General features: G+C 48.0%; 60 protein-coding genes and 1 tRNA gene (2 of these 61 cut by a window edge). 38 read left to right on the top strand and 23 right to left on the bottom strand.

Annotated features, from left to right (window positions below; all coding sequences use genetic code 11):
* The 4 genes in view from CLV82_RS07000 to CLV82_RS06985 are tightly spaced (at most 58 nt apart) and all read right to left on the bottom strand, a layout consistent with a single transcriptional unit that may run on beyond the window.
* Positions 1 to 49: the 5' portion of a M1 family metallopeptidase gene (locus CLV82_RS07000; protein WP_133643616.1), read on the bottom strand. The gene continues 2,249 nt to the left of window position 1, outside the view; the window shows 49 of its 2,298 coding nt (coding positions 1-49); it begins with the start codon at positions 47 to 49; its stop codon lies beyond the left edge, outside the window.
* A gap of 58 nt (positions 50 to 107) precedes the next feature.
* The gene (locus CLV82_RS06995) at positions 108 to 611 is read right to left on the bottom strand and encodes a DUF6702 family protein (RefSeq protein WP_133643615.1); all 504 of its coding nucleotides are present in this window, start codon (positions 609 to 611) and stop codon (positions 108 to 110) included.
* 39 nt (positions 612 to 650) lie between these two features.
* Positions 651 to 1,430, bottom strand: a complete 780-nt coding sequence (locus CLV82_RS06990; RefSeq protein WP_133643614.1) for a hypothetical protein — start codon at positions 1,428 to 1,430, stop codon at positions 651 to 653.
* Positions 1,417 to 2,166, bottom strand: a complete 750-nt coding sequence (locus tag CLV82_RS06985; protein WP_133643613.1) for a hypothetical protein — start codon at positions 2,164 to 2,166, stop codon at positions 1,417 to 1,419. The genes CLV82_RS06990 and CLV82_RS06985 overlap by 14 nt, the downstream gene beginning before the upstream one ends.
* Before the next feature lie 260 nt (positions 2,167 to 2,426).
* Here CLV82_RS06985 and CLV82_RS06980 point away from each other — a divergent pair, with 260 nt between their 5' ends.
* Positions 2,427 to 4,523 (top strand): hypothetical protein, encoded by a 2,097-nt coding sequence (locus CLV82_RS06980; RefSeq protein ID WP_133643612.1) that lies wholly within the window; start codon positions 2,427 to 2,429, stop codon positions 4,521 to 4,523.
* Entirely contained in the window at positions 4,524 to 5,672 is a 1,149-nt protein-coding gene (locus tag CLV82_RS06975; protein WP_243744165.1) for a gliding motility-associated C-terminal domain-containing protein, read from the top strand. It begins immediately after the preceding gene.
* Between the two features lie 303 nt (positions 5,673 to 5,975).
* Here CLV82_RS06975 and CLV82_RS14915 read toward each other — a convergent pair whose 3' ends face one another.
* A complete protein-coding gene (locus tag CLV82_RS14915) occupies positions 5,976 to 6,608 on the bottom strand; it encodes a hypothetical protein (protein WP_243744208.1) in 633 nt (210 codons plus the stop codon).
* Positions 6,609 to 6,618: 10 nt separating this feature from the next.
* On the opposite strand from CLV82_RS14915, the gene CLV82_RS14955 reads away from it, so the two are divergent.
* The 18 genes from CLV82_RS14955 (at position 6,619) to CLV82_RS06925 (ending at position 18,416) form a co-directional block, all read left to right on the top strand.
* Positions 6,619 to 6,753, top strand: coding sequence for a hypothetical protein (locus CLV82_RS14955; RefSeq protein WP_262708040.1), 135 nt, complete (start codon positions 6,619 to 6,621; stop codon positions 6,751 to 6,753).
* 117 nt (positions 6,754 to 6,870) lie between these two features.
* Entirely contained in the window at positions 6,871 to 7,032 is a 162-nt protein-coding gene (locus CLV82_RS14910) for a hypothetical protein (protein ID WP_243744207.1), read from the top strand.
* Between the two features lie 153 nt (positions 7,033 to 7,185).
* Complete coding sequence (locus CLV82_RS14950) at positions 7,186 to 7,374, top strand: hypothetical protein (protein ID WP_208107992.1); 189 nt, start codon at positions 7,186 to 7,188, stop codon at positions 7,372 to 7,374.
* A gap of 108 nt (positions 7,375 to 7,482) precedes the next feature.
* The gene (locus tag CLV82_RS14830; protein WP_208107991.1) at positions 7,483 to 7,779 is read left to right on the top strand and encodes a hypothetical protein; all 297 of its coding nucleotides are present in this window, start codon (positions 7,483 to 7,485) and stop codon (positions 7,777 to 7,779) included.
* Positions 7,780 to 7,815: 36 nt separating this feature from the next.
* Positions 7,816 to 8,202: a hypothetical protein gene (locus CLV82_RS14825; protein ID WP_208107990.1), complete on the top strand. Its 387-nt coding sequence runs from the start codon at positions 7,816 to 7,818 to the stop codon at positions 8,200 to 8,202.
* Between the two features lie 486 nt (positions 8,203 to 8,688).
* On the top strand, positions 8,689 to 9,165 hold the full coding sequence (locus CLV82_RS14980) for a hypothetical protein (RefSeq protein ID WP_208107989.1): 477 nt from the start codon (positions 8,689 to 8,691) through the stop codon (positions 9,163 to 9,165).
* Positions 9,166 to 9,561: 396 nt separating this feature from the next.
* Positions 9,562 to 9,912 (top strand): hypothetical protein, encoded by a 351-nt coding sequence (locus tag CLV82_RS14975; RefSeq protein ID WP_208107988.1) that lies wholly within the window; start codon positions 9,562 to 9,564, stop codon positions 9,910 to 9,912.
* A 279-nt stretch (positions 9,913 to 10,191) separates the two neighbouring features.
* Positions 10,192 to 10,521 carry a hypothetical protein gene (locus CLV82_RS14810; protein ID WP_208107987.1) on the top strand — a complete coding sequence of 110 codons (330 nt, stop codon included), beginning with the start codon at positions 10,192 to 10,194 and terminating at the stop codon, positions 10,519 to 10,521.
* Between the two features lie 84 nt (positions 10,522 to 10,605).
* Positions 10,606 to 10,875, top strand: coding sequence for a hypothetical protein (locus tag CLV82_RS14970; protein WP_208107986.1), 270 nt, complete (start codon positions 10,606 to 10,608; stop codon positions 10,873 to 10,875).
* Positions 10,876 to 11,037: 162 nt separating this feature from the next.
* Positions 11,038 to 11,472: a hypothetical protein gene (locus CLV82_RS14965; RefSeq protein WP_317128274.1), complete on the top strand. Its 435-nt coding sequence runs from the start codon at positions 11,038 to 11,040 to the stop codon at positions 11,470 to 11,472.
* Positions 11,469 to 11,834, top strand: coding sequence for a hypothetical protein (locus tag CLV82_RS14890; protein WP_243744206.1), 366 nt, complete (start codon positions 11,469 to 11,471; stop codon positions 11,832 to 11,834). Before CLV82_RS14965 ends, CLV82_RS14890 begins: the two co-directional genes overlap by 4 nt.
* The gene (locus CLV82_RS06950; RefSeq protein ID WP_133643611.1) at positions 11,834 to 12,991 is read left to right on the top strand and encodes a gliding motility-associated C-terminal domain-containing protein; all 1,158 of its coding nucleotides are present in this window, start codon (positions 11,834 to 11,836) and stop codon (positions 12,989 to 12,991) included. Before CLV82_RS14890 ends, CLV82_RS06950 begins: the two co-directional genes overlap by 1 nt.
* Positions 12,992 to 13,111: 120 nt before the next feature.
* Positions 13,112 to 13,843: a M15 family metallopeptidase gene (locus CLV82_RS06945; RefSeq protein WP_133643610.1), complete on the top strand. Its 732-nt coding sequence runs from the start codon at positions 13,112 to 13,114 to the stop codon at positions 13,841 to 13,843.
* Between the two features lie 42 nt (positions 13,844 to 13,885).
* Positions 13,886 to 14,668: a M48 family metalloprotease gene (locus CLV82_RS06940; RefSeq protein WP_133643609.1), complete on the top strand. Its 783-nt coding sequence runs from the start codon at positions 13,886 to 13,888 to the stop codon at positions 14,666 to 14,668.
* Positions 14,669 to 14,817: 149 nt separating this feature from the next.
* Entirely contained in the window at positions 14,818 to 14,985 is a 168-nt protein-coding gene (locus CLV82_RS14705) for a DUF6747 family protein (RefSeq protein ID WP_166636678.1), read from the top strand.
* A 242-nt stretch (positions 14,986 to 15,227) separates the two neighbouring features.
* Positions 15,228 to 16,745 (top strand): 2,3-bisphosphoglycerate-independent phosphoglycerate mutase, encoded by a 1,518-nt coding sequence (gene gpmI / locus CLV82_RS06935; RefSeq protein ID WP_133643608.1) that lies wholly within the window; start codon positions 15,228 to 15,230, stop codon positions 16,743 to 16,745.
* A gap of 70 nt (positions 16,746 to 16,815) precedes the next feature.
* Positions 16,816 to 17,634 (top strand): type I methionyl aminopeptidase, encoded by an 819-nt coding sequence (gene map / locus CLV82_RS06930; RefSeq protein WP_133643607.1) that lies wholly within the window; start codon positions 16,816 to 16,818, stop codon positions 17,632 to 17,634.
* Positions 17,635 to 17,648: 14 nt separating this feature from the next.
* Complete coding sequence (locus CLV82_RS06925; protein ID WP_243744164.1) at positions 17,649 to 18,416, top strand: class I SAM-dependent methyltransferase; 768 nt, start codon at positions 17,649 to 17,651, stop codon at positions 18,414 to 18,416.
* Here CLV82_RS06925 and CLV82_RS06920 read toward each other — a convergent pair.
* From CLV82_RS06920 to CLV82_RS06885, 8 genes are all read right to left on the bottom strand, one after another.
* The gene (locus tag CLV82_RS06920; RefSeq protein WP_133643606.1) at positions 18,411 to 19,418 is read right to left on the bottom strand and encodes an FAD:protein FMN transferase; all 1,008 of its coding nucleotides are present in this window, start codon (positions 19,416 to 19,418) and stop codon (positions 18,411 to 18,413) included. The genes CLV82_RS06925 and CLV82_RS06920 overlap by 6 nt on opposite strands.
* Position 19,419: 1 nt before the next feature.
* Positions 19,420 to 19,776, bottom strand: a complete 357-nt coding sequence (locus tag CLV82_RS06915) for a Na(+)-translocating NADH-quinone reductase subunit F (protein ID WP_133643605.1) — start codon at positions 19,774 to 19,776, stop codon at positions 19,420 to 19,422.
* Positions 19,777 to 19,873: 97 nt separating this feature from the next.
* On the bottom strand, positions 19,874 to 21,181 hold the full coding sequence (nqrF, locus tag CLV82_RS06910; RefSeq protein ID WP_133643604.1) for an NADH:ubiquinone reductase (Na(+)-transporting) subunit F: 1,308 nt from the start codon (positions 21,179 to 21,181) through the stop codon (positions 19,874 to 19,876).
* A 2-nt stretch (positions 21,182 to 21,183) separates the two neighbouring features.
* A complete protein-coding gene (nqrE, locus tag CLV82_RS06905) occupies positions 21,184 to 21,921 on the bottom strand; it encodes an NADH:ubiquinone reductase (Na(+)-transporting) subunit E (protein ID WP_133643603.1) in 738 nt (245 codons plus the stop codon).
* A 21-nt stretch (positions 21,922 to 21,942) separates the two neighbouring features.
* The gene (locus CLV82_RS06900) at positions 21,943 to 22,590 is read right to left on the bottom strand and encodes an NADH:ubiquinone reductase (Na(+)-transporting) subunit D (protein WP_133643602.1); all 648 of its coding nucleotides are present in this window, start codon (positions 22,588 to 22,590) and stop codon (positions 21,943 to 21,945) included.
* Between the two features lies 1 nt (position 22,591).
* Positions 22,592 to 23,344, bottom strand: coding sequence for a Na(+)-translocating NADH-quinone reductase subunit C (locus CLV82_RS06895; protein ID WP_133643601.1), 753 nt, complete (start codon positions 23,342 to 23,344; stop codon positions 22,592 to 22,594).
* A gap of 2 nt (positions 23,345 to 23,346) precedes the next feature.
* Positions 23,347 to 24,630 carry an NADH:ubiquinone reductase (Na(+)-transporting) subunit B gene (locus CLV82_RS06890; RefSeq protein ID WP_133643600.1) on the bottom strand — a complete coding sequence of 428 codons (1,284 nt, stop codon included), beginning with the start codon at positions 24,628 to 24,630 and terminating at the stop codon, positions 23,347 to 23,349.
* A gap of 3 nt (positions 24,631 to 24,633) precedes the next feature.
* Positions 24,634 to 25,986, bottom strand: a complete 1,353-nt coding sequence (locus CLV82_RS06885; protein ID WP_133643599.1) for a Na(+)-translocating NADH-quinone reductase subunit A — start codon at positions 25,984 to 25,986, stop codon at positions 24,634 to 24,636.
* Positions 25,987 to 26,138: 152 nt separating this feature from the next.
* On the opposite strand from CLV82_RS06885, the gene CLV82_RS06880 reads away from it, so the two are divergent.
* The 5 genes from CLV82_RS06880 to CLV82_RS14945 all read left to right on the top strand — a co-directional run bounded on the left by CLV82_RS06880 (position 26,139) and on the right by CLV82_RS14945 (position 30,952).
* The gene (locus CLV82_RS06880) at positions 26,139 to 27,383 is read left to right on the top strand and encodes a type IX secretion system plug protein (RefSeq protein WP_133643598.1); all 1,245 of its coding nucleotides are present in this window, start codon (positions 26,139 to 26,141) and stop codon (positions 27,381 to 27,383) included.
* 65 nt (positions 27,384 to 27,448) lie between these two features.
* Positions 27,449 to 28,561, top strand: a complete 1,113-nt coding sequence (locus tag CLV82_RS06875) for a DUF3667 domain-containing protein (RefSeq protein ID WP_133643597.1) — start codon at positions 27,449 to 27,451, stop codon at positions 28,559 to 28,561.
* A gap of 9 nt (positions 28,562 to 28,570) precedes the next feature.
* Positions 28,571 to 28,957, top strand: a complete 387-nt coding sequence (apaG, locus tag CLV82_RS06870; RefSeq protein ID WP_133643596.1) for a Co2+/Mg2+ efflux protein ApaG — start codon at positions 28,571 to 28,573, stop codon at positions 28,955 to 28,957.
* Positions 28,958 to 29,043: 86 nt separating this feature from the next.
* Positions 29,044 to 30,675, top strand: a complete 1,632-nt coding sequence (gene pruA / locus CLV82_RS06865) for an L-glutamate gamma-semialdehyde dehydrogenase (RefSeq protein ID WP_133643595.1) — start codon at positions 29,044 to 29,046, stop codon at positions 30,673 to 30,675.
* Positions 30,676 to 30,823: 148 nt separating this feature from the next.
* Entirely contained in the window at positions 30,824 to 30,952 is a 129-nt protein-coding gene (locus tag CLV82_RS14945; RefSeq protein WP_262708031.1) for a hypothetical protein, read from the top strand.
* A 3-nt stretch (positions 30,953 to 30,955) separates the two neighbouring features.
* On the opposite strand, the gene rsmG is transcribed toward CLV82_RS14945, so the two are convergent.
* Entirely contained in the window at positions 30,956 to 31,591 is a 636-nt protein-coding gene (rsmG, locus tag CLV82_RS06860) for a 16S rRNA (guanine(527)-N(7))-methyltransferase RsmG (RefSeq protein ID WP_133643594.1), read from the bottom strand.
* 108 nt (positions 31,592 to 31,699) lie between these two features.
* On the opposite strand from rsmG, the gene CLV82_RS06855 reads away from it, so the two are divergent.
* Positions 31,700 to 32,803, top strand: coding sequence for a fatty acid desaturase family protein (locus CLV82_RS06855; protein ID WP_133643593.1), 1,104 nt, complete (start codon positions 31,700 to 31,702; stop codon positions 32,801 to 32,803).
* Positions 32,804 to 32,815: 12 nt separating this feature from the next.
* Positions 32,816 to 34,000, top strand: a complete 1,185-nt coding sequence (locus tag CLV82_RS06850) for a pyridoxal phosphate-dependent aminotransferase (RefSeq protein ID WP_133643592.1) — start codon at positions 32,816 to 32,818, stop codon at positions 33,998 to 34,000.
* A 26-nt stretch (positions 34,001 to 34,026) separates the two neighbouring features.
* On the opposite strand, the gene CLV82_RS06845 is transcribed toward CLV82_RS06850, so the two are convergent.
* Positions 34,027 to 35,517, bottom strand: a complete 1,491-nt coding sequence (locus CLV82_RS06845) for a TrkH family potassium uptake protein (protein ID WP_133643591.1) — start codon at positions 35,515 to 35,517, stop codon at positions 34,027 to 34,029.
* A 1-nt stretch (position 35,518) separates the two neighbouring features.
* Positions 35,519 to 36,868, bottom strand: a complete 1,350-nt coding sequence (gene trkA, locus CLV82_RS06840) for a Trk system potassium transporter TrkA (RefSeq protein WP_133643590.1) — start codon at positions 36,866 to 36,868, stop codon at positions 35,519 to 35,521.
* A 226-nt stretch (positions 36,869 to 37,094) separates the two neighbouring features.
* Between trkA and ubiE the strand changes: the two genes are divergently transcribed.
* Both ubiE and porT read left to right on the top strand, forming a co-directional pair.
* Positions 37,095 to 37,823 carry a bifunctional demethylmenaquinone methyltransferase/2-methoxy-6-polyprenyl-1,4-benzoquinol methylase UbiE gene (gene ubiE, locus CLV82_RS06835; protein WP_133643589.1) on the top strand — a complete coding sequence of 243 codons (729 nt, stop codon included), beginning with the start codon at positions 37,095 to 37,097 and terminating at the stop codon, positions 37,821 to 37,823.
* A gap of 2 nt (positions 37,824 to 37,825) precedes the next feature.
* Entirely contained in the window at positions 37,826 to 38,518 is a 693-nt protein-coding gene (gene porT / locus CLV82_RS06830) for a type IX secretion/gliding motility protein PorT/SprT (RefSeq protein WP_133643588.1), read from the top strand.
* A 10-nt stretch (positions 38,519 to 38,528) separates the two neighbouring features.
* Here porT and CLV82_RS06825 read toward each other — a convergent pair whose 3' ends face one another.
* Entirely contained in the window at positions 38,529 to 39,194 is a 666-nt protein-coding gene (locus CLV82_RS06825) for an RNA methyltransferase (RefSeq protein WP_243744163.1), read from the bottom strand.
* A 141-nt stretch (positions 39,195 to 39,335) separates the two neighbouring features.
* Here CLV82_RS06825 and tamL point away from each other — a divergent pair, with 141 nt between their 5' ends.
* The 3 genes from tamL to accD are packed head-to-tail and all read left to right on the top strand — an operon-like array spanning position 39,336 to position 43,880.
* Positions 39,336 to 41,861, top strand: coding sequence for a translocation and assembly module lipoprotein TamL (tamL, locus tag CLV82_RS06820; RefSeq protein ID WP_243744162.1), 2,526 nt, complete (start codon positions 39,336 to 39,338; stop codon positions 41,859 to 41,861).
* A 60-nt stretch (positions 41,862 to 41,921) separates the two neighbouring features.
* Positions 41,922 to 42,989 (top strand): class II fructose-bisphosphate aldolase, encoded by a 1,068-nt coding sequence (gene fbaA, locus CLV82_RS06815; RefSeq protein WP_133643586.1) that lies wholly within the window; start codon positions 41,922 to 41,924, stop codon positions 42,987 to 42,989.
* A 30-nt stretch (positions 42,990 to 43,019) separates the two neighbouring features.
* Positions 43,020 to 43,880 (top strand): acetyl-CoA carboxylase, carboxyltransferase subunit beta, encoded by an 861-nt coding sequence (accD, locus tag CLV82_RS06810; protein ID WP_133643585.1) that lies wholly within the window; start codon positions 43,020 to 43,022, stop codon positions 43,878 to 43,880.
* 46 nt (positions 43,881 to 43,926) lie between these two features.
* On the opposite strand, the gene CLV82_RS06805 is transcribed toward accD, so the two are convergent.
* A complete protein-coding gene (locus CLV82_RS06805; RefSeq protein ID WP_133643584.1) occupies positions 43,927 to 44,784 on the bottom strand; it encodes a hypothetical protein in 858 nt (285 codons plus the stop codon).
* 168 nt (positions 44,785 to 44,952) lie between these two features.
* Here CLV82_RS06805 and rpsO point away from each other — a divergent pair, with 168 nt between their 5' ends.
* The 6 genes from rpsO to CLV82_RS06775 all read left to right on the top strand — a co-directional run bounded on the left by rpsO (position 44,953) and on the right by CLV82_RS06775 (position 52,054).
* Positions 44,953 to 45,222 (top strand): 30S ribosomal protein S15, encoded by a 270-nt coding sequence (gene rpsO / locus CLV82_RS06800; RefSeq protein ID WP_133643583.1) that lies wholly within the window; start codon positions 44,953 to 44,955, stop codon positions 45,220 to 45,222.
* 193 nt (positions 45,223 to 45,415) lie between these two features.
* Positions 45,416 to 47,626 carry a polyribonucleotide nucleotidyltransferase gene (locus CLV82_RS06795; protein ID WP_133643582.1) on the top strand — a complete coding sequence of 737 codons (2,211 nt, stop codon included), beginning with the start codon at positions 45,416 to 45,418 and terminating at the stop codon, positions 47,624 to 47,626.
* Between the two features lie 168 nt (positions 47,627 to 47,794).
* Positions 47,795 to 48,658, top strand: a complete 864-nt coding sequence (locus CLV82_RS06790; protein ID WP_133643581.1) for a sigma-70 family RNA polymerase sigma factor — start codon at positions 47,795 to 47,797, stop codon at positions 48,656 to 48,658.
* A gap of 242 nt (positions 48,659 to 48,900) precedes the next feature.
* Complete coding sequence (gene rpe, locus CLV82_RS06785; RefSeq protein ID WP_133643580.1) at positions 48,901 to 49,554, top strand: ribulose-phosphate 3-epimerase; 654 nt, start codon at positions 48,901 to 48,903, stop codon at positions 49,552 to 49,554.
* 5 nt (positions 49,555 to 49,559) lie between these two features.
* On the top strand, positions 49,560 to 50,543 hold the full coding sequence (locus CLV82_RS06780) for a YpdA family putative bacillithiol disulfide reductase (RefSeq protein WP_133643579.1): 984 nt from the start codon (positions 49,560 to 49,562) through the stop codon (positions 50,541 to 50,543).
* 74 nt (positions 50,544 to 50,617) lie between these two features.
* On the top strand, positions 50,618 to 52,054 hold the full coding sequence (locus CLV82_RS06775; RefSeq protein ID WP_133643578.1) for an aldehyde dehydrogenase family protein: 1,437 nt from the start codon (positions 50,618 to 50,620) through the stop codon (positions 52,052 to 52,054).
* 800 nt (positions 52,055 to 52,854) lie between these two features.
* Here CLV82_RS06775 and CLV82_RS06770 read toward each other — a convergent pair.
* The 5 genes from CLV82_RS06770 to ftsZ form a co-directional block, all read right to left on the bottom strand.
* Positions 52,855 to 55,029 carry a TonB-dependent receptor gene (locus CLV82_RS06770; RefSeq protein ID WP_133643577.1) on the bottom strand — a complete coding sequence of 725 codons (2,175 nt, stop codon included), beginning with the start codon at positions 55,027 to 55,029 and terminating at the stop codon, positions 52,855 to 52,857.
* A gap of 438 nt (positions 55,030 to 55,467) precedes the next feature.
* Positions 55,468 to 55,821, bottom strand: coding sequence for a hypothetical protein (locus tag CLV82_RS06765; RefSeq protein WP_133643576.1), 354 nt, complete (start codon positions 55,819 to 55,821; stop codon positions 55,468 to 55,470).
* A gap of 469 nt (positions 55,822 to 56,290) precedes the next feature.
* Positions 56,291 to 56,364: transfer RNA gene (locus CLV82_RS06760), tRNA-Arg, on the bottom strand.
* Between the two features lie 120 nt (positions 56,365 to 56,484).
* The gene (locus tag CLV82_RS06755) at positions 56,485 to 56,934 is read right to left on the bottom strand and encodes a GatB/YqeY domain-containing protein (RefSeq protein ID WP_133643575.1); all 450 of its coding nucleotides are present in this window, start codon (positions 56,932 to 56,934) and stop codon (positions 56,485 to 56,487) included.
* A gap of 95 nt (positions 56,935 to 57,029) precedes the next feature.
* Positions 57,030 to 57,671: the 3' end of a cell division protein FtsZ gene (gene ftsZ / locus CLV82_RS06750; RefSeq protein ID WP_133643574.1), read on the bottom strand. The gene runs 1,290 nt beyond the window's last position; 642 of the gene's 1,932 nt are visible here — the last part of the coding sequence; its start codon lies off the right edge, out of view — the gene reads right to left on this strand; the stop codon is at positions 57,030 to 57,032.

Below are 57,671 nucleotides of genomic sequence, written 5' to 3'. Positions count from 1 at the left end.
CGGCAACCATGAAAAGGATTGCCGAAAATACATGCTTGATCTTATACATTCTGGTTTTTTTTGAGGTTCCGAAAATAGTTTATTTTATAAATTTTGTTCCGAAAACGTTATAAGTTTAACATTCCTTTATTATTCTCCCGGATGAGCACAAAACTCTTTTTTTGTCCCTTTAATTTAAAGTGGACAATATTCTGCTGTTCTTCGAAGAGGTCGGTCAGCAGGTCGTTCTGAATCTCCAGTGTTTCCACTTTTTCCAGCTGTATATCCTGAACTTCTATATAGCAGATCACGAGGTCATCCTTGTACTGTTTCCCCAGGAATTTAAAAGGTACCGGCTTGCCATTGACCCTGAAGATGATCTTGGAGCGCAGGTACTTGTCGATATAGTGATCAGCCTGGGGCGATTCCCTTTTGGTGGCCAGGGCAGCTTTTATCCCGTACCGCTCGGACAATAACTTATCGAGGTCGTCTATAAAGATCCGGCTGGTGACCTGCAGCGCCTGGTCTTTTTCAGAGTATTCGACCATGGTGACGCTGACATAGAACTTATGCGCTGTAAAAGCAAAAAGAGGTAAGAGCAGCAGTAGTAACAGCTTTTTCGGGGTTTTCATCTTCATCGGTTTATAGCTAATGGAGCAAAGTCTGTGCCATTAATCCAGGTCGTTTGCCTTGCGGTATGCTTTACTTTTCAGCACCAGGTATTCCCAGGTGCGCAGGGCATCCCCGCCGGTGACAAGAGCACTGAATTCGGGATCGACCTCGCAAAAATAGAAGAAATCGTCTATTCTGTCTGCGGGTAGTTTCAATTCTTTGATATAGACCGAATCCGGGTAGCTGTAACGCACCTTTTCTGTCTGGCTGTATTTGCGTTCCCGTGCCAGCACCTTTTTTAAATATTTTGTCCGCCCTGAGATTCCATTCAGGATGGGATTCAGGGGAATGATACCGCCACCCGTACTGGCTTCGAACAGTTTCCTCTCTGCCTGTGTCCTGGGTTTTGCATAGGCATTAGGCAAGCCCATGGTAGAAGCGACCTTGACCGGGCCGGCGCCGTTGGCCAGGTCCTGTTCCAGGTCCCCGGACAGGTTATAAGGACGGAGAATGACCTCGTCCAGGGCATTGACAAATTCCTCCAGGGGGACCAGCAGTAAGGGGGTCAGGAGCATGTCTTCTGATAAGACCAGGGATCGACGCTGTAATTGTACCGCCGAGAACAACAGGGTATCACCGGTTTTAGCTGCGAGAAAGAATCTTCCTTCCTGGTCCGTGATGGTCGCCTGGTTTTTGCTCAGGTTCATCACGTGTACGTCGGGCACACCGATCCCCCGGTTGGTCACTATTCCCACCACCTGGGTCTGCGGCCTGGTCTGGGCCGTTAACATCAGCCCGGAAAGGAAGAAAAGTAGAACGTAATACTTATTGTTTGGCATCGAGTTGGGCACGATAGGCTTTGCTCTGGTTCACCAGGAAATCGATCAGCTGGAATTCGTTGTTCTTTAAAAGCAGGGTATACTCCGGGCTGTTATCATCCACGTAGTAGAGAAAGTCGTCTATCTTATCCTGGGGTACATTCAGGTCCACGACAAAGAAACGATCATCATACACTTTGCGGAGTACTTCGCTCATTTTCAGTTTCGGTTGGGCAGCTTCCGGCTTGTCTTTCCCTAAAGAAGCCAGGGCTTTAAATATGTTCACGAAGTTTAGGCCGTCTTTCATTCCCCTGGTAGTCGGGTCCATGGCAATATTTTCGACTTCGGCGGTGGCGTCGGTCTCGTATTCGTACTGCTTGAATTGTTCGTTCTGCAATTGCAGGAATTTTTCCTGGTTCTCAGGGCTGATGACGACTTCGTCCAGTTCCGTCACCTTTTCGTTCACTTCGATAACGAGCCGGTTATTGGCGAGCATGGCTTCGGTAACGGTAAGGATCTCTATCTGGTAATTGACCGCGGTAAAGATCAGCTCATCCCCCACCTTGACGGGGATGGTGAACTCGCCCCTGCTGTTGGTGATGGTCGCTTTCTCGGCCGTGGTATTGATGACATTCTCGTTGGCTACGCTGCTGTTGCGGTAGAGAACCTGTCCCCGAAGTAACTGCCGGTCCTGGTCCTGAGCACTGAGGGAAGAGAAGCTTAAAAAGAGGGTCAGTATATAGAGGCAGTATTTCATGTGATAGGGTTAAAAATCGTTGTATGTCCGAAAGATAAAGAAAAGCCACGAGGGCCTCATAAAAAAATACAGGGGCTTAAACTTATGTTAAACGGGATCCTTACACTTTAAATTCTCCTGGAACAGAGCAAATAAGAGCACTTCGGCATCGGCACTGGCTATTTATCCCAGAAAAGTGTATTTAGCGGGGTAAAGATCGTAATCTGCAAAGTTTCAGTTACTTTTGGGATACCATACCACGAGATTTATTTGATTAAGCTATGTTACAAAGATACCTGCCATTACTGTTCGTATTTGGCTGCATACTGACGGGGAGCGCACAGATCAAGATCGGTGAGAATCCCCAGAATATCCACCCCGCTTCTGTGCTGGAGCTGGAGAGCAATGATCGGGCCCTGGTGATCACCCGGGTTAGTACCGCGGAGATGAATGCCATCGTTCCTTTACAGGGGGCAATGGTCTATAACAACGATACAAGCTGCATCCATTTCTACAACGGCAGCGAGTGGCTGAACCTGTGTGATGCCCTGGGACTGTCTTTTTCCACGGACCCGGTGGTGAACCCGGCCGAGACTATTGTGATCACGGAGACGGACGGCAACCGTAATTTCGAGGTGGGGCAGATCACAGGGATGAACATCGTGGATTTCAGTATAGCGGGAGTGGACCTGCAAAACAATTCGATCACCGCCAATAAGCTGGCTGCCAATTCGGTCGGGAGCGAGGAGTTGCAAGACAACACGGTCACCGATGCGGAGATCGATTACAATGTGGTGACGCTGAACGATTTTCTGAACGATGCCAACTTTATTACTGGGGCGGATATCGTCAGCCCGGATCCGAACAATGCTATCACTGACAGCGGGGGAGCTTTTTTTGATGCCACTCCGCTACAGAACAGCATCACCACTAACACGAACAACCTGAACAACCACATTGCGGCGGATGGGGATCTGGATAGCAGTAATGAGTTAATTACCGGAATGCAAATCCAGGGGAATAATCTGGTTATTAACGAAGGTACTAACCAATCACAGGTTGACTTAAGTCCATTTACAAATACTGGTACAGATAGTCAAACGCTTAGCTTGAATACGGGAACTAATACATTAAGTATTTCAGGGGGAAATCAAGTCAATCTTAGCTCTTTGCTGGATAATACGGATAATCAAAATTTAATTGGTGCTTCTCTCAATGGGGCTAATATCTTACAAATCGACATTGAAGATGGTAGTTCAACAACCGTTGATCTTTCTCCATTGGCAGGAAACGGAGGTAATCCCAATGACGAACTAAACACCACTTTTGCTGTAGTGGGTGCAAATCTAGAGCTGACAGATAATGGAGGAACTCTACAGGTGCCCCTGAATCAAATTGATACCGATGATCAAATTGCAAACGAAGTTCCCGTAACCGCTATTCCTACCAACTACGCAGCACTAACCCAAGATGTCGAAGCACATCTTGAAGGTATTGATGCAGCTCTTGCTGCTGGGGGAGGTAATCCCAATGACGAACTGAACACCACTTTTGCTGTAGTGGGTGCAAATCTAGAGCTGACAGATAATGGAGGAACTCTACAGGTGCCCCTGAATCAAATTGATACCGATGATCAAATTGCAAACGAAGTTCCAGTAACCGCTATTCCTACCAACTACGCAGCACTAACCCAAGATGTCGAAGCACATCTTGAAGGTATTGATGCAGCTCTTGCTGCTGGGGGTTCAGGTCATAGCGGTACAGAGGGGTCAATTTTCTTTGCGGATAATGTTACGGGCAATCCTACAGAAGATAACACTAATCTCTTTTGGGATAATAATTTAGACCGGTTGGGAATAGGCTTAAACACACCTCTAACACCTCTCCAAGTAAATGGTGAAACCAGATCTGAAAAATTTACAGCACAAGCTGGTTCAGCAAATTTACCAAGTTACAGTTTCTCAGAAAATATTGATTTCGACACGGGAATGTTCAGACCTAGTCCTGATCAGTTAGGTTTTAGTACAGGAGGAGTCGAGGCCATTAGAATAAATACGGTTCAAGATGTCGGAATTGGCATTTTCCCAACCTCCAACTTACACGTACCTGGTTCAATAGCAACAGGTGCAAGAACGGCAAGCGGTAATTTTAGTCTTGGAAAATCAGATTTCACTATTATTATAACCGCTGATAGTAACATTACATTACCATCTGCTGCAGCCGTTGACGGAAGAGTATATATTATTAAAAATCCCCAGTTCACCGTGAATATTTCAGATTACACTAACGCGATAGGGGGAACTAATAATACCATAAATGCCGGTAGTAGTGTATGGTTACAAGCAATAGGTGGAGTTTGGCATCAAATCAATAATTAGGTGAGATATTTTGTAGTATTTTATTATTTAATAATTAGCTGGCATTCGATTTCCGCCCAAACCGCCCTCTACAACAGCGGCAATATCCGGATTCACGACGGCGGGATCATCGGTTTCCACACCGACCTGGTCAACGATGGCAGTTTTGACGAGAACCGCGGGCTGGCGGGATTTTACGGTACCTCCCCCCTCACCCTCTCCGGGGCTTTTATGCCTTTTTTCTACGATACGGAATGGGCCAATGATTCGGGCGTAGACCTGCAGACCCCGGTCAGCGTAACCAACAACGCCAATTTTATAATCGGCGATGTTCGTACCCCCAGGGATATGCGGGATGTTTTCCTGAATTTCACGGAGGACGGTTTCTACAATGGCGAGACCGATCTTACTAAGGTGGATGGCTATGCCTCGGTCACCGGGCAGGCAAGTTTCAGCTTCCCGGTCGGCACGCCGCAGCAGCTGCGGCCACTGGTGCTGAATTCGGACGGCCCCAATCCCCTGGCCAAATGCGCCTATTTCGCAGAAAATCCGAACAACCCCTCTACCTTCCCTCCTTTCAACACCGAGATCCGTGCCCAGACCATCAGCGGGATCAGCCAGGTGGAATTCTGGCGCCTGGAAGGCAGCGTCCCCTCTACCATTACCCTCAGCTGGAATCCCTCCAGCGGGATTGCAGCCCTGGCCCCGGAACTGGAAATGCTCACCATTATGGGCTGGAGCAAACAGGCCCGGCGCTGGGTATCGCTGGGGCATACCGTGGTTTCAGGTGACCTGGAGAACGGTTTTATCTCCTCGGCCAGCTTTATCCCGGACGAGTACGAGATCATTACCTTTGGCAGCCTGGCCGAACCTTCGGATATTCTCGCCCTGCCGAACTATATTCTCACCCCGAACAACGACGGTATAAACGATTTTCTACGGATCAACGAGCTGGAACAGAGCCCAAATAACAGTTTAACGCTATTTGACCGGAATGGACTCCTGGTCTTTAAAGCTGCACCCTACCAGAACAATTTCGCAGGTTTTTCTAACGTAGACAACCTGGTGATCAACCGGGAACAGGGATTGCCGGAAGGCATCTATTATTACGTACTGGAATTATTTGATCTCGGCCTGCAATACCAGGGATTCCTATACCTTGAAAGGTAGAAGACTAAATCATTGTATTTCGCGATAACCGGGCAATTTTCAGGACGAACTGCTAGGTGATAAATGATTCACCACAACATGAATTCATTTCACAACAAAATCTTCTGCTCCTCTGGTCATTGGGCTAATTTCACTGGGTAAACCCGGATTTTATCCAATAGTCAACCAATGAGATTATTTTACTTATCCATCGTCCTCTTTATCCTGGGCCTGAATATGGCCCTGTCACAGGTAAAGATCGGGGATGATATCAGCACCATCCACCCGGCTTCACTCCTGGAGCTGGAAAGCAGTACAAAGACCTTAGTGCTGAGTCGGGTAACCGACTTCCAGATGCAGCGCATAAAACCCCTCCAGGGGGCTTTGGTCTTTAATACCGATTCCAAAGACATTTACTACTACAACGGGATCCAATGGACCCGCTTCAGCACTTCCGGGGGCAATGGCGGTTCCCCTAACTTTACTTTTACGGATAATGGTGACGGAACATTTACCATCAATTATACCGACGGTAAATCTTTCACTTCCCCGGATCTTACAGGGCCGCAGGGTGCTAAAGGTGATAAGGGGGACAAGGGGGACAAAGGTGACAAAGGTGACAAGGGTGACAAAGGTGACGTAGGGCCGAAGGGTCCAAAAGGGGAAACCGGGGATACCGGGATGCAGGGACCCAGTGGGCCAAAAGGTGACCAGGGTGATGTAGGTCCTCAGGGACCTAAAGGAGATACTGGTGCGCAAGGCCCTCAAGGAGAACAAGGGATACAGGGACCCACGGGACCCGAAGGTCCGCAAGGTCTGAAAGGGGACAAAGGTGACAAGGGGGACAAAGGTGACCAAGGTGACGTAGGACCTCAAGGACCTGTTGGAGCTACTGGTGCTCAGGGTCCTCAAGGTGAAAAAGGAGATCAGGGTATCCAGGGTGAGACTGGGCCTCAAGGTCTAAAAGGTGACCAAGGTGAACAAGGAATCCAAGGTGAAACCGGGCCAGCAGGACCCCAAGGTCCACAAGGTGAAAAGGGTGACACTGGTGACACAGGACCACAAGGTGAACAAGGAATACAGGGACCCACGGGATCCGTAGGTCCGCAAGGTCTGAAAGGGGACAAAGGTGACAAGGGGGACAAAGGTGACCAAGGTGACGTAGGACCACAGGGACCGATCGGACCAGCAGGACCCCAAGGAGAACAAGGTATTCAAGGTGAAACGGGACCGGCAGGACCAACTGGACCCCAGGGTGAACAAGGAATCCAAGGTGAGACTGGACCAACAGGACCCCAAGGTCCGCAGGGTCCAAAAGGAGAAACCGGGGATACGGGGTTGCAGGGACCCAGTGGGCCAAAAGGTGACCAAGGTGACATAGGACCTCAGGGACCTGTTGGAGCTACTGGTGCTCAGGGTCCTCAAGGTGAAAAAGGAGATCAGGGTATCCAAGGAGAAACCGGACCGGCAGGACCTCTAGGACCTAAAGGTGACACCGGTGCTACCGGACCTCAGGGGCCTCAAGGTCTGAAGGGTGACAAAGGAGACAAAGGTGACGTTGGACCGCAAGGACCGATCGGACCAACTGGACCCCAGGGTGAACAAGGAATCCAAGGTGAGACTGGACCAACAGGACCCCAAGGTCCGCAGGGTCCAAAAGGGGAAACCGGGGATACCGGGATGCAGGGACCCAGTGGGCCAAAAGGTGACCAGGGTGATGTAGGTCCTCAGGGACCTAAAGGAGATACTGGTGCGCAAGGCCCTCAAGGAGAACAAGGGATACAGGGACCCACGGGACCCGAAGGTCCGCAAGGTCTGAAAGGTGACAAGGGTGACAAAGGAGACAAAGGGGACACTGGTGACACAGGACCTCAGGGACCTGTTGGAGCAACCGGACCCCAGGGAGAAAAGGGAGATACTGGTGCGCAAGGTCCGGAAGGAGAACAAGGAATTCAAGGTGAAACAGGACCGGCAGGACCCCAAGGTCCACAGGGTGCCAAAGGTGATACTGGTGCTACAGGACCGCAAGGACCGCAGGGTGCCAAGGGTGACAAAGGAGACATCGGTGCTACTGGACCACAAGGACCCCAAGGAGAACAAGGTATTCAAGGTGAAACGGGATCCGTAGGTCCGCAAGGACCGCAGGGTCCAAAGGGAGACACTGGTGCACAAGGTCCACAAGGAGAACAAGGAATTCAAGGCCCACAAGGGCCTGTTGGAGCAACCGGCCCGCAAGGACCGCAGGGTCCAAAGGGTGATACCGGTGCTACAGGACCTACGGGACCCGAAGGTCCACAAGGACCGCAGGGTCCAAAAGGTGATACTGGTGCACAAGGGCCGCAAGGAATCCAAGGTGAAACCGGCCCAGCAGGACCCCAAGGGGAACAAGGAATACAGGGACCCATGGGACCCGAAGGTCCACAAGGACCGAAGGGTGCCAAGGGTGACAAAGGGGACACTGGTGACACAGGACCTCAGGGACCTGTTGGAGCTACTGGTGCTCAAGGTCCGCAAGGTGAACAAGGAATACAAGGCCCACAGGGACCTGTAGGTGCAACCGGACCCCAGGGAGAACAAGGAATACAGGGACCACAAGGTGAAAAGGGTGATACCGGGGCCCAGGGACCTCAGGGTGAAACCGGGCCACAAGGACCGCAGGGTCCAAAAGGGGAAACCGGGGATACCGGGATGCAGGGACCCAGTGGGCCAAAAGGTGACCAGGGTGATGTAGGTCCTCAGGGACCTAAAGGAGATACTGGTGCGCAAGGTCCGCAAGGAATCCAAGGTGAGACCGGGCCGCAAGGACCACAAGGACCGATCGGGGCAACTGGACCCCAGGGTCCAAAAGGTGATACCGGAGCTACAGGACCTACGGGATCCGAAGGTCCGCAAGGTCTGAAAGGTGACAAGGGGGACAAAGGTGACCAAGGTGACGTAGGACCTCAGGGACCTGTTGGAGCTACTGGTGCTCAGGGTCCTCAAGGTGAAAAAGGAGATCAGGGTATCCAGGGTGAGACTGGGCCTCAAGGTCTGAAAGGTGACAAAGGTGACAAGGGTGATAAAGGGGACATCGGTGCTACTGGACCACAAGGACCCCAAGGTGAACAAGGAATCCAAGGTGAAACCGGACCAGCAGGACCCCAAGGTCCGCAGGGTGACAAAGGTGATACCGGGGCTATTGGACCGCAAGGTATTCAGGGTGAAACCGGACCACAAGGACCGCAAGGAATCCAAGGTGAAACGGGGCCACAGGGCCCAATTGGAGCTACTGGTGCACAAGGTCCGCAAGGAGAACAAGGAATACAGGGACCACAAGGTGAAAAAGGTGATACGGGTGCTACAGGACCCCAGGGACCTGTTGGAGCTACTGGTGCTCAGGGTATCCAAGGTGAAACCGGACCACAGGGACCCACGGGACCCGAAGGTCCACAAGGACCGCAGGGTCCAAAAGGGGAAACCGGGGATACCGGGATGCAGGGACCCAGTGGGCCAAAAGGTGACCAAGGTGATGTAGGTCCTCAGGGACCTAAAGGAGATACTGGTGCGCAAGGTCCGCAAGGAATTCAAGGTGAGACCGGACCACAAGGACCACAGGGTCCAAAAGGGGAAACCGGGGATACCGGGATGCAGGGACCCAGTGGGCCAAAAGGTGACCAGGGTGATATAGGTCCTCAGGGACCTAAAGGAGATACTGGTGCACAAGGGCCGCAAGGTCTGAAAGGGGACAAAGGTGACAAGGGGGACAAAGGTGACAAAGGAGATCAAGGTCCTCAAGGAATACAAGGTATTCAAGGGGAAACCGGGCCGCAGGGTCTAAAAGGGGAAACCGGGGATACCGGGATGCAGGGACCCAGTGGGCCAAAAGGTGACCAGGGTGATGTAGGTCCTCAGGGTCCAAAAGGTGATACCGGTGCTACTGGACCACAGGGACCTGTTGGTGCAACCGGACCCCAGGGTGAAAAGGGTGACCAAGGTGACGTGGGACCGCAGGGTCCAAAGGGTGACACCGGGGCTACCGGACCACAAGGACCGCAGGGAGAACAAGGAATACAGGGACCACAAGGTGAAAAAGGTGATACGGGTGCTACAGGACCCCAGGGACCTGTTGGAGCTACTGGTGCTCAGGGTATCCAAGGTGAAACCGGACCACAGGGACCCACGGGACCCGAAGGTCCACAAGGACCGCAGGGTCCAAAAGGGGAAACCGGGGATACCGGGATGCAGGGACCCAGTGGGCCAAAAGGTGACCAAGGTGATGTAGGTCCTCAGGGACCTAAAGGAGATACTGGTGCGCAAGGTCCGCAAGGAGAACAAGGAATACAGGGACCAACGGGACCCGAAGGTCCGCAAGGACCGAAGGGTGCCAAAGGTGACACTGGTGACGTAGGACCTCAGGGACCTGTTGGAGCCACCGGACCCCAAGGAGAAAAAGGTGATACTGGTGCACAAGGGCCGCAAGGAATTCAAGGTGAGACCGGACCACAAGGACCCACGGGACCCGAAGGTCCGCAAGGTCTGAAAGGTGACAAAGGTGACAAGGGTGACAAAGGGGACAAAGGTGACACAGGACCACAGGGACCTGTTGGAGCAACGGGACCTACGGGACCCGAAGGTCCACAAGGACCGAAGGGTGCCAAGGGTGACAAAGGGGACACTGGTGACACAGGACCTATTGGACCACAAGGTATTCAAGGTGAAACCGGACCGTCAGGACCCCAAGGTCCGCAGGGTGAAAAGGGAGACACTGGTGCTCAAGGTCCTCAAGGAATACAAGGAGAAAAAGGAGATCAGGGTATACAGGGTATCCAAGGTGAAACCGGACCACAAGGACCGCAGGGAGAACAAGGAATACAGGGACCACAAGGTCTGAAAGGTGACAAGGGTGACGTGGGACCCCAGGGACCCACGGGATCCGTAGGTCCGCAAGGACCGCAGGGTCCAAAGGGAGAAAAAGGTGATACTGGTACACAAGGGCCGCAAGGAATCCAAGGTGAGACCGGACCACAAGGACCACAAGGACCGATCGGAGCAACTGGACCCCAGGGTCCAAAAGGTGATACCGGAGCTACAGGACCTACGGGACCCGAAGGTCCACAAGGACCGCAGGGTCCAAAGGGTGATACCGGTGCTACAGGACCCCAGGGACCTGTTGGTGCAACTGGACCGCAGGGTGAAAAGGGTAACCAAGGTGACGTGGGACCCCAGGGACCCACGGGATCCGTAGGTCCGCAAGGACCGCAGGGTCCAAAGGGAGAAAAAGGTGATACTGGTGCACAAGGTCTGAAAGGTGACACAGGACCGATCGGACCACAAGGTATTCAGGGTGAAACCGGACCACAGGGACCCACAGGACCCGAAGGTCCGCAAGGTCTGAAAGGTGACAAGGGTGACAAAGGAGACAAAGGTGACACTGGTGACACAGGACCTATTGGACCACAGGGAATCCAGGGAGAAAAAGGTGAAACTGGTGCACAAGGGCCGCAAGGAATCCAAGGTGAGACCGGGCCACAAGGACCACAAGGACCGATCGGAGCAACTGGACCCCAGGGTCCAAAAGGTGATACCGGAGCTACAGGACCTACGGGACCTGTTGGAGCTACTGGTGCTCAGGGTCCTCAGGGAATCCAAGGTGAGATTGGGCCGCAGGGTCCAAAAGGTGATACTGGTGCACAAGGACCACAGGGACCGATCGGAGCAACTGGACCCATGGGACCCGAAGGTCCGCAAGGACCGCAGGGTCCCGCCGGGGCAGATGGTATCCAGGATAACCTGGCGACAGCAGACCTGGTGCAGGATCCCGAAAACCGAACCTATGATATGAATGGCCGTAAACTGGGCATGACCAACGGGATGATGGGTGTGGGCACCGCAAACCCTACCTCTACCCTGCATACTGCCGGGTCACTGGCAACCGGTATCCGCAGTACAACCACGGCTACTACCCTGACCGCAAACGATCATACCCTGATCCTCTACGGTACAGCTGAATATACGGTTACACTGCCCTTTGCCAACACCTGCCCGGGAAGGATTTATATCCTCAAAAACCTTGGAGATAAAGATGTATTTACCAACCTGGAATATATTGACGATAAGGGCGACCGCAAAAGTAAAATTGATAATGATAAAATATTCTGGCTGCAAAGTGATGGCACTAACTGGCACCTGATTTATAAACCATAATGAGAATCCTCGTACTGATCATATGGTTCTGCTGCATCCCGTTCATACTATCGGGACAGACCAAGGTACGCAATAGCGGGAACCTCAAGGTATTCGAGGGCGGGAAACTGGGGCTGCATTCAGACCTGGTCAATGATGTTTCCTTTGACCAGAACAACGGACTTGTTGGCCTGTACGGTGAGGAATCCGTACAGATCACCGGCGCCACCACCCCCGTCTTCTATGACCTCGAGATCGCTAATCCTAAAGGGATCTTTCTCGATCTCCCCTTGGGGGTCAGGAATAACGTCAATTTTATCGATGGGGACTTTATCGCTTCCCGGAAACATACACAGGTCTATATCAATTTCCTGGCTTCCTCCTTTTACGTGGGCGAATCTGATTTTTCCAAGATTTCGGGTTATGCCTACGCAAACAATACGCGCGAATTTACTTTCCCGGTAGGAGACGATCACCGGCTGCGGATGCTGACTATTGACGCGGACGAAGAAGCTGCACAGTTAAAATGTGCATATTTCTTCGAGGATCCTAACTTTTCAAAAACCCTGGATGCTTCTTTCAGCACAGGGAAAAAGTCAACGAACCACCTGAAAATAAGTGATAAAGAGTTCTGGCGACTGGAAGGTGACAGATCCATGTACGTAACGCTCAGCTGGGATACCAAAAGCAATGTCGGTGCCCTGGCTGAATATATTACAGACCTGAAAGTAGTAGGCTGGAACAAACAACAAGGCCAGTGGGTAGACCTGGGAAATACCTTCTCAGAAGGCGGACTGGAATACGGCACTGTCAGGTCCCGGGCTTTTATCCCGGACAACTATGAAGTCCTGACTATAGGCGGCAATGCCGAATTACTGGATAAATACAAGAAAATAGACCTGGATAACTATTACCTGACTCCGAATGCCGATGGGAAGAACGACCGTCTGCGAATAGAAGGGGTGACCGAATCCCCCAATAACCATATACAGATCTTTAACCGATATGGGGTAATGGTGTACTCCAAGGACAACTACAAAGATGAATTTGAAGGGTACTCGAACAGGGACCAGGTGGTCCGCAGGAACCAGGGACTGGATCCGGGAATCTATTTCTATATAATTACCCTGCACGACCTGAAAGTGAAAAAACAAGGGTATATGTATATCAACCGTTAATGGCACATTTCTCCCGGAAACATATTCCTGTCTTAATCTTATAAATACTTTGTAAATTTGATCGGAGGTTATTCTTCATGATCTTTTCATTTTATAAATTTTCGTTCTAATCCCTTATCTATGCATCGCAGATCGTTCCTCAAAAAAAGCAGTATTACCGGCCTCGCCATTGGTTTTATCCCGGCCTCCCTCTTCTCACAGGAAGAAGAATTCACCGTGGAGGAATTGATGGGAAAAGCCGATATCGATCTCTACGGGGAAGGTTTCCAGGCCCAGAAAGAAACCTGCGACGCCTTTATGGCCATGAAAGCAGCTGCCTACCAGGATGGGATAGACCTGAAAGTAGTTTCGGGATACCGGAGCTTTGACCGGCAGGAAGCCATTTTTGAAAGGAAATACCAGCAATTTACCGATGAAGGAATGGAACCACTGGCAGCCATCGATAAGATCATTGAGTACTCCACTATCCCCGGTACAAGCCGGCATCACTGGGGTACGGATCTCGACATCATCGATGGTTATCCCAAAGTTGAAGGAGATGTGCTGGTTCCGGAGAAATTCGGTCCCGGGGGGCCGTTTGAACTGATGAAACAGTGGATGGATGACAATGCTGAGAAATTCGGGTTCTACCTCGTCTACACCGACCAGCCCAAAAGACGTGGCTTTAAATACGAGCCATGGCACTACACCTATGCTCCTGTTTCTATCCCGATGCTGACTGCTTTCCGCAGGAAGAATATTCTCGCCCTGCTCGAGAAAGAAGACTTTTTAGGCAGCGAACATTTTACAACAGGGTTCATAAAAAATTATATACAGGACAATATTCTCGATATCAATCCTAAATTGCTTTAAGCTTTTTACTTATCTTGTATAGGCTCTTAATACCTGTGTATCATGCGATTAGGAAAGTGGAAGATCCGCATATTTATCGGGCTGGCTATCGTGGCTTTTGCCTATGTGCAACGTTGTACCAACAAGGAAGAAAATCCATATACCGGCCGCGTCCAGAATATCAATATGACGGCAGAGCAGGAAATCGCAATCGGCTTACAGAGTGCCCCGGAAGTTGCCCAGATGCACGGCGGACTCTACCCGGATGAACGACTACAGGCTATGGTAGACCGTGTCGGACAAACCCTCGTCAAAAACAGTATCGCCCGTGAAACACCTTACCAGTACGAATTCCATCTCCTGGCTGATGAACAGACAATTAACGCCTTTGCCCTGCCCGGGGGACAGATCTTTATTACCTACGCCCTGTTCTCCAAACTGAATGAAGCCCAGCTGGCCGGCGTACTCGGACACGAGATCGGGCACGTCATCGGGAGGCATTCCGCCGAGCGGATAGCGGAGAGCAATTTCTGGAAAACCGTATCGATGGGCGCAAGTGTCGGTGCTGATGCCGGCGGAATTGTTAACGAGATCGGGCAGAATACCCTGTTGAAAAATGGGCGTGGTGATGAGCTGGAAAGTGATGAACTGGGTGTCCTCTTTATGCTGCAGACGGGGTACCCACCCGAGGAAATGATCCACGTAATGGAGATCCTGAAAAATGCAGCAGGACCTAACCGGGTACCTGAATTCCAAAGCACTCACCCCGACCCCGAAAACCGGATCCAACGCATCAGGGATGCAATTGACAGGTTTAAAAAAGAGTTGCCCGACACTTCGTCGTAAATTCCGGACAATTGGTCGTGTTGTTACAATATTCCCCTCTTAGAAAATAGGTTATGGAACTTATTTAGCTATCTTTGAGTTGTCTCCAAATCTAATAATCGCCTCAGATTTAACCCTTATAGCTTTTCATTAACTCGAAAAAAGACTATATGGGAACACTATTACACTTTAAAGACCTGTATTTTCAGGCATTTGAAAATTGTAAGCCGGAAATTATAGTGGTCTTGCTAAAAGGCTATTCCCTATTCTGTGCTTTAATGCTCACCATGGCAGTTTACGCTTTCTTATACAGGGCGTTTACCGGCTTTGAATTCTGACATTTACTCTTTTACTTGAACACTATTTCAGTAAATGTACTGATATAACAACCCTGCAGCCAGACTGCGGGGTTCTTATTTTTACGTCAACTTCTTCTGCCTCTAATATTTCATATTACGCAATAATCCCCGCCTATTTCTGCTAATCCTGCAATGGTATTCCGGCACAGGTCAAAAAGTTGACAGCAGTCATGGTATTAGCTGTCAATACCCTTATTTTTGACAGCCTTAAGCATATAGACATGAATAATAAAGTTATACTGATGATCCTTGATGGATGGGGAATCTCACCCGATCCAAACGTATCTGCCGTTGCAAATGCCAATACTCCTTTTATAGATTCGCTGTACAAGAATTATCCCAACTCTGAATTGCTAACAGATGGAATGAACGTAGGTCTGCCCGAAGGTCAGATGGGTAACAGCGAGGTGGGACATATGAACCTGGGTGCAGGCAGGATCGTATACCAGGATCTGGCTAAGATCAACCTTGCCGTCCGGGAGAATACGCTAAAGGATGAAAAGGTGCTTAAAGATGCTTTCCTGCATGCCAGGGATAACAATAAAAAAGTTCACTTCTTAGGTTTACTGAGCGATGGCGGGGTACACAGCCATATCCGACACCTTGAAGGCCTGATCACGGCGGCCGAGAGTTATGATGTCCCTAGGGCCTATGTCCATGCCTTCACCGACGGGCGGGATGTAGATCCCAAGAGCGGGAAAAAATTCCTGAGTGAACTCGAGAATTTCTGCAAGGATAAACACACCAGGATCGCTTCGGTAATTGGACGCTATTACGCCATGGACCGTGATAACCGCTGGGAACGCATCAAACTGGCATATGACCTGCTGGTAGAAGGCAAAGGCGAGAGGTCACGTAATATCGCGACCACCATGCAACATAGTTATGACGAAGGCGTGACCGATGAATTCATCAAACCCATAGTCATGACCGGGGAAGACGGCGAACCTTTGGCGACCATTGAGAATGGCGACGTGGTTATTTTCTTTAATTTCCGAACCGACAGGGGTCGGGAGCTTACCGAGGTTCTTTCCCAACAGGATATGCACGAGTACAACATGCATAAGCTGGATCTGTACTATGTCACCATGACCAATTACGATGAATCTTTCCAGGGCATCAAAGTGGTCTATGATAAAGATAACATCGAGAAAACCCTGGGTGAGGTCATTTCCGACGCTGGTAAACAACAGATCCGGATCGCGGAAACAGAAAAATATCCCCATGTGACCTTCTTCTTTAACGGTGGACGCGAAGAACCTTTCCCCGGGGAAAAGCGACTCCTCTGCCCAAGCCCTAAGGTAGCCACCTATGACCTTAAACCCGAGATGAGTGCCTACGAGATCAGGGATGCCATTATACCGGAACTTGCCAAGGAAGAAGCTTCATTTGTATGTCTTAATTTTGCAAATCCCGACATGGTAGGACATACCGGCGATATGCAGGCAGCCATCAAGGCTTGCGAAGTGGTCGATGAATGTGCCAGGGATGTGATTTTGGCCGGCCTGGAACACGGGTATTCCACCCTGGTGATCGCAGATCACGGGAACTGTGATACCATGATCAATCCCGATGGCAGCCCGAATACTGCCCATACGACCAATCCTGTTCCTCTGATCCTGGTTGACCCGGACCGGAAAGAAATCCAGAACGGGGTACTCGGGGACATTGCACCAACCATATTGAAAATGCTGGGGGTTCCAAAACCTGCACTTATGGATCGGGAACCATTGCTTTAGCAGATTCCTGATGTTCTCTTAGGACTCCTTTAAACCGGCTATTTCACAGATTATATTACCTTTGCAACTTATGGTAAAAATTAAGTCAGCTGAAGAAATAGAACTGATCCGCGAAAGCGCGTTAGTCGTATCCAAAACCCTTGGGATGATCGCCTCGGAGATCAAACCGGGAGTATCACCTTTATACCTGGACGGGCTTGCGGAAACCTTTATCAGGGACCATGGTGCTGAACCGGGTTTCCTGGGGATGTATGATTTCCCCAATACCCTGAACATGAGTCCGAATGCCCAGGTAGTACACGGAATTCCCAATGATACACCCCTCGAAGACGGGGATATCATTTCCGTAGACTGTGGCGCCCTTAAAAACGGGTACTACGGGGATCACGCCTATACTTTCGAAGTCGGGGAAGTTGCACCTGAAACCAGGAAATTACTGGAGGTCACAAAAAAATCCCTTTATATCGGGATCAGGGAATTTCGTCTTGGAAACCGGGTCGGGGATGTAGGGTTTGCCATCCAGCAATATTGTGAGAACCACGGTTATGGCGTCGTCCGGGAACTGGTAGGCCACGGTTTGGGTACCGAACTGCATGAGAGTCCTGAAATGCCGAATTATGGCAAGAGAGGCCGTGGGAAGAAATTCGCCGAGGGAATGGTGGTCGCCATAGAACCAATGATCAATATGGGCACCAGGCGCATCCGCCAGCTAAGAGACGGGTGGACCATCCTGACAGCAGACGGAAAACCCAGTGCACATTTTGAACACAACGTGGCTATTGTGAATGGAAAACCACAGCTGTTATCAACCTTCCAGTATATTTATGATGCCCTGGGCATAGAAAGTGACGAAGAGGAAGAGTTCAGGCAGGATAAGCAAACGGTATAAACCAAACGCGGCCTGTGAAGCGGATCTTCCGATTTTTCCTGAACGTCATCCCGAGGCCCTGGCTCATCAAGCTGAGCTACCTCGTTAAACCTTTTATGGCCGTATGGCTCAGGGGATCTCGTTATATGGATCCCATAGATGGTAAGCGCTTCCGCTCTTTCCTCCCTTATGGCTATGAACATCCGCGCGAGAACGTACTCTCCCCTTCTACCCTGTCTTTAGAAAGACACCGGTTGCTGTGGCTGTATTTGAAAGAAGAAACCGACTTTTTCAGCGCTCCCTTGAAAGTGCTGCACTTTGCGCCTGAACAGGCATTTTACAAAAGATTCCGGAAGCTGGATAACCTCGAATACACTACTACGGATCTCAATTCGCCCCTGGCTGATGTTAAAGCCGATATCTGCAACCTTCCATTTGATTCAGATTCCTTTGATGTAATACTCTGCAACCACGTGCTGGAGCATATTCCGGATGACAAAAAGGCCATAGGAGAATTATACCGGGTGATGAAAAAAGGCGGCTGGGGCGTATTCCAGGTGCCCCAGAAACTGGACCTGGAAAAAACCTTTGAGGACCCCACCATAACGGACAAGGCAGAGCGGGCAAAGATCTTCGGTCAGTACGATCATGTACGTGTGTACGGGAGAGACTACTTTGATATACTGCGGCAAGCGGGATTTAAAGTGAGCGAGATAGACCTGGGGAAAAGACTGAGCCGGGAAGAGATTGATTACTACAGGCTGGCCAAGGGTGAGATCATTCCTTTGGTACAGAAATTATAATTCCACCACGATCTCCCGGAACCCAGGTGTCATAAATTCCCGGGTATCGCCATTCTTATCAAGGTAAATAATATATGCCTCCAGACCATCCTGTCCTTCCAGTAGCATTTTAGAATTCTCGAGCTCCATTGCCATCAATGCGGTAGCATAAGCATCTGCTGTAGCACAATTTTCGGCTATAACGGTTGCTGCCAGGACATTGGAATCTTTAGTAAAACCGGTTTTGGGATCAATGGTATGTACGAATTTCTTCCCGCTTACTGAATCGACCCTGAACTTGCGGTAATTTCCCGATGAAGCCAGCGCCCGATCTGTAAGAGCTACTGCCTTTTTAAGTGCTCGTTCCCCGGTGACCTGGGGATCATCGATCCCGACCACCCAGGGTTTATCTTTATTGATGTTCCTTCCCCGGGCGACTATCTCCCCTCCTACTTCTACCAGGTAATCGGAGATCCCTTTTTGATCCAGTACCAGGGCCAGCCGGTCTATGGCATATCCCTTGGCAATGGCATTGAAGTCAAAGTAGATCTGTTCGTCCTGTTTATAAATGGTATTATCGTCCTTTAATGCTACTTTCCCGAACCCTACATACTGCATAAGACTGTCTACTTCGGTACTGTCCAGTTCCATGGCCTTCCCGGGCCCAAAACCCCAGGCATTAACCAGTATACCCACCGTAGGGTCAAAAGCGCCTCCCGTGGCCTCGTAAACCTCTTTAGACAGGCTGAACACCTCCCTGAACATCTGGTCCACCACCACTGTACTGTCTCCTGCATTGATTCTGGAGATATCCGAGTCGCGCTGGTAGGTGGACATGGATTGGTTGATAACTTTAAAAACAGAATCGATCTCTCGCTGTAGGTCCAGTTTTTCCTTAGTGAAATAGGCGATGTTATACGACGTTCCCAGGGCGCCCCCTGAATTCTGATTCAAGGTATAACCGGGATCGTCAGCACAAGAAAGCAGGAACAGACATCCAAAAAGCGATAATAATTTCTTCATATCAGATTTCTTTCAGTCCGTGGTAATCCACGATATAGGATTCGTTAAGGTATACAGGTAGTTCGCGGTTCTCAGCATTAGAAAGACCTACCCCTGCATAATAGGTTTTCGCCTCAAATTTATCAGCATGTTCTTTGACCTTCTTCATTAAAGCTTCGTCATAGACGTTAGGATCCAGTGGAAACGGCACGTGGCGCACCACTATAAAATGCAGTATCTTATTTTTAAGGCAGACAAATTGAGGATTGCGTTTAGGCTTACTGTTCACCCCCATGAATTCGAATCCTTCCTCCTCTAACTGGCGGCCGACAATATTCATGGCGAGGTTATGTAACTCCTGTTCTGAAAGTTCCTGCATAACTATAACTTATAAAAAAACCGATATGGGAAACATACCGGTTTTATATCATTTTATTTACGTGATCGGGTTCTGCAACCCGGTTTCTTCAAAGGTTCTATCCTCCAAAGTCGTCAAATCGGATATGTTCATCCGGTATTCCGAAATCTTCTCCCATCTTCTGGACAGCTTTGTTCATCAGAGGCGGTCCGCAGAAGTACAGTTCGATATCCTCCGGAGATTCGTGTTTGGAGAGGTAGTTATCGATCACACAGTTGTGAATGAAACCTACAAATCCATCCCCTGGTGCATCCAGGTCTTCTTTCACTTTCCAGTTATCTTCAGGAAGTGGTTCAGACAAGGCCATATAGAACTTAAAGTTAGGGAAATCCTTTTCCAGCTGGCGGAAGTGATCTATATAGAACAGCTCGCGTTTTGAACGTCCACCATACCAGTAAGTCACTTTCCTGTTCGTCTTCAGGGTCTTGAACAGGTGGTACAGGTGAGAACGCATAGGCGCCATCCCTGCTCCTCCTCCAACGTATAACATCTCTGAATCTGACTCGTTGATGAAGAATTCACCGTAAGGTCCTGAGATGATCACTTTATTCCCCGGTTTCTGGGCAAATATATAAGAAGATGCGATTCCAGGGTTAACACTCATCCAGCCGTTCTTGGCACGGTCCCATGGTGGAGTTGCGATACGAACGTTAAGCATGATCTCACGCCCTTCTGCAGGGTAAGAGGCCATGGAATAAGCACGCTCTACTATCTCGTTATTCTTCATTACCAGGGGCCACAGGTTAAATTTGTCCCACTCTGCCTGGAACTTATCCGGGGTCTCATGTTCCTCCGGGTGAGCCGTAATATCGATATCCTCGTATTTGATCTCGCAAGGTGGGATCTCTATCTGGATATACCCCCCGGCCTTGTAGTTCATATCTTCAGGGATCTCTACTACGAATTCCTTGATAAAGGAGGCTACGTTATAGTTACGCACAACAGTAGCTTCCCATTTCTTGATTCCGAAGACTTCTTCAGGAATGGTGATCTCCATGTCCTGCTTTACCTTTACCTGGCATGCCAGGCGGGCACCTTCGTTCAGCTCTTTCTTAGAGAAGTGAGGAGTCTCGGTAGGCAGCGCCTCTCCTCCACCCTCGAGAACGTGGCATTCGCACTGTATACAGGTTCCACCACCACCGCAGGCGGAAGGCAGAAAGATCTTCTTTTCACCCAGTGTAGATAACAGGGAGCTTCCCGATCCTACTTCAATTTTCTTTTCCCCGTTGATGGTAATGGTCACAGGACCGGATGGGGATAATTTTTCTTTTGTGAACAATAACAGGCTGACCAGGATCAACAGCAATACCATGAATGCGATGACGGTGATCAGGATTGTTCCGAGGGTACTCGTAGCTAAAATCATTCTTATTTGTTTATAGCCTGGTTAAACGAAACGGCATTCTCTTCTAATTCTTCTTCAGCCGGTTCTTTCTTTTCTTCTTCTTTAGCAACTGCTGCATCGGTAACGTTGTCCTCGCTACCTCCACCGGTCAGCATTCCACCAAAACTCATAAAGCCGATAGCCATAAGACCCGTGATGATAAAGGTGATCCCCAGTCCACGTAATGGTGGCGGAACATTGGAGTACCTGATCTTCTCCCGGATGGCAGCAATGGCAAGGATGGCCAGGAACCAACCGATCCCCGAAGCCAGTCCGTAGTTAAAGGCTAACCCGAGTGTAGGTATTTCCCTGGACTGCATGAACAGTGATCCTCCCAGGATAGCGCAGTTTACCGCGATAAGGGGCAGGAAGATCCCTAAGGAGTTATACAGCGCAGGAGAGAATTTCTCTACCACGATCTCTACCAATTGCACCATGGTTGCGATTGTAGCAATGAAGAGGATAAAAGAAAGGAAGCTCAGGTTATAGTCCGCGTACTCCGGTCCTAACCAGGCCAAAGCCCCGTCCTGTAACAAATACTGGTCTAACAGCCAGTTCAGGGGTACCGTTACTGCAAGTACGAAGATAACCGCAGCTCCCAGACCTACCGCCGTTGTCACTTTTTTGGATACCGCCAGGTAGGAACACATTCCTAGGAAGGTGGCAAACACCATATTATCTATGAATATGGATTTAAAAAACAGCTCTATATGCTCTAACATAATATCTTTTTTAAGCGCTAATTAGTTTTCCTCGATCAAAGCTCTGTTTCGCGAACGCTGGACCCAGATAATGATTCCCACCACGATCAGTGCCATAGGCGATAATAACATGAACCCGTTATTCTCATAACCTATAGAGTACAGCCCGGTTTTGGCAATCGGGTCTCCAAGAACAGGAATTCCCAATAAGGTTCCCGACCCCAGCAGTTCACGGAAAAAACCGACAATGATCAGGATCAGACCATAACCTGCTGCGTTACCTATACCATCAAGGAAAGACCTGTAGGGCCCGTTACCAAGGGCAAAGGCCTCAAATCGTCCCATAATGATACAGTTCGTAATAATAAGACCTACGAAAACCGACAGGGTCTTACTGAGTTCATAGGCAAATGCTTTTAATACCTGGTCCACGATAATTACCAGCGAAGCAACCACGATCAATTGAACAATGATCCGGATCTTGGAAGGGATCAAATCCCTCATAAGTGCTATCACGACGTTTCCTAGCCCCATTACGAACAATACGGAGATAGCCATCACGATAGATGCTTTTAATTCGGCTGTGATTGCCAGTGCAGAACATATCCCGAGCACCTGTATGGTAATAGGGTTGTTGTCTGCAAGTGGATCCAGTAGCAGACTGGTATCTTTTTTAGATAGTAAGGCCATGTTATTCTGTGGTTCTTATGGTTTCTAAATAGCTTTTGTACATCTTCACGGTCTGGGAGATCATGTTGGAAACCCCGTCACCGGTAATGGTAGCACCGGCAAGAGCATCTACCTCGTTATCCTCCTTATCCTCGTTAAGGGGATCGTTGTTTCCTTTGGCCACCCTGATTCCTTCGTACTTGGTTCCGTTAAGGATGGTTTCCCCATCAAAATCGTCCATGAAGTAACGTTCCTTGATATTGGCTCCAAGTCCGGGGGTTTCACCTTTATGGTCAAAATACACCCCTTGTACGATCATGTTCTCATCCAAAGATATATGTCCCCAGATCGCATCCCAGAGGCCTTTCCCGTACATAGGGATGATATAAAACGTTTTACCATCCTTCTCCCCGATCATCAGCGGCAGTTTAGGAGTATTGCCTTTACTGGCAAGGGCCAGCTGCTTCTTCAAATCGATCAGGTATGCGTTTTCATCCTCACTGATCTTGTCGCCCTCAATAACCAGTTGCTTCTTGATGTATTTGGAAAACTCTTCTTCCACACGATCTGTAGGGATAAAATTCACACCACTGTCCGGCGTATTCTCATTGACCCCCATGGCATACAGGATGTTCTGCTGTTTTTCAAATCGTTCGTTCTCCTGAATCCTTGGTTTAAGGGACGAGGCCAGGTACGCCAGGATGGCTCCTACCACGATCACCATTATAGCTGCAAAAATTACAGTGTAAACGTTATTTTCTTTATTGACTGCCATAATTAAACTGTTTCAACTTGTAGTTTAGCTCCTTCTCCTTCGGTCGTCTTAGGATAAACGGTCGCGTTCTTGAATCGCTTAAGACGCCTGTTCACATTGCCTCTAACCACGTAGTGATCAATGGTTGGGGCGAATACGTTCATCAGTAATATCGCCAGGAATACTCCTTCGGGATATGCAGGGTTAAACACCCTGATCATAACCGAGATAAACCCAATAAAGAACCCATAAAACCATTTACCGCGGTTAGTCTGCGACCCGGTAACCGGATCTGTAGCCATGTAGACAATACCAAAGGCAAGTCCGCCAACGATAAGGTGCTTCCAGAAATCAAAACTCATCAGGCCGTAGAATTTACTTGTTTCCCCGATCCAACCAGCATCGACAACCCCGTTAAAGATCAATCCCATAACCAGGGACCCGATTACGGCACTTACCATGATCCTCCAGCTGGCTATCTTGGTAAAGATCAGGAATAGACCTCCCAGAAGGATGAGAAAGGCAGAAGTCTCTCCGACAGAACCCGGGATAAAACCGAAGAACATATCGGAAACAGAATAGTTAAATTCAGATGCGTTGTTCTGGGCAAGATACCCGAGGATTGTTTCCCCGGAAATCGCATCAGGTCCACCTGCGCGCTCTACTGCACCCTGAACCCATACCTTATCACCACTCATCCACGTAGGATAAGCGAAGAAGAGAAAGGCCCGGATAGTCAGTGCGGGGTTAAGGATATTCATCCCTGTTCCACCGAATACCTCTTTCCCAATCACCACTCCGAAGGCCACTGCTACTGCCAGCATCCATAATGGAGTATCGATGGGAACAATAAGCGGAACAAGCATTCCCGTAACCAGGTAACCCTCTTCAACTTCATGTCCTTTGATCACCGCAAAAATGAACTCGATCAGCAGACCGACCCCGTAAGAGACAATAACCAGCGGCAGTACGTGAACAATCCCTATCCAGAAGTTATCCCAGGTCAGGAAATTTTCAAAAAGCGACACTTCCCTGCTGATACCATTGGCAGCATCTATTGCTGCATAGTGCTGGTATCCCGCATTGAACATGGAAAAGAGCAGTACCGGGATCAGCGCCATGATCACCGTGTTCATGGTCCGCTTCAGGTCATCCGCAGCACGAACGTGAGATCCGTTATGGGTTGTCTCGTTCGGGGCATAAAGGAAAGTATGGAATGCATTAAAAGCAGGAGCCATTTTCTTATCCCTGTACCGATGCTTCAGGATATGCAGCCTTTTCTTGAACGTTAGTCTTTTATCTCTCATCTTTTATCCTATTTCTTTATATAACAAATCCAATCCTTCACGGATGATCTTCTGGTGTGGTTGTTTGGAAATACAAATGAACTCGGTCAGGGAGAAATCCTCCGGAACCACTTCGTATAATCCCAATTGCTCCATTTCATCGAGATCCTGGACCATACAAGCCTTCAGCAACTGCAGCGGGTAGATATCCATTGGGAACACCTCCTCGTACATACCAGTTACTACGAAAGCCCTGTGCTCCCCGTTGGTATTGGTATTCAGTTCATATTTCTTATTGGGCTGCAACCATGAGAAGGTAAGTGCCCGGGTAGCCGAGATCTTATCAAATACAGGCTTATTCCAACCGAAAAACTCGTAGTCGTCCCCTTCCGGGATCACCGATACGGTGTTATTATAGAAACCGAGGTGACCATCCGGCTTTGACTTCCTGCCGGTCAGCACATCCCCGTTGATAACCCTGATATCATCTTCCTTGACGCCACTTGCATAAAGGAATGTAGAGATCTCTGCCCCGATCTTAGTAGTATAATACTTTGGATTCTTAACCGAAGAACCAACTAAAGCCACTGTTCTTTCCGGGTTGAATTTCCCGGTAAGCAGGGCTTCCCCTATAATAACGAGGTCCTGGGCAGCTAATGTCCAAACGGTCTCTCCCTTGTTAATAGGATCTATTTTATTTATCTGGGTTCCTACCAGTCCCGCAGGGTGCGGTCCGGAGACCTTATGCAGGGTGATCCCTTGCAATCCCGCCAGGGGAGAATCAGAAGATTTGCCCACAGACACATGCACTTTACCGGGGGTTAATTTCCCAAGGGCAGTGATAGCAGCCTGAATTTCCTTTTCCTTGCCTTTCAGCACGTAATCCAGTTCGGCCGCCAGGGGGGCAGTTACATAACCGGAAATAAATATAGCCTTAGGCCTTGATTCCGGGTCAGCAATAATATCGTAAGGCCGCTGCTTAATAAAAGGCCAGCAACCTGATTTAAGTAAAAATTCGCGTATAGCTTCTTCAGAAGCCTTCTCCGGGCTCAGGGGCGTATGCTCCACTGTTGCCTGGGTTTTGTCTGCAAGGATCTTGAGATTGAGAATCCTTCTTCTTGCACCGCGCTCAATTTCGATCAATTCCCCGCTAACCGGCGAAACGAATAACATCTCTTCGTTATTCTTGCTGTAAAACAATGGCTCACCTGCCTTTACCTCAACACCCTGCTTGACCATCATTTTAGGAGTAATCCCATGAAAATCTGCAAGGTTGATGTTATAAACGTTACTGGAAACGGCTTTGGTAGTGGTCTGTTCTGCAGCACCGACAAGGTTTATGTTTAATCCTTTTTTAATCCGGATGTCTTTGGACATAGAGTGTAGACCTTAGGTTATCAAAAATTCGCCACAAAAATAGCATTAAAAGAAAAGTTTTCATAATTATTGTCTATAAAATTGGGCATTCAACGGATAGGAACAACCGCGGTAAGCTTTTTGTTTACCTTTGCCCGTAAATATGCCCTGAAATGCGCCTGAATCTTAAACAACTTGCATTCCTATTACTTTGTGCCCCCATATTTGCACAGGTGCAATACGAGGTGAATCCTCCTTCGCACATATTATCCGTCCGTTTCACCGGCCCAACGGAAGACCAGTTCCCGATCATACAACTTGGAGAAGGGGTCTACCTGGAATTTGATGACCTCACTGCAAGTGAACAAGACTATTATTACAAGATCATCCACTGTGACTACGACTGGACCCCCTCTACCCTTTTGAAATCACAATACCTGGACGGGGTAGACAACCAGCGCATTATTGATTACGCTAACAGTTATAACACCCTGCAACCTTATTCCAATTACCGCCTTACCATCCCAAACCAGAACGTCCGCCTCAGGGTCAGCGGTAATTATGTACTGGAGGTATACAATACAGATGGGGATCTACAATTCTCGCGCAGGTTTATAGTCTACCAGGACCTGGTCAAAGTGAGGGGTGAGGTAAAGCGCAGCAGGGACTTCCAGTTTCTCAACGAGAAGCAAGTTGTCCAGTTCAGTATACTTGCAGGGGATTTTGAGTGGATCAATCCCAAGCAGGAGGTGAAAGTGGCCATCCTGCAGAATTACTACTGGCCAACGGCGAAATACAACATTGAACCCCAGTATATCCTGGGCAATCAGCTCGTCTATAAATATAACGAGGAGACAAGTTTTTACGGGGGAAACGAGTACCTGTATTTTGATACCAAGGACCTCAGGGCTCCCAGCGCCCAAATTTCCAAGATAACCGTAGGCGATCTTTACAATCACATCCTGTTTACAGACCGGTACCGCTATGACGAACCATATACCTACTTTCCCGATATTAATGGTGACTTCGTAGTCAGGACAATTCAAGGTACGGAGGGTTCCCGGGAAGCGGAATACACCGAAGTTCATTTCAGCCTTCCATATTCCCAGATGCTGGGAATGGATGATGTCTATGTATTCGGCAAGTTCAATAATTACGCCCTACAGGAGGAGAATCGCCTGAAATTCAACAAAGAGACCGGGAACATGGAAACCGTTATCCTGATGAAACAGGGTTTTTATAACTACAAATACGTTATAGAGGATAAAAAAGGTAAGCTCGACCTCAATGCCATCTCGGGCAATTTCCATTTCACGGAGAACAACTACCTCATCCTAGTATATTACAGGAGATTCGGCGACCTGTATGACAGCCTGATCGGAATCGGGAATGTTAATTCGAGAAACATCAGTAATTGACCAGGCCTTTTCTCCATCGTACACTTACGCTGACCTAATCCCTTATCCATTATAACCAACTGGGTATGACCAACCTGACCAAACCGAAGCGCGAAAGACATCCCATGCAATACAGGGGAACTGAATGCCTGAACTGTGGGCATCCTTTGGATATAAGCGACCGCTATTGCCCGCAATGCTCGCAGGCCAATAATGACAAAAGAAGAACACTTGCTGATTTTATAGAGGAATTCCTGGGCACCCTGGTCGCCTATGACTCCCGCCTTCTCACGACCCTCTCTGCCATGTTATTCCACCCGGGCAGGATGACCATAGAATACCTGAAAGGCAAGCGGATGACCTACACCAACCCATTCCGCTTCCTACTGAGCCTCAGCATCATTTATTTTCTTTTACTGAGTTTCACCAACGATTTCAGGAGCTTTGACAATGATGCAGCTAAAAGTGCCAAGGAAACCCTAGAAGAGGCACCAGGTCCAGACCGGTCAAATTCCCGCGGAGGTTCAGGAACCTCCGAGACAAAACCGGAAACCCTGCGGCTAGACAGCACCGGCTTCTTTTCCGAGAAGAACGATGCATTGATCGCTGCGGAGCCCGGCAGGTATTACAACGAGATAAAAGCAAAAGGATTCTGGGATCGATTCTTTAAGAAAACAGAACTCTACCTGGCACTGATCCGGTACGAGAACCCGGTAAACTACGAGTCACTCTCTGCCACACACCAGCTTCCGGAAACCTGGGACAACCGGGCCAGCTTTAGTCTTGCCCGCAGCTTTTACAGCATTGTCAAATACCCCGGCAGCTTTCTTAACGCAGTGTTGGGCAGGCTTCCTTTTGCGACATTTTTCTTCCTGCCGGTATTCGCTTTCTTCATCTGGCTGGTTTATATCAGGAAAAGATATACATACACCGATAATCTGATTTTCAGCTTCCATAATCAGACACTTATGTTTATCTTGCTCATTATTAGTTTTTTGGTGGATGAGATTTTTGGTATTTCCACAGCCGCTATTGCATTTCTTGTATTCTCCCTGTACCTGTACAAGGCTATGAGAACGTTTTACGGCGATGGAAGACTTAAAACAATATTAAAATTTCTGCTACTAAACACGATTTTTATAATTTTGTCGGGCATTGGGGCTCTCGCCCTGCTTCTGGGAAGCGCCTTCACTTATTAGAGACACGTCATGATCACACAGGTAACCAAAGGGATTAAAATTTCCGTGACCACCAGTTTTGAGGGAACTTTCTTTAAGAACTACAAGATGCATTTTGCCTTTGGGTACACTATCACTATTGAAAACCAGAGCAAGGATTCGGTGCAGCTCACCTCGAGGCACTGGAAGATCTACGACGCCCTGAACGATTTTGAAATCCTGGACGGGGAAGGCGTGATAGGAAAGAAACCTGTGATCAAACCAGGGGAAGCACACACCTATAGTTCAGGTTGTCTTTTAGCCTCGCCGATCGGGGCGATGAAAGGCCATTACAACATGGTCAACTTCAGTTCTACGGAGAAATTCAGGGTCTATGTACCCACCTTTAAATTCAGCGCTCCTTTTGCACTAAACTAGAAGCCTCCATTTCTAACGTTATAGTTTTCTATTCCCTACATGATTTAATACCTTTGCTGGAATTTTAATTAAAAATAACAGCAATTATGGGTAAAGGATTTTTTAATGTCCCGGTAGCAGTAAATGAACCTGTTAGGACATATGAGCCCGGGAGTTCCGAAAGGGAATCCGTACTTCAACAATATAAGGAATACTATAACGGGCAGGTAGAGGTACCACTCTACATAGGAAGTTCAGAAATTAAGACGGGGAATACCGCAGATATGGCACCTCCCCATGATCATAAACATAAAGTAGGGAAATACCACAAAGCCGAAAAGAAACACGTGGAATCGGCTATTTCAGAAGCATTGAAGGCAAGAGAAGCATGGGCTGCCCTTAGCTGGGAACAACGCGCTTCTATATTCCTGAAAGCTGCTGCCCTGATCTCCGGCCCTTACCGCGATAAGCTGAACGCTTCTACAATGATAGCGCAGTCTAAGAATATTTACCAGGCAGAGATCGATGCTGCCTGTGAACTGATAGATTTCCTTAACTTCAATGTGGAGTACATGGCGGAGATCTACAGCCAGCAACCCGAATCCTCTGAGGGTATCTGGAACCGCGTGGAATACCGTCCGCTGGAAGGGTTCGTATACGCCGTGACACCGTTTAACTTCACGGCTATTGCCGGTAACCTTCCTACCAGTGCTGCCCTTATGGGGAATGTTGTGGTATGGAAACCCAGTGACCACCAGATCTTCTCAGCTAAAGTTGTGATGGATGTATTTAAGGAAGCCGGGGTCCCTGACGGGGTTATCAACGTTGTTTACGGCGACCCGGAAATGATCACCGACACAGTTCTGGCCAGCCCGGATTTCGCCGGGATACACTTTACCGGTTCTACCACCGTATTTAAGGATATCTGGAGAAAGATCGGGAACAACATCGACAAGTATAAAACATACCCAAGGATCGTAGGAGAAACAGGAGGTAAGGATTACATTATTGCACATCCTACTGCAGACGCCCGGCAGGTAGCAACGGCTATCACAAGGGGAGCTTTCGAGTTCCAGGGGCAGAAATGTAGTGCCGCTTCCAGGGTATACCTTCCAAAATCGACCGCACAGGATATCCTTGACCTGGTGAAGAAGGATGTTGAGTCCTTTAAGCCGGCAGGGTCACCTGAGGATATGGGCAACTTTATCACTGCCGTTATTCACGAAGGAGCATTTGATAAGCTCGCCTCTTACATAGACCAGGCGAAAAAGGATAAGGATGCCGAGGTAGTTATCGGGGGCGGATACGATAAATCCAAGGGCTATTTCATAGATCCTACGGTGATCGTAACGACGGATCCGAAATACAAGACCATGGAGACCGAGCTGTTCGGACCTGTTGTCACTGTATATGTCTACGAGGACAAGGACTGGAGCAAAACCCTGAAATTGGTTGATGAAACATCTATCTACGGACTGACCGGAGCTGTGATGTCTGCCGACCGCTACTCGATCGCCGAAGCTACCAAAGTGCTGGAGAACAGCGCAGGGAACTTCTACATCAATGATAAGCCAACCGGAGCGGTTGTAGGTCAGCAACCATTCGGAGGAGCACGCGCTTCGGGAACAAATGACAAGGCCGGATCCGCACAGAACCTGTTGAGATGGGTATCTCCGCGACTGATCAAAGAGACCTTTGTTACACCGGTAGATTACCGCTATCCATTCCTGGGAGAATAAAGATCCCTGATACAGGTCTCAGGCCTGGATTATATTAAGCCTTATTATCCACGAGATAATAAGGCTTTCTTTTTGAACGTTATATATAAGTATCAGATTTTGTAACTTTAAGGAAAGCAACCAGAATCTGAATCTTAAATGAGATCATATGAACAGTCGGAAAACCAAAAAAATTCGCGTCTGGGGGATAACCTCCCTGTACTCCCGTTACCAGTTATGGCTGCGTAAGTACGTCGATCGCTGCAGGAGTGCATACTACCAGATGCTCGCGCTGTAAGCTTCAGGGTTTATATTTCATAGGCAGGTAGACCACTTTTTTAGTGTCAAAGAATGGCTCTTCAAAGTACTGGTCCAGGTTATATATCTGTGCTTTTTTATAAGGTGCCAGCTCCTCAGACAGGTCACCTCCTTTTAAATACAGAATACCATTCTTCAGTTCGTGGATGGATTGTTTGGCGATCCTGCCCCGCACCCAGTTCACAAAGGTTGGCATGGCTGCCACCGCACGGCTTACGATAAAGTCGAACTGCATATCCAGCTCCTCTACCCTGCAGTGCCTGGTTTGCACGTTCTGAAGACCCAGGCCCTCGACCACCTCGTCCACGACCTTGATTTTCTTACCTATCGCATCCACCAGGGTGAATTGCGTTTCCGGGAAGGCTATGGCCAGGGGAATACCGGGGAAACCTCCGCCCGTACCCACATCCAGAACTTTAGCGCCGGGTTTAAATGAAATGATCTTGGCGATCCCGAGGGAATGCAGTACATGCCTGAGGTAGAGTTCATCGATATCCTTGCGCGATACTACGTTGATCTTCAGGTTCCAATCCTGGTACAATGCTTCCAGATCCCTGAATTGTTGTTGCTGTGTTTCGTTAAATTGTTCAAAATATTTAAAGACTATATCCGCCTGCATGCTTACCTTTGTGTTTTTGGCAAAAGTACGACAATCAGTAAGAGATATTAAAAGTTTGTATTTTGCGTTTTATTATAAAGACCCCAAGATCTTTTAACAATACTGAATATGAAAACTTCACCTGTAAGGTTCTCCCGAAATGATTCTGCACAATTTTTCAGAACCCTCAACAGAAGGGTAAATGCCTACTTCAAAGAGAACCAGATAAAAAAAACCGGTAACTGGCAACTTCACCTGAAGACCGCGATTATGTTTGGCCTGTTCCTGGCCCCTTATTTCCTGATGCTGACCCTGAACCTCCCTACCTGGGCCAATATTCTGCTAACCATTACCATGGGTGTAGGAATGGCGGGCGTTGGTATGAATGTTATGCATGATGGTAACCACGGGTCCTATTCCAGTAAAAAATGGCTGAACAAGGTGATGGGGAGCAGCATCTATATCCTTGCCGGGAATGTCTATAACTGGCAGGTACAGCACAATGTACTGCACCACACCTACACCAACATACACGAACACGATGAAGACCTGGAAGCAGGACGTATTTTACGATTTTCAAAACACGCTCCCTGGCACCGTTTTCATAAGTTCCAGCACTATTATTCGATCTTTCTATACGGTTTACTGACCTTTAACTGGGCCATCACCACCGATTTCATGCAGATGTACCGCTACACCAAGCGAAAGCTGGCTTACGGGAAATTCCCGAGCCCGGTGGTAAACTGGAGTGTGCTGGTAGTCACCAAACTGATCTATATCACGATCTGGATCGTACTTCCGATGTTATTGATGGATATAGCCTGGTGGAAAGTGCTTATCGGATTCTTCCTGATGCACTATGTCGCAGGAGTCATTCTGAGCGTGGTCTTCCAGCTGGCTCACGTTGTCGATGAAGCTGAAACTCCCCTGCCCGAGCAAGATGGATCAATGAAAAACACCTGGGCCATACACCAGTTATTTACTACTGTGAATTTTGGCACCAAGAACAGGATCGTGAACTGGTTTACCGGGGGACTCAACCACCAGGTGGAGCACCACATCTTCCCGAACATCAGCCATATACATTACACAAAAATCGCCGAAATTGTGAAAGAAACGGCGAATGAGTTTAATTTACCCTACAACGAATACAAAACTACCAGAAAAGCTATAATTTCGCACTTCAAGCATTTAAAAGAACTAGGTAAAAGACCTGCATTACTGCACACCTAAAGTAAATACAGCATGAAGAACGCGCTTTCCGAAAGAATCACCAACATGGCAACCTCGGCCACCCTGGCCATGGCTGCAAAAGCCAGAGAATTAAGAAACCAAGGTAAAGATATCATCGGGCTCAGCCTGGGAGAACCGGATTTCCACATTCCCGATTTCATCAAGGAAGCAGCAAAAGAAGCGATAGATCAGAACTACAGCAGTTACTCCCCCGTGGACGGGTACGGAGACCTGAAGCAGGCGATCTCCAACAAATTTAAGCGTGATAATAACCTGGATTATGGTCTTTCACAGATCGTGGTCTCTACTGGTGCAAAGCAATCCCTTGCCAATGTGGCCATGGTAATGCTGAACCAGGGAGACGAGGTTATACTGCCAGCGCCATACTGGGTAAGTTACAGCGATATTGTAAAACTTGCAGAAGGGGTGCCTGTAGAGGTTCCCACCAGTATCGAAAACGATTTTAAGATGACACCCTACCAACTGGAAGCGGCCATCACTCCAAAGACCAAGATGATCTGGTTCAGCTCACCCTGTAACCCCAGTGGCTCGGTATACAGCCAGGAAGAGCTGGAAGGGCTTGCGGAAGTCCTGAGGAAGCATCCCGGGATTTACGTGGTCTCTGACGAGATCTACGAACATATCAATTTCAGGGGAGGCCATGTAAGTATTGCAGGGATAGAAGGAATGTATGACCGTACTATAACCGTAAATGGAGTCTCCAAAGCTTTTGCCATGACCGGGTGGAGGATCGGTTATATCGGTGCTCCGGAATGGATCGCCAAGGCCTGCACCAAATTCCAGGGACAGATCACCAGCGGGGCAAATGCCATCGCTCAGCGGGCCACCATTGCGGCCCTTGAAGCCCCTGTGAGCAAGATCCAGTACATGATAGACGAGTTTCATAAACGAAGAGACCTCATCCTTTCATTACTCGGGGAGATAGAAGGGTTTGCCCTGAATGTACCCGAAGGAGCTTTCTATGTTTTCCCTAACGTCTCCAGTTTCTTTGGGAAGACCCTTAAAGGCCAGAAGATTGAAAATGCCTCTGATTTCTCCCTCTATCTTTTAGAACACGCCAATGTTGCAACGGTTACAGGTGAAGCTTTCGGGAACCCGAATTGCATCCGTATCTCTTACGCGGCTTCTACCGACGAGATCAAAGAAGCTGTGTCCCGAATAAAAGCCGTTCTATAAAAGCATCCTGAATTTATTAATAGCAATCAGGTCTTTTTCCAGAAGTAAGGGGTAAAGAGAATAAGCACCGTGAAGAGTTCCAGCCTTCCGGCCAGCATCAGGAATCCACACCACCATTTGCCAAGTACCGGCAGGCTGTTAAAGTTACTCAGGGGATTCAGGGAACCGAAAGCAGGCCCAACATTTCCGAGCGAGGAAACAGCGCCACCTATGGCGGTTATAAAATCCAACCCGAGCAATCCAAGTACCAGGGCCCCGAGGATAAACAGCATCATGTACAAGGCAAAGAATGCCACGATGTTGTATACGATGTGCTCCGAAACTGATTTCTCATTGTAGCGAACCGGGATGATCGCACTCGGGTGCAGGGTTCTTTTAAACTCGAGCAAGCCATTCTTCAGGATCATGATATGCCGCATGATCTTGATACCCCCGGCCGTTGATCCCGCAGAACCGCCGGAGAACATCAGCACAAAGAATAAAATGGTCAGGAAGGGGGTCCATGCAGTGAAATCTGCAGTGACGAATCCGGTCGTGGTCACCACGGCGATCACCTGGAATGCAGCGTGCCTGAAAGCACTTTCCATCTCCCCGAAGATCATGGGATGGTAATCCGTGACCGCCATATTGGCCTTAAAGTGAATCACAATTGCTGCAAGCACAGTGACGAGGCCAATAAAAATCATGTACACCTTGAATTCCTCATCCTTCAGTACTTTCTGCACCTTCCCTTTAAAGGCAAAATAGCTCAACACAAAATTACTCCCGGCCAGCACCATAAAGAACATTATAATATACTGTATCAGGGGCTGATCATTCCAGTAAGCTATACTGGCGTTCTTGGTAGAGAACCCACCTGTAGACAGGGTTGCCAGGGAATGGTTGATCGCATCAAAGAAAGACATACCCGCTATTTTAAGCAATACAGTCTCGGCGACGGTATAACCAAAATAGATCAGCCAGAGCCTTTTTGCCGTGTCCGTGATCCTTGGATGCAGCTTATCCCCGCTTGGCCCGGGAGCTTCAGCTGCAAAGAGCTGCATCCCTCCTATCCCGAGCAAGGGAAGTATGGCAATAGCCAGGACGATGATCCCCATTCCTCCGATCCAGTGAGTCAGGCTGCGCCAGAAAAGGATGCCTTCGGGCAGGCTTTCTATATCATCAAGTATAGAAGCCCCTGTGGTGGTATAACCCGATATGGTTTCAAAGAATGCATTGGTGAGGGTGGGAATAGCCCCTGAAAACAAATAGGGCAAAACACCGGATGCTGACATGATCAGCCAGCCGAAGGTTACAATGATATACCCTTCCTTGCGGTTCACTTCTTTTTTATGACCCCGGGTATAGAACATCCCAACTACCCCAACCAGGATAGTGACTATCGCAGCGAGGGTAATATCCAGGGTCACCCCATCCTTATAGATCCCACTGACCAGTGCTGCCAGCAGCATAAAGGAGCCATTACAGAGTAACAGCAGTCCCATCAGGTGAATAATGATCCGTAGGTTCAGGTGCATATTACAGGAAAAGCTTTTCTATTTTAGGGATTGCCCTCGGAAGGCAGCAAACTACTACCCGGTCTCCCGGGGTGATCCTGAAATTACCCAAGGCAATGATTCCTTCGCCGTCCCTGATAACACCCCCTATAATGGCCGATCGAGGAAAATCCAGTTCCTTGATGATATTTCCGGCTACTTCGGATTTTGGTTTTACCACGAATTCCAGTATCTCGGCATTCAGGTTATTCAGCCTGGTCAGGGCTACCACTTCACCTTTTCTTATATGCCGGAAAATGTGATTTGCCGCCAACAGTTTTTTATTGATCAGGGTATCCACACCGATACTTTGTGAAAGCTGGAAGTAGTCCATGTTTTCAACCAGGGCAATGGTCTTTTTAATACTCCGGGATTTGGCCACCAGGCAAGACATAATGTTGGTTTCGGAATTCCCAGTGACAGCGATAAAAGCATCCATGGACTCCAGGCTTTCTTCATCCAGCAATTCCACGTTCCGGCAGTCCCCGTTTATGACCAGGGCATTAGGAAGAGCATCCGCTATTTCAAAAGCCTTTTCCTTACTTTTTTCTATCAGCTTAACATTGAAGCGGTTGCCGCAAAGGTCCCGGGCTGTATTAAGCCCGACCTTGCTGCCCCCCAGGATCATCACGTTCCGGATCTCCTCTTTCTTCTTTCCGAGTAGTTTGTAAAGTTCATCTACCCCTTTCTTATCTGTAATGAAGTAAACCTGGTCCTCTTCGTTAAAAACAGTGTCTCCCCTTGGAATAAGTGTATACTGCGTTCCTCTCCGCTGCATAGCGATAGGCATAAAGTGGAGTTCCGGGAAGATCTCGGCAGCTTCTTTCACCATTTTTCCGACGAAGGGCGCAGATTTTGGCAGGGAAACCCCGAGCATTATCAGCGCACCATCTTCGAACTCATAAGTGTCGTTAAAAGCAGATTGGTTCAGCAGTAACTGTATCTCCGTGGCAGCGAGTTCTTCGGGAGAGATCAGTTCGTCTATTCCCAGTTGTTCAAACTTGATCAGCTCCTTATGCTCAACAAATTCGGTATTAGATATCCTGGCGATGGTTCTTTTACACCCTAATTGTTTAGCCAGCATACAAAGGGTAAGGTTGGTAGTTTCTGAAGCTGTTACAGCGATCACCAGGTCCGAGCTGTCTATCTGGGCTTCCTGCAGTACGGAAACTGAAGTCGCATCCCCTTTAAGCACCCTGATATCAAGATGGCTGTCCGCATAAGCGAGGCTTTCTTTCCTCGTATCTATCAGGGTGATGTCCTGGGATTCATATGAGAGAAGTTTAGCCAAATGAAATCCTACTTCACCAGCACCTGCAATTATAATCTTCATTTACGAAATACATTGATTTTCATAAGCAGCGTCCTTCTTAAGGAGGGAATCTTGCGGTCGTGGAAATTCACCACGGGGCAACTGCAGAAAGTTTGGGACAAAATTACGGAAATTTCTTTTGGTTAAATCCAAATTACAGGCTCAAATTCCGATAGAGAAGTTGTACGGTAAAGTTTACAACAGAGAAGTATGCATTGTAGTATCTTTGCCAAAATCAAAGGATTAAATGGCTAAAAAAATAACGCCCTATAAAGAATCTGAACTTGGAAAAAAAGCCCAGGTACGCCAGATGTTTGACACTATTTCTGAGCGTTATGACGGACTTAACCGGGTGATTTCTTTCGGGATCGATGTGAAGTGGAGAAAGAAAGTGGTAAAGCTGGTCGCTGCCGCAAAACCGGATACCATCCTGGATATTGCCACCGGTACCGGGGACCTCGCCATCCAGATGGCAAGTACGGGAGCAAAGCGCATAGTAGGGCTTGATATTTCTCCCGGCATGCTGGAAGTAGGGAAAAAGAAAGTCAGTTCCAGATCGCTGAATGAGACCGTGGAAATGGTGGTTGGCGACAGCGAGGACCTGCCTTTTGAGGCGGATAGCTTTGATGCGGTTACAGTGGCCTTCGGGGTGCGGAATTTTGAAGACCTGGAGAAGGGATTGTCAGAAATATACAGGGTACTGAAACCGGGAGGAACCTTCGTGGTCCTGGAGACATCTGTCCCTACCAAGGCTCCGTACCTGCAGGGATACAGGGCCTACACCAGGTACCTGTTACCGGCAATGGGGAAACTACTTTCAAGGGACAGGGATGCCTATGCTTACCTGTCTGAATCGGCTGCTGCATTTCCACATGGGCAGGCCTTCAACAATATTTTAGAGAAAATAGGGTTTATAGGGGTGGAGAACAAGCCACAGACTTTTGGTGTGGCATCTATATATGTAGCTACCAAGTAGGTATGAAAAAACTTCTGTATTCCTTCATTGCATTACTGTGTTGCCATTTGTTGCATTCCCAGTTCAATGAAAAGCCTATTCTCAACCTGCAGAACGAAGACAAGAAACTTCTTAACTGGGGGTACTACCTTGGCTTCAACCACTATGATTTCAAATTTGAGTATAAGAATGATCTCCCAAATATCCTGGTCGACAGGTCTGCCGGTTTTAATGTTGGACTGATCGGGGAACTGAGGATAAACGAATTTACTGATGTCCGTTTTGAACCCGGACTGTTCTACACCCAGCGAACTCTGGGTTTCCCTGGATTTGATGAAGAAAGGGATGCTCTCAGGATCGTAAAATCAACCTATATTAATTTTCCATTACTTTTAAAACTGAGTACCCGTCGTATCGGGAACTGGAAACCGTTTATCATCGGCGGCGGTTACGCTTCCCTGAACCTGGGCAGTAACGAGGACAGCCTGGATGACAACAGCAGCGGTACTTTCCGGATGAAGAAGAATGTCTACGGGTATGAACTTGGTTTCGGGATCGACTTTTACACCGAGTACTTCAAATTTTCGCCATCGATCCGGGGGGTGTTTGCCCTGACAGACGAACTGGTCAGGGACGAAGATCCGAACAGTCCGTGGACCGGGAATATAGATGCCCTGAAAACCCGGGGTATATTCGTGAACTTCACCTTTGAATAAGACCGCGAACTCAGGGTCTTCTCATTTCATATAGTAGGATAGCCGTGGCAGTTGCCACGTTCAGGCTCTCCGCTCCACTACCCTCCTGAGCCGGAATACTGACTTTATGGGTAAGGTACTGTTTCACTTTTTCGGAAATACCATGCGCTTCATTTCCCATCACCAGGATACCTTCTTTGGGCATCGCAGCAGAATATACCGGTGTGGCGCTCATATAACTGCCGTAGACAGGGCAGTTTGCCGATGATAAATAAGCGCCGAGATCTGTATAACTGATCTTCACCCGTGCAATAGATCCCATGGTTGCCTGTAAGACTTTTGGATTATAACAATCTACCGTCTCCCGGGAACATACCAGCTGGTCTACCCCGAACCAATCGCAAAGACGGATAATGGTACCCAGGTTGCCTGGATCCTGGATATCGTCCAATACTACGCTGAACCCTTCATAGCCCGGGTTGTCTCCTGTACGCATATAAAAAACGGCAAGCCCTTTATTGGGGTTCTTCAGGCTACTCATCCGCCTCAGATCTGCTGCTGAGAGCAGGGAGACTTCCCCTGTGGTACCGGTGTAAAGATCAGCCTCAGTAGCATAGACCGAATGCACCTTAAGTCCCGAATCCAGTAAGTCCTGTACCATCTTCACCCCTTCGGCTACAAAGAGCCCGTGCTCCATACGGTTCTTTTTTTGCTGCAGGCTTTTTATAAACTTTATTTCACTTTTCGCAACCATTCAAATAATGTATTTTTGGTCCATATGAGCACCCCTCGGAGTATGAAAATGCGCTTTGCAAAAATAGGTTTATTATTGCTTTGCATGGCAATATCAGCCTGCAATACACTGAGAAGGGTGGATGAGGACGAATTACTGCTCACCCGGAATACCATATATGCAGATGACGAGAAGGTCATTGATGCGGATATCCGGAGCCTGATCGTACAGGAACCGAACAGTGCATTGTTAGGTTACCCGCTTCGGCTGAACTTGTACAACCTCGCTAAAGAAAACCCGGATTCTTCCTACCAGGCCTGGCTGAATGCCAAACCGAGGAGAGCCGAAAGACTGGCCTCCCTGCTTTCAGAAAAACAAGTGGCTCGCTTAGGAGAATCATTCCTGGTGAAAGGTTACAGTGAATGGCTCAAAAATGTAGGGGAGCCACCGGTGATCGTTGACACCGCAAAATCCAGGAAAACCCTTTTACGCTTGAGTTCTTACTACGACAGTAAAGGGTATTTTAATAATACTACAACCTACGAGATAGACTCTACCAAAAGAAAACAGAGAGCCGAAGTGGAATACAGGATCAGTCTTGGGCCGGGGTACATGATTGATTCCCTGGGGCAGGATATTGAATCGGCCGCCATTGATTCTATATACGCCCTTAATAAGACGGGATCTTTTCTCAGGGAGGGTCAGCAATTTGATCTCAGTAACTTTAACCTGGAAAGAGAGCGGTTAACCACTTTGTTCCGTAATACCGGGATCTATAATTTCCAGGAAAGTTCTATCACCTTCGACATCCGGCGTGACACCTCCCAGACCGATATCGATACCGATATGGAGGTCACTATGAATATTGAAAACCTGAGGCAAAGGGGAGACACTTCGAGTACGAGAACCACCTACAAGGTTCATCGACTGGAAAAAGTGAATATCTACGCAGATTATGGTCCCGAAATGGTCGGTTCAGAACTGCAGTCCGTTGATTACGATAATTACACCATCTATTTCCAGGATAAATTAAAATATAAACCCAAAGCACTGACCGACGCTGTATTCCTGGCCAAGGATAGTGTATACCGGGAAATAGACCAATTGCGAACTTACAGGCAGATCTCTAACCTCAACACCTTTAAGTACCCCAATATCGAGTTGGTCCAGGACAGCACCAGGACTAAACTGACCACCAACATCTACCTCTCCCCGCGACCCAAATATTCCCTGGGGGTCGATTTTGATATTACCCATTCCAATATCCAGCGACTGGGGGTAGGATTCAGTACCAGCCTTATCTCCAGGAATATATTCGGCGGGGCCGAAACACTCAGTCTGTCGGCAAGAGGAACCTTTGGCCTGCTCAGTGATGAATCCCTGCCTGAAGACTATTTTTCCGAATGGGGTGGAGACATCAACCTGCTTTTTCCCAGGATCTGGTTCCCGGTCTTTGACACCAAGAAGATCATACCTTATTATATGCTGCCACAGACGAGGATCTCGGCGGGAAGCAGTTTCCAGAAGAACATCGGACTGGATAAGCAAACCTTTAATACCATCTTCGGGTATAACTGGACTCCTTCCACTTTCCGGAAACACGCCCTTGAACTTCTGAACATACAGTTTGTCCGGAACGTGAACCCCGACCGATTCTTTAATGTATATACCAGCACCTATAACAGGCTCGACGATATCGCGGACGACTTCCAGGATGATCCTACCCTGTCCGAATTTTTCGAGGAAACGAACACCCCTGGAGATCCCAGGCTGATCATTCCCGCGGGCACCAGGGGTTTCATCCAGGCGGTGGCAGCTGGTGATATAAATGTAAGCAGGGAACAGCAACTGGAGGTAAACCGGATAGAGGAACGGAGGGAGCGATTGACGGAGAACAATCTTATCTTTACCAGTAACTATACCTATTCCAGGAATAACCGGGCAGGACTCACCGATAATAACTTCTACCAGCTGCGGCTTAAATTTGAAAGCGCAGGTAACTTGTTGTCCGGTATTGCCAATTTCATTCCTTTTGACAAGAATGATTCCGGCAACCAGCTTGTGTTCGGGGTTCCTTATTCCCAGTATATGAAGACCGAAGTGGATTACATCAAACACTGGGAACTGGCAGGTGAGGATGTCCTGGCCTTCAGGACCTTTGTTGGCCTGGCGGTCCCTTACGGCAACTCTAACAGCATCCCTTTTGTCCGCAGCTACTTCGCAGGAGGATCTAATGACAACAGGGCGTGGAATCCCTACTCCCTTGGTCCCGGCAGAACGCAAACCCTGAACGAGTTCAACGAAGCGAACTTCAAGATAGCGATGAACCTTGAATATCGCTTCCCCCTCGTTGGCAACATAAAAGGTGCCTTGTTTGCAGATGCGGGGAATATCTGGAACCTCTGGGACAACGTGGATGACCCGGCAGCCACCTTTAACGGGCTGGAATCACTGGAAGACACTGCGCTGGGAACCGGTTTCGGTCTGCGATACGATTTTACATATTTCGTGTTCAGGCTGGATTACGGGTTTAAAACATATAACCCTGCCCTGGAACCGGGTAGCCGCTGGTTCAGCCAGTATAATTTTGCCAACGGGGAACTTCAAATAGGGATTAACTATCCTTTTTAAACCTAATTATTTTATTACTTTTGCCCCAATCAGGACTTATTAACTACTAGATAAAATACTATGTCTCATTCCATAAAACCAGGAGTTGCCACCGGTGACGAAGTACAGGAGATCTTCCGGTATGCCAAAGAAAAGAACTTTGCACTGCCTGCAGTAAACGTGATCGGGTCAGATACCATCAATGCTGTCATGGAGACTGCCGCGAGCCTGAATGCTCCGGTAATCATCCAGTTCTCTAACGGGGGTGCCCAGTTCAATGCGGGTAAAGGCTTGTCTAACGAAGGGCAGCAGGCAGCCATCTTAGGAGCGGTTGCAGGTGCCAAGCATATTCACCAGTTAGCGGAAGCCTATGGTGCTACAGTCATTCTGCACACGGATCACTGTGCCAAGAAGTTACTTCCCTGGATTGACGGCCTGCTGGATGCAAGTGAAAAGCATTTCAAGGAGACAGGAAAATCTTTGTTCAGTTCGCATATGATCGATCTTTCCGAGGAGCCCCTGGAAGAAAATATCGCTATCTGCAAGGAATACCTGGAGAGGATGAGCAAAATGAATATGACCCTGGAAATAGAACTGGGTATAACCGGCGGTGAAGAAGACGGGGTGGATAACACAGACGTTGATGATTCTAAATTATATACCCAACCGGAAGAAGTGGCTTATGCTTACGAAGAACTTTCTAAAGTAAGTCCTCGTTTTACCATTGCGGCTGCTTTCGGAAACGTACACGGTGTCTACAAACCGGGGAACGTGAAACTTACTCCTAAGATCCTGAAGAATTCCCAAGAATACGTTACCGAGAAATACAACGTAGGACACAACCATATCGACTTCGTATTTCACGGCGGATCCGGCTCTACCGTAGAGGAGATCAGGGAAGCCATAGGTTACGGGGTGATCAAGATGAACATCGATACCGATCTTCAGTACGCCTTCCTCGCTGGAGTAAGGGACTATGTACAGAAGAACAGCGATTATCTTCAAAGCCAGATCGGGAACCCCGATGGGGAAGATTCACCGAACAAAAAATACTACGATCCAAGGGTTTGGCTCAGGGAAGGTGAAAAATCTTTCAGTGCCCGTTTAAAAAAGGCCTTTGAAGACCTGAACAACATTAACACCTTATAAGGTTCCTAATACCCCTAAACAAGACATCTTATGACAGCTTGGTTCAAACGTAAGGAAAAAGGAATTCAGACTGCAACAGAGCAGAAAAAAGATACCAAAAAAGGACTTTGGTATAAATCCCCTACAGGAAAGATCGTTGAATCTGAGGAGTTGGCAAAGAATTTCTATGTCAGCCCTGAAGATGATTACCACGTGCGTATCGGGAGTAAGGAATATTTCCAGATCATCTTTGATGATAATAAGTTCAAGGAACTTGATGAAAAACTCACTTCAAAAGATCCTTTAAAATTCGTCGATACAAAATCCTATTCAGACCGTCTGGAATCTGCAATGAAGAAAACCGGGCTTAAGGATGCGGTGCGTACCGCTGTGGGAAAATCACAGGGTAAAGACCTGGTCGTTGCCTGTATGGACTTCAGTTTTATCGGGGGATCCATGGGAAGTGTGGTAGGTGAAAAGATCGCCAGGGCGATCGATTATTCCATCAAGAAGAAAATACCATTCCTGATGATCTCAAAATCGGGAGGTGCAAGGATGATGGAGGCCGCTTTATCGCTGATGCAATTAGCGAAGACCTCTGCTAAACTGGCTCAGCTGGCAGAAGCAAAGATCCCGTACATCTCTTTATGTACCGACCCTACAACGGGAGGAACTACTGCTTCCTATGCTATGCTGGGAGACATTAACATTTCAGAACCAGGAGCTTTGATCGGTTTTGCCGGACCCAGGGTAGTAAAAGAGGCTACCGGGAAGGAATTACCCGAAGGTTTCCAGACTGCAGAATTTGTCCTGGAACACGGTTTCCTGGATTTCATATGTCACCGGAGAGACCTTAAAAAGAAGGTCAATCTTTATATAGACCTTATCGAGAACAATCCTGTTCGCAAATAAGAAAAGGCCCTGCTAAAAACAGGGCCTTCTTTTTTTCCAAATTTACTTAGCGTTTAAACCTTCTCAGGTAGATCTCCTCACTCTCCCCGTCAGGGTAGGTAATAACACCGATGGCATCGCATTCTCCTGATCCAAAATCCAGGGATGCTGTCTTGTCATTCCGTGAGATCTCCAGTACTCCGCTTACCAGGAAGCGGCAGGAAAGCTCCCTTCTCAATGGGCTGATCACTTCTTTCTGGAAGGTATTACCCTGAGGACCTGTAAAAGTTCTCTTCCCCGTGATGAGGAACACATTGTCGCCCCAGAATCCACTGCCGTAGCCTTCTATCCATTCCCGTGTACGTTCTCCTTCAAAGGAAGCAGTAGCACCGTCAGGCCAGGTCGCGCTGAAGCCGGCTTCGGCGTCAGATTGTGGATTCCCATTCTCATTAGCTCGGACCCGTAGTACAGAGGCACTGCCGCTTACTGCCACCCCGTTAAAGGTGAAATTCTCCAGCGAAAGAGAAAGGGTTTTGGAAGGAACGTCCATATCCTTGGCATAACTCAGGTAGATTATGCCACTGAGGAAATTCCCATTGGGCAGTTCACAACCTTCGCCAAAATCGATGGTCTTTGTCTTTGTATTACCAGTGATCACTGTAGTGATGGTAACACATATGGGCAGGAAACCGGTATTGTAACTGCCTTTGGACCCGGCCTGGATCTCATCGGTGGAATACACTTCTTCCCCAATGTTCAGTACTTCTTCCGAAATCAATTCCGATTCGTCAGAAATTTGTAATTCGGCCACTTCAAATTGCTCCTCCTCTACTTCAGGAGATGCTTCTTTACTACAGGACTGCATGATGGTAATTGCCAGCAGGACCATTCCTGTGATGTTCAAGGTTTTAAGACTTCTTTTCATTGTAACAATTTTTTAACATTTCAATAATAGGACGATGCGAAAAGAAAAAGGTTTAATTTTGCGTTTCAAAAATCGATGAGTGGTGCGTCTATTCTAAAATTATTACTATCTTTGCCGCTCGATTGAAAATCAATCAGATACATAAAAATCATTTAAAATAATATTGGAATGTATTTAACCCAAGAAGTTAAAGCTGAGCTGTTTAAGAAGCACGGCGGGTCTGAGACCAACACAGGTTCTACAGAAGGGCAGATCGCTCTTTTCACGTACCGCATCAACCACCTTACTGAGCACTTAAAAAGGAACCACAAGGATTTCAACACTGAAAGATCCCTGGTACGCCTGGTAGGTAAGCGTCGCTCACTGCTCGATTACCTGAAGAAAAAAGATATTGAGAAATATCGTGAACTCATCAAGGAATTGAATATCCGTAAATAACAAAGAAAGGGGAAGGCATACTTCCCCTTTTTTGTATTTTTATAATTGCCAAAGTCCCGGCAACGGGCAACAACAAAAAGCTTACTCCTGGTTTTTCATTGGTCAACACAACAACACAACCCTGGCCGTCCGGTAAGGCGGCAGACCATGTTTAACAAGACCCGGCATTTATGCCCGGTACTAATTCAATTTTATGATTCCAAAAACATTTAAAGAGGTCATAGACCTTGGTGATGGTAGAGAAATCTCTATCGAAACCGGAAAACTCGCCAAGCAGGCACACGGTTCTGTTGTAGTGCGTTCCGGAAACTGTATGCTTCTATGTACCGTAGTTTCTAACTACCAGCAAAGCGATGTGGATTTCTTGCCACTTACTGTAGATTACCGTGAAAAATTTGCCGCCTCCGGGCGCTATCCAGGCGGATTCTTTAAGCGCGAGGCTCGTCCGAGCGACGGAGAGATCCTGACCATGCGACTTGTAGACAGGGTATTAAGACCTTTATTCCCTAAGGATTACCACGCGGAAACCCAGGTGATGATACAGCTGATGTCTCATGACGAGGATGTGATGCCTGATGCCATGGCCGGATTGGCAGCATCTGCAGCAATCCAACTATCTGACTTCCCATTTGAATGCGCTATTTCTGAAGTACGCGTAGGACGTGTCGACGGAGAGTTCATCATCAACCCAACCCGGGCACAGCTCGAGCAGTCTGACATCGACATGGTGATCGGGGCTTCTGAGGATTCAGTGATGATGGTGGAAGGAGAGATGAAAGAGATCTCTGAAGAGGAAATGGCTGAAGCTATTAAGTTCGCTCACGAAGCGATTAAGAAACAGGTTGCAGCCCAACACAGGCTGGCTGATGCTTTTGGCAGGAAAGAAGTGCGTGAGTACGAATCTGCACGTGAAGACGAGGAGCTTGAGAAAAAGATCCATGAAATGGCATATGACAAGGTTTATGCCGTCGCCAAAGCAGGGTCTGCCAAGCACGAAAGAAGCGCTTCATTTGCAGAGATAAAAGAAGAGATCGTAAACAGTTTCTCAGAAGAGGAGCAGGAAGAATACGGAAACCTGATCAGCAAATACTACGGGAAAGCTGAAAAAGATGCGATCCGTGATCTTACACTAAATGAAGGTCTCCGTTTGGATGGCCGTAAGACAGACGAGATCAGGCCGATCTGGTGCGAAGTGGATTACCTCCCCTCTACCCACGGTTCTGCTATCTTCACCAGGGGTGAGACCCAGGCCCTGGCTACGGTAACCCTAGGAACTTCCAGGGAAGCCAACCAGATAGACATGCCATCTTACGAAGGAGAAGAAACATTCTACCTTCACTATAATTTCCCACCTTTCTCAACAGGAGAAGCACGCCCGATCCGGGGTACTTCAAGACGTGAGATTGGCCATGGAAACCTTGCACAACGTGCATTAAAAGGAATGATCCCGGCAGACTGTCCTTATACTGTAAGGGTAGTATCGGAAATCCTGGAAAGTAACGGTTCTTCCTCTATGGCAACTGTTTGTGCCGGTACAATGGCATTAATGGATGCAGGGGTACAGATCAAGAAACCTGTATCAGGGATCGCGATGGGACTTATCACTGACACTGAAAGCGGAAAGTATGCCGTACTTTCTGACATCCTTGGGGATGAAGATCACCTTGGAGATATGGATTTCAAGGTTACCGGTACAGCTGATGGTATCACAGCCTGCCAGATGGACATCAAGGTTAAGGGACTTTCTTACGAGATCCTGGTAAATGCTCTTAAGCAAGCCAGGGGAGGAAGATTACACATCCTTGATAAACTGAATGAAACCATCTCTGAGCCTAACGAGTCTGTAAAAGCTCATGCTCCTAAAATGGTAACGACTACCATCGCCAATGAATATATCGGTGCCCTGATCGGACCAGGAGGTAAAGTGATACAGGAGCTTCAGAAAGCGACCAAGACTACGATCGTAATCAATGAAGACCCTGTTACAGAAGAAGGAATCGTCGAGATCCTGGGTACAGACCAGGCCGGTATTGATGCCGTTCTTGCGAAGATCGATTCTATCACCTTTAAGCCTGAGGTTGGAAGTGTATACGAAGTGAAAGTGATCAAAATGCTCGATTTCGGAGCTGTAGTCGAGTATAAAGATGCCCCCGGCAACGAAGTACTGCTGCACGTTTCTGAACTCGCATGGGAACGCACAGAAAATGTCAGCGATGTGGTAAACATGGGTGATGTATTTGATGTGAAGTACATGGGTACAGATCCAAGGACCCGTAAAGAGAAAGTTTCAAGGAAAGCACTGCTTCCTAAACCGGAAGGTTACAAGGAGCGTCCACCAAGAAATGATCGTGACCGCGGAGGAGATCGCAATAAGCGCCCGCATTCAAAACAAAGAAGGGACTAATCTTATTCCCAGTCGTTTATAGCTAAAGCCCCTGTTTCAGGGGCTTTTTTTATGAACTTCTACAATTATTAAAAATTTTCAATAGCATCTTGTAACATTTGGTAGTTTTCTACGTATAAGTCTATGCAGCCTATGCATACTCAACTTAATTTGAAAGGAAAAAGCTAGATGAGACAATTAAAAATCACAAAACAGGTAACCAACAGGGAAACCGCGTCACTTGACAAGTACTTACAGGAGATCGGGAAAGTGGATCTGATCACTGCCGACGAGGAAGTAGAACTGGCACAACGGATCAAAGCCGGGGACCAGATCGCACTTGAGAAGCTGACCAAGGCCAACCTGCGGTTCGTGGTATCCGTTGCTAAACAGTACCAGAACCAGGGACTGACCCTGCCTGATTTGATCAATGAAGGAAACCTTGGACTGATCAAAGCCGCACAGCGCTTTGATGAAACCCGTGGATTCAAATTCATCTCTTACGCCGTATGGTGGATCCGCCAGTCCATACTGCAGGCACTTGCCGAGCAATCCCGAATTGTCCGTCTGCCATTGAACAAGATCGGATCGATCAACAAGATCAATAAAACCTTCGCTTTCCTGGAGCAGGCCCACGAACGTGTACCTTCTGCAGAGGAGATCGCCAAGGAACTGGACATGACCGTAGAGAACGTAAAGCAGTCGCTTAAGAACTCCGGCCGCCATGTATCCATGGACGCTCCCCTTATAGACGGGGAAGATTCTAACCTATACGATGTACTTCGCAGTGGGGAATCACCAAACCCGGATAAGGAACTCTTGCACGAGTCGCTCCGTACGGAGATCGAAAGAGCACTGGAAACACTGACCCCAAGGGAAGCAGACGTGATCAGGCTGTATTTCGGTCTTGCCGGTCAGCACTCTATGACTCTCGAAGAAATAGGTGAAACCTTTGACCTGACCAGGGAACGTGTAAGGCAGATCAAGGAAAAAGCCATCAGGAGACTTAAACACACCTCCAGGAGTAAGATCCTGAAGACTTACCTGGGCTAAGAAACACGGTTGCGATTATTGCCTATCACCAGTTGTGACATTGGTATAATAATTGTAATTTGTAACCACAACAACAGTACATCATGACTGTTCGTTTTTTGATTGATGAATGAACTCCGGCTGATTACCGGAGTTTTTCATTTTATAATACCAGTGAGACTGAAATTTTCCCATTCGCAGCCTGACTACAGGGAATACTTCAATTCCTTACCTTTGTATCTATCTTTATCAGATAAGCGCCTATGAATCACTTAAAAATTGCCCCTTCCCTGCTCGCCGCCGATTTCGGCAATCTTGAACGCGATGTGAAACTTGTGGAAAACAGTAAGGCAGACTGGCATCACCTGGATATTATGGACGGATTATTTGTACCCAATATCTCTTATGGGATGCCGGTAGTAAAAGCAATCTCCGAATACGCTTCAAAACCCCTGGATGTACACCTGATGATCGTAGACCCGGATCGCTATATCAGCGAATTCGCCAGTTCAGGTGCCCACATACTTACTGTTCATTTTGAGGCCTGCAAGCACCTGCACAGGACGGTACAGGCGATCAAGGCAGAGGGAATGAAGGCCGGGGTTGCCCTTAACCCGCATACCCCTGTCCGTTTACTTGAAGATATCATACAGGACCTGGACCTGGTTCTCGTGATGAGTGTGAACCCGGGCTTCGGCGGTCAATCGTTCATAGAAAATACCTATGAAAAGATCCGTAAGCTGAAGGAACTGATCACGGCTAAAGGATGCGACACCCTGATAGAGGTTGACGGGGGCGTTGGCCTGCAGAATGCCGCAAAACTCAAAGCGGCCGGTGCTGATGTCCTGGTAGCAGGCAGCGCGGTCTTCAGCAGTGAAGATCCCGGCGCCACGATTGAAAAATTAAAAGAAAGTTAGGATTGATGGAAGCATATGATGTACTGATCGTTGGCGGAGGGCCCATCGGGATCGCCTGCGGTCTTGAAGCAAAGAAAAAGGGTTTGACTTACCTGATCGTAGAAAAGGGACCAATCGTTAATTCCCTCTTCAACTACCCCATCAATATGCAATTCTTTTCTTCCTCTGAAAAACTGGAGATCGCAGAGATCCCTTTCATCAGTAAGGAAGCCAAACCCAAACGAAATGAAGCCTTGGAATACTACAGGCGCATTGTCACTTCTAACCAGTTAAATATCCACTTGTTTGAACGGGTTCAGGGTATCGAGAAGAATGACGATCATTTTATAGTCACCTCGGAGAAGACCCGATACCAGGCTAAAAATGTTATTGTTGCCACAGGGTTCTATGACCTTCCCAACAAGATTGAGGTGCCCGGGGAAGACCTTCCCAAGGTGTCGCACTACTACAAAGACCCGCACTTCTATGCCAGCCAGAAATTAGCCGTGATCGGCGCCAGTAACTCGGCCATAGACGCTGCGCTGGAATGCTGGCGCAAGGGTGCGGAGGTGTCGCTCATTATCCGCGGACCCGAAGTCGGGCAAAGGGTTAAATACTGGGTAAGACCTGACATCATCAACCGTATCAATGAAGGCAGTATTAAGGCATATTATAATTCGGTGGTCAAGGAAATAAGGCAACATGAAATTGTTGTTGACACCCCGGAGGGGGAAGTGGTAATCGAAAACGACTTTGTCCTGGCACTAACGGGCTATAAGCCTAATTTCAGATTCCTGCAAAAGATCGGGATAGAGTTATCAGAGGATGAGAAGAAACTGCCTGTATACGACCCGGAAACCATGGAAACCAATGTGGCCGGACTCTACCTCGCCGGGGTGATCTGCGGGGGAATGGAGACCCATAAATGGTTTATAGAAAATTCCAGGATCCATGCAGATATGATCATTGCATCCATCCTGGAAAAACAGGAAAGCAAGGTACCCTCCTGATCCTGTTTTCTTTTCTCAAAGAATTAAACGAACACCAAGGTTTCGTATCTTAGGCTGACTATACCCCCGCGCATATGATCCAGACAGAGACGGAAAGAACCAGCAGCAGCACTAATATATCCTATGACCTGCTTTTCAGGAAGCAGCAGGCCCAAATGCTGGTTACCGGGAACAGTTCTGCGAAGACCAGGATTGAAAAACTGAACCGCCTTTTAAAAGCGGTACGGGAAACATACCGGACACAGATACAGGAAGCGCTCTATAAGGACTTTGGTAAGCCCCACACTGAAACCGATCTTACAGAGATCTACCCCATTGTAAAAGAAATCAAGCATACCAGGAAACACCTGCACCGCTGGATGAGAAAACAAAGAGTTGAGACTCCCCTGACCCTTATGGGAACCTCATCCTGGTATCGCTATGAATCTAAAGGGGTCTGCCTGATCCTATCGCCCTGGAATTTTCCACTGAACCTGACCTTTGGACCTTTGGTATCGGCCATAGCGGCAGGTAACACGGTGATCCTGAAACCCTCGGAAATGACCCCTCATATTGCCGGGGTTATGCAAAAGATCATTGAAGACCTGTACCGGGAAGAAGAGATCGCCATGGTTCAGGGTGATGCCGATACAGCCAAAGCCCTGCTGGACCTTCCTTTTAACCATATCTTCTTCACCGGTTCGCCGGGCATTGGAAAAAAAGTGATGGCCGCAGCAGCTAAAAACCTGAGCTCTGTGACGCTCGAATTAGGCGGGAAGTCCCCCGTTATCGTCGACGAGAGTGCCAATCTGAAGGTGGCCGCCAAACGGATTGCCTGGGGAAAATACATGAATGCTGGTCAGATCTGCGTCAGCCCTGATTACCTGCTGATCCATCATTCGGCAAAGGCAGACTTTCTGAAACTCATTGAAATCGAGGTGCAAAAATTTTTCACCTCAAACCCAAAAAGCTCCGGCTCTTACAGCAGGATAGTCAACCAGCGGCATTATGACCGTTTAATGGAACACCTGGAGGATGCAGAGGAGAAGAATGGCGTAACCCGCTTCGGGGGCAAAAGCGATGCTGCGGAGAATTATATCAGTCCCACTGTAATCGAAGATCTGCCCGAGGATGCAAGTCTTATGCAGGAAGAGATCTTTGGCCCGGTCCTGCCCGTAAAGACCTATAAGGAGCTGGAAGAGGTCATTGCTTATATCAATTCAAAAGAGCGGCCCCTTGCCCTTTATATATACAGCAGGAGAAAGAAGAATATAAACAAGATCCTCGGGGAGACTCGTGCCGGGAGCAGCTGTATAAATTCCAATGTCCTGCAGTACGCCAATCAAAACCTGCCATTTGGCGGAGTCAACAACAGCGGGATCGGAAAGTCGAACGGCATATACGGGTTCCGGGAATTTTCTAACCAGCGGGCCGTATTAAAACAATATAACCGGGGCATTATACAATTGCTGTTTCCACCTTACACCAGCTGGAAACAGAAGATAGCGATCATCACCCTTAAGTGGTTTTAGGATTTGGTAGTTGACAGTAGCCAGTAGCCAGTAGACAGTATACAGTAGCCAGTAGAGAGTAGACAGTAGACAGTAGAGAGTAGAGAGTAGAGAGTAGAGAGTAGAGAGTAGGATAATTAATTTAACGGTCGCCGGAACACATAGTTTCGCTGCATGTTTTTTGCAGGGAAAGCAGTTAACTTGAGACCGGGTGGGGGTTTGGGTCCCCCTAAAAAAAGAATGGTTAATCGCGGCTTAAAGGTTAAACTTTATTTCCTGGCAAAAACGTTACACACCTCCGGACGACCTTGTCACGATCGTTAGTTTTAGCAGATGATCAAACTGTCTGGATTCCGCTGACTATGCTTAACCCTCACAATAACCGGTACTAAAATCTTCTCATTCCAGGGAACATATTCCAGGTCATGAGAATTGCTCTTATGTATCTGATACTTTGTTTCACTGCAAGCTTCCTGCAGTGAAAACAATTAACTTAAGACCGGGTGGGGGATTAAGATACCCCCATAATATTCACATGAGAAATCTTTCATTCTCTGCCCTGCAATTCTGTGCCCGGTACTGCTAATATAGCGGTATCTGCCGGTACCGGGAAGCAGGATATCCATGGGGACAGGCAGGAAAATGTTCACAAAATATTTTTCTTGTCTACTGCAAGCTTTCTGCAGCGTACTGCATTACTTTGAACCCGTGTGGGACGGTGAACCGGCTCATTTATATCAGGCGAGAATAATGCCACAGGGTCTATTTCAAAATGGAAAAAGACCCCGCAGCACTACTATACCCGTATTAATGAATCAATGTTATAATTTCCATTTCAGTCCGCCATTCACAACGAATCCGTCCACCGGGGCGTAAATATCCCTGAACTGAGGGTCACTCAGGTTCCCGGTGTAGATGGTATCAAAGGCAGTTTGCCGGGTATCCAGGAAATTCTCAAAATTAAGGAATACTGAAAAGTGTTCTCCAAGTTTCTTCTCTGTCATTAACCCGGTGATCCAGTAGGATTGTCCTGTACTGCCGTCACTGAGTTGCTGCGGACTGTAGTAATACGCTTCTAAGCCTATCCAAAAATTATCGTGCTTCTCGTACATCAGTACATTATTCAGCCGATGTTTGGCCACCAGCGGAAAATCGGAGGTCTCACCATTATAATGTTCCTCCACATCGGCATAAGTATACCCCACAAATAATTTCAGATCCCTGTAACTCCACTTCAGGTTCACCTCCACCCCTTTGGTATCCACCTTGCCATCCGGCTGTACAAATTCGAAAGCCGAGCCGACCGGTGTAAGGACCAGTGGGTTTTGGATCTGGGTGTAGAAGAACAACACATTGGAGGACATGATGATCTCAGCAGTGAGGGGCACTTTATAATTAATATCAAAGTTCCCGCCAACAGAACGCTCAGCATTCAGTGCTTCTGTATCGAGCGGTAAAATATTCCGGAACTGCCTGCGTTCCGCATCTTCTGAGAATACCGTAGGTGTCTTATAACCTAGTCCTCCTCCTGTCCTGAACGTCAGTTGTGGCAGGGGTTCATACATAAGGGACAAGCGGGGTAAGGGAAACCAACCATATTCATTCTGGTAGTCCAGCCTGAACCCGGATTCCAGGGTCCATTTCTCACTTACAGACCAGGTATTCTGGGCAAAGGCTCCCCAGGTCGAATTAGAGAAGCTCAGGTCCTGTGCTGATTGACCGTCGGACTGTTTAAACTGGTCTGTCCAGAGATTTAGTCCGGATATCCATTCGGAGGTACTGTTCCCCCAGATCAGGTTTATTTCGCTGAATGAAGAGAACTGCTGCCCACCAAAACTATACTCCGGGATGGCCACCAGCCGGTCGTAGAAATTCAGGCTGTTCTTGATCTCTAACCTGACTGAATCGCTTAAATCACTTGTCAGCTGGTATTGTGTGGAGATACGATCGGTCTTATTACTTTCAAAGTAGGGATCTTCTACCGGTTCTCCTTTTACAAAATCCAGGTTCCCCCCTAATCGACGTTCAGTAACTATATTCACCCCGGCATTCATCCGGGTGTCATCTCCCAGGTATAAGAAAAGCTTTGGATTCAATGTAAATCGATCAAACTCTGGTATAGCGGTCAGACCAATCTCAGCGGGATCATACGGGGTTCCTTTATTATAGGAAGCAAAGATCGTTGTCCCTACTTTGCCATACTTCTCCGAATAAAACCCACTGATATCCAGGCCAAGCGCAGAAGTTCCATTGAGCATAAAACTCAGCTCTTTTTCCTCCCCCGGTGTCTTGGTGATCAGGTTCACCAGACCGGCGATGGCACCGCCACCGTACAGGGTCGATGATGCTCCTTTTATTACTTCGACCTGTTTAAGGTCTAAAGGGGCTATCTGCATTAAACTCAGACCCCCGGAAAACCCAGAGTATAATGGCATCCCATCCCGCAGCAGCTGGGTGTATTTACCATCCAGTCCCTGGATGCGGATGCTCGAGTTGTAACTGGTAGCAGAGGTTTGTTGCGTTTGGATCCCGGTACTTTCATTTAATAACATGCGGATATCCCCGGGTTTCATATTCCCTTTTTCGGCTAATTCCTCCCCGGCAATAAATTCGACCCGCGTTGGTATATCCTGAATGGTCCTGGTACTCCGCGTTGATTGTATAACCACTTCATCCATCTCCTCATGGGAGGCATGAAGCCTGATAGTCTGATCCTGTTGATCATCCTCCAGCGGGAATGACAAATCCTTCTCAATAGTTTCGTAGCCCACGTAACTTATACGCAACAAATGAGGGCCATCCGGAATACCCGTAATGGATACTCTCCCCGCATCGTCCGTTGTTCCCCCGATCTGTAATTCCGGGAAGAAAACACTTACCCCCAACATGGGTTCTGCACTTTCGGCATCAACGATCCTTGTCTTAAAAGTATTTTGGGCACTGAGACCACAGAGTACAAAGAAGGCCAGGCCCGTCAAAAAAATTTTGATATTCATGTTGTGTAAAATTAGATTTTGAATGTGGTACACTTAAATGCAGGCATGGGTCTGCCTGCATATTCATCTAGAAAAATCCAATTATATAATGGGAGGGCGGAAATGACGCTGTACATAGGTTCCCGGGAATATTCTCGCAGGAAATAAAATAATATTCCGTTCAACAAGGGCTACAACCGGGGAATCAAATGCTACTCCATTGACCTGTATAAATCCCACGCAGGTGCCACACATATTAAATGGGGAGCAGGGTTCATTACTTCCCGGTTCTTCCCCGTGTCCGGTTTCCGAGGTGCAGACCGTTTGTGCAGTATCATCGCACAATAGTTCTGAAGCACAGCAAGGCATGCCCGAAAACAGGAGAATGATGAATGTGACTATGTAAACACCCCAACGCATGTTGTAAAAATAATGCTTTATGATCAATTGCTGCAGGGATCAGGACACATAGTAATGATATTGCCCCCCTGCACTCCCCTCTGCAAAATATATAGGCGAGAGCTGTTCAACGCTGTATTTTTTTATGCCCCTTGGCTCCCCTGAGCCTGTGAGAGGATATACTGCGTTGATCCTCACTACACTCCCCTTTGCAATACAAAAAGGCCACGGCTGTTCGCCGTGGTATTTTTTTATGCCCCTTGGCTCCCCTGAGCCTGGGGGAGGATGAACTGCGTTGATCCTCACTACCCTCCCCTTTGCAATACAAAAAGGCCACGGCTGTTCGCCGTGGTATTTTTTTATGCCCCTTGGCTCCCCTGAGACCACGGGAGGATGAACTGCGTTGATCCTCACAACACTCCCCTTTGCAATACAAAAAGGCCACGGCTATTCGCCGTGGTATTTTTTTATGCCCCTTGGCTCCCCTGAGCCTGTGGGAGGATGAACTGCGTTGTTCCTCACTACCCTCCCCTTTGCAATACAAAAAGGCCACGGCTGTTCGCCGTGGTATTTTTTTATGCCCCTTGGCTCCCCTGAGCCTGTGGGAGGATGAACTGCGTTGATCCTCACTACCCTCCCCTTTGCAATACAAAAAGGCCACGGCTGTTCGCCGTGGTATTTTTTTATGCCCCTTGGCTCCCCTGAGCCTGTGGGAGGATGAACTGCGTTGATCCTCACTACCCTCCCCTTTGCAATACAAAAAGGCCATGGCTGTTCGCCGTGGTATTTTTTTATGCCCCTTGGCTCCCCTGAGCCTGTGGCTCGGTTCGCAGCGGGGCATAAAAAAAGTCCACAACTTTCGTTGTGGACTTTTTGGTTGTAGTGACCGCGGGAGGATTCGAACCCCCAACCCTCAGAGCCGAAATCTGATATTCTATCCAGTTGAACTACGCGGCCGCCTGTATTTCCAGGAAATATTGGAATTAACCCTTTTTCCTTAGGGAGCGCAATTTACATAAAAACTGCAACCCGGCATTAAAAAATTTATTCCAATTTACAGGCAAAATACAGGAAGCCCTATTGCAATTTTGCCTTCACAATAGTGGAAATGGTTTTGCCATCTGCTTTCCCGGCCAGTTCTTTTGAAACTATTCCCATTACTTTGCCCATATCTTTCATACCCTCCGCATTTACTGAGGCAATTGTCTTTTCTACCACGGCTTCGATCTCTGCTTCCGAAAGCTGTTCCGGCAAAAATGATTCAATGACCTTGGCCTGGGCAAGTTCCGGCTCTGCCAGGTCTGCCCTGCCCTGCTCCTTATATATTGCCGCGCTGTCTTTGCGCTGCTTCACCAGGCGCTGAACGATCTTGATCTCTTCCTCTTCAGACAGCTCGCTGCCCGCCGATTTTTCTGTTTTCGCTAATAAGAGTGCTGCCTTGATAGCCCGCAGCGATTCCAAGCGAACTGCATCCTTGGATTTCATCGCGTTCTTCATCTCTGTCAGCAGTTTTTCCTGTAAAGCCATATCCACCATTTTTAGGGCTACGAAGATAAAAAATAAACCCGGATAAGCATTGCTCTCCGGGTTTATCCGCACCTGTTGGGGAAACGTTTGGCAACTTAGTCCACGTTGTCGTGCAGGAATGAGTTATTAGAGCGTATCTGTATTTCATCGTTACTGTCTTCACCCAGCGAAGTCCTGGAGATCTTTCCTTCTTTATTATGGGCAGAAAGGTCTACACCTTGTCGCTTGTAAGCAGGCTCCTTTTCAATTTCATCAATGTTGTTTACATTATTCTGAAACTTGTAGTTGAAATCTTTGAGCTTTTTCCTTCGCTCAGCCGCACGCTCCTTGAGCAATACTTCGATAGGGCTATTCATCGGGTCCGGCTCCTCGGTCTCAGCTACCATTTTCTGAGGTTCTTCCTGGCGTACGGTCTTTTTTTCAAATACCAGTTCACTGTCCTTTAATTTAGGCTCAAATTTTTCAGCCTTGGATTTAGCCCCGGTCAGTTTCTTTTCCAGGTCCATATAATCATCCAGGCTGTACCTGGTCTCACCTTCCTTGTTATACTCCAGGACCGGGATAACCTCTATATGATCCTCCACATCCATTTCCCTGACCTCATCATCGAGGCTGAAGGTGATGGTGTGTTCCTTTTCTTCTTCCTGAATGGATTCTTCTTTTTGGATCGGCATATCAAAACTGAACGCGATCTGGTCCTTATCGGTCCTTTTAGAAGAAACTACCTCAGGATCTAT

It is taken from the genome of Zeaxanthinibacter enoshimensis (genome assembly GCF_004362865.1).
In the GTDB taxonomy this organism is placed as follows: domain Bacteria; phylum Bacteroidota; class Bacteroidia; order Flavobacteriales; family Flavobacteriaceae; genus Zeaxanthinibacter; species Zeaxanthinibacter enoshimensis.
Note: the sequence above shows the minus strand (reverse complement) of the source record. Positions and strands in the feature narration are given on the sequence as shown.

What these genes read in the sequence shown, in the direction of transcription:
- CLV82_RS06995 (WP_133643615.1), bottom strand. Translation starts at nt 611, where the DNA reads ATGAAAACCCCGAAAAAGCTGTTACTACTGCTGCTCTTACCTCTTTTT.
- CLV82_RS06990 (WP_133643614.1), bottom strand. Translation starts at nt 1,430, where the DNA reads ATGCCAAACAATAAGTATTACGTTCTACTTTTCTTCCTTTCCGGGCTG.
- CLV82_RS06985 (WP_133643613.1), bottom strand. Translation starts at nt 2,166, where the DNA reads ATGAAATACTGCCTCTATATACTGACCCTCTTTTTAAGCTTCTCTTCC.
- CLV82_RS06980 (WP_133643612.1), top strand. Translation starts at nt 2,427, where the DNA reads ATGTTACAAAGATACCTGCCATTACTGTTCGTATTTGGCTGCATACTG.
- CLV82_RS14890 (WP_243744206.1), top strand. Translation starts at nt 11,469, where the DNA reads ATGAATGGCCGTAAACTGGGCATGACCAACGGGATGATGGGTGTGGGC.
- CLV82_RS06950 (WP_133643611.1), top strand. Translation starts at nt 11,834, where the DNA reads ATGAGAATCCTCGTACTGATCATATGGTTCTGCTGCATCCCGTTCATA.
- CLV82_RS06945 (WP_133643610.1), top strand. Translation starts at nt 13,112, where the DNA reads ATGCATCGCAGATCGTTCCTCAAAAAAAGCAGTATTACCGGCCTCGCC.
- CLV82_RS06940 (WP_133643609.1), top strand. Translation starts at nt 13,886, where the DNA reads ATGCGATTAGGAAAGTGGAAGATCCGCATATTTATCGGGCTGGCTATC.
- CLV82_RS14705 (WP_166636678.1), top strand. Translation starts at nt 14,818, where the DNA reads ATGGGAACACTATTACACTTTAAAGACCTGTATTTTCAGGCATTTGAA.
- gpmI (WP_133643608.1), top strand. Translation starts at nt 15,228, where the DNA reads ATGAATAATAAAGTTATACTGATGATCCTTGATGGATGGGGAATCTCA.
- map (WP_133643607.1), top strand. Translation starts at nt 16,816, where the DNA reads ATGGTAAAAATTAAGTCAGCTGAAGAAATAGAACTGATCCGCGAAAGC.
- CLV82_RS06920 (WP_133643606.1), bottom strand. Translation starts at nt 19,418, where the DNA reads ATGAAGAAATTATTATCGCTTTTTGGATGTCTGTTCCTGCTTTCTTGT.
- CLV82_RS06915 (WP_133643605.1), bottom strand. Translation starts at nt 19,776, where the DNA reads ATGCAGGAACTTTCAGAACAGGAGTTACATAACCTCGCCATGAATATT.
- nqrF (WP_133643604.1), bottom strand. Translation starts at nt 21,181, where the DNA reads ATGATTTTAGCTACGAGTACCCTCGGAACAATCCTGATCACCGTCATC.
- nqrE (WP_133643603.1), bottom strand. Translation starts at nt 21,921, where the DNA reads ATGTTAGAGCATATAGAGCTGTTTTTTAAATCCATATTCATAGATAAT.
- CLV82_RS06900 (WP_133643602.1), bottom strand. Translation starts at nt 22,590, where the DNA reads ATGGCCTTACTATCTAAAAAAGATACCAGTCTGCTACTGGATCCACTT.
- CLV82_RS06895 (WP_133643601.1), bottom strand. Translation starts at nt 23,344, where the DNA reads ATGGCAGTCAATAAAGAAAATAACGTTTACACTGTAATTTTTGCAGCT.
- CLV82_RS06890 (WP_133643600.1), bottom strand. Translation starts at nt 24,630, where the DNA reads ATGAGAGATAAAAGACTAACGTTCAAGAAAAGGCTGCATATCCTGAAG.
- CLV82_RS06885 (WP_133643599.1), bottom strand. Translation starts at nt 25,986, where the DNA reads ATGTCCAAAGACATCCGGATTAAAAAAGGATTAAACATAAACCTTGTC.
- CLV82_RS06880 (WP_133643598.1), top strand. Translation starts at nt 26,139, where the DNA reads ATGCGCCTGAATCTTAAACAACTTGCATTCCTATTACTTTGTGCCCCC.
- CLV82_RS06875 (WP_133643597.1), top strand. Translation starts at nt 27,449, where the DNA reads ATGACCAACCTGACCAAACCGAAGCGCGAAAGACATCCCATGCAATAC.
- apaG (WP_133643596.1), top strand. Translation starts at nt 28,571, where the DNA reads ATGATCACACAGGTAACCAAAGGGATTAAAATTTCCGTGACCACCAGT.
- pruA (WP_133643595.1), top strand. Translation starts at nt 29,044, where the DNA reads ATGGGTAAAGGATTTTTTAATGTCCCGGTAGCAGTAAATGAACCTGTT.
- CLV82_RS14945 (WP_262708031.1), top strand. Translation starts at nt 30,824, where the DNA reads ATGAACAGTCGGAAAACCAAAAAAATTCGCGTCTGGGGGATAACCTCC.
- rsmG (WP_133643594.1), bottom strand. Translation starts at nt 31,591, where the DNA reads ATGCAGGCGGATATAGTCTTTAAATATTTTGAACAATTTAACGAAACA.
- CLV82_RS06855 (WP_133643593.1), top strand. Translation starts at nt 31,700, where the DNA reads ATGAAAACTTCACCTGTAAGGTTCTCCCGAAATGATTCTGCACAATTT.
- CLV82_RS06850 (WP_133643592.1), top strand. Translation starts at nt 32,816, where the DNA reads ATGAAGAACGCGCTTTCCGAAAGAATCACCAACATGGCAACCTCGGCC.
- CLV82_RS06845 (WP_133643591.1), bottom strand. Translation starts at nt 35,517, where the DNA reads ATGCACCTGAACCTACGGATCATTATTCACCTGATGGGACTGCTGTTA.
- trkA (WP_133643590.1), bottom strand. Translation starts at nt 36,868, where the DNA reads ATGAAGATTATAATTGCAGGTGCTGGTGAAGTAGGATTTCATTTGGCT.
- ubiE (WP_133643589.1), top strand. Translation starts at nt 37,095, where the DNA reads ATGGCTAAAAAAATAACGCCCTATAAAGAATCTGAACTTGGAAAAAAA.
- porT (WP_133643588.1), top strand. Translation starts at nt 37,826, where the DNA reads ATGAAAAAACTTCTGTATTCCTTCATTGCATTACTGTGTTGCCATTTG.
- CLV82_RS06825 (WP_243744163.1), bottom strand. Translation starts at nt 39,194, where the DNA reads ATGGAGCACGGGCTCTTTGTAGCCGAAGGGGTGAAGATGGTACAGGAC.
- tamL (WP_243744162.1), top strand. Translation starts at nt 39,336, where the DNA reads ATGGCAATATCAGCCTGCAATACACTGAGAAGGGTGGATGAGGACGAA.
- fbaA (WP_133643586.1), top strand. Translation starts at nt 41,922, where the DNA reads ATGTCTCATTCCATAAAACCAGGAGTTGCCACCGGTGACGAAGTACAG.
- accD (WP_133643585.1), top strand. Translation starts at nt 43,020, where the DNA reads ATGACAGCTTGGTTCAAACGTAAGGAAAAAGGAATTCAGACTGCAACA.
- CLV82_RS06805 (WP_133643584.1), bottom strand. Translation starts at nt 44,784, where the DNA reads ATGAAAAGAAGTCTTAAAACCTTGAACATCACAGGAATGGTCCTGCTG.
- rpsO (WP_133643583.1), top strand. Translation starts at nt 44,953, where the DNA reads ATGTATTTAACCCAAGAAGTTAAAGCTGAGCTGTTTAAGAAGCACGGC.
- CLV82_RS06795 (WP_133643582.1), top strand. Translation starts at nt 45,416, where the DNA reads ATGATTCCAAAAACATTTAAAGAGGTCATAGACCTTGGTGATGGTAGA.
- CLV82_RS06790 (WP_133643581.1), top strand. Translation starts at nt 47,795, where the DNA reads ATGAGACAATTAAAAATCACAAAACAGGTAACCAACAGGGAAACCGCG.
- rpe (WP_133643580.1), top strand. Translation starts at nt 48,901, where the DNA reads ATGAATCACTTAAAAATTGCCCCTTCCCTGCTCGCCGCCGATTTCGGC.
- CLV82_RS06780 (WP_133643579.1), top strand. Translation starts at nt 49,560, where the DNA reads ATGGAAGCATATGATGTACTGATCGTTGGCGGAGGGCCCATCGGGATC.
- CLV82_RS06775 (WP_133643578.1), top strand. Translation starts at nt 50,618, where the DNA reads ATGATCCAGACAGAGACGGAAAGAACCAGCAGCAGCACTAATATATCC.
- CLV82_RS06770 (WP_133643577.1), bottom strand. Translation starts at nt 55,029, where the DNA reads ATGAATATCAAAATTTTTTTGACGGGCCTGGCCTTCTTTGTACTCTGT.
- CLV82_RS06755 (WP_133643575.1), bottom strand. Translation starts at nt 56,934, where the DNA reads ATGGCTTTACAGGAAAAACTGCTGACAGAGATGAAGAACGCGATGAAA.